Raw genomic sequence first — 56727 nt, 5'->3', positions numbered from 1 at the left:
GACTCGGGACGATGTGGCACGGCTGGCGGGAACCTCCACCGCCGTCGTCAGCTACGTCATCAACAACGGACCCCGGCCGGTCGCCCCGGCCACGCGCGAGCGTGTCCTCGCCGCGATCAAGGAGCTGGGGTACCGGCCCGACCGGGTCGCCCAGGCGATGGCGTCCCGGCGCACGGACCTCATAGGTCTGATCATCCCGGACGCCCGCCAGCCCTTCTTCGGCGAGATGGCACACGCGGTCGAGCAGGCCGCGTCCGAGCGCGGCAAGATGGTCCTCGTCGGCAACACCGACTACGTCGCCGAGCGCGAGGTCCACTATCTGCGCGCGTTCCTCGGCATGCGGGTCTCCGGCCTCATCCTCGTCAGCCACGCGCTGAACGACCTGGCCGCCGCCGAGATCGAGGCCTGGGACGCCCGGGTGGTGCTGCTGCACGAGCGGCCCGAGGCCATCGACGACGTCGCCGTCGTCACCGACGACCTGGGCGGCGCCCGGCTCGCCGTACAGCATCTCCTGGAGCACGGCTGTGCCTACGTCGCCTGTATGGGCGGCACCGCCGAGACACCCTCCGTCGGCGACCCCGTCTCCGACCACGTCGAGGGCTGGCGGCAGGCCATGGACGAGGCCGGCATCAGCACCGAGGGCCGGCTCTTCGAGGCGCCGTACAACCGCTACGACGCCTACCGCGTCGCGCTGGAACTGCTGTCGGGCCCGGACCGCCCGCCCGCGATCTTCTGCTCCACCGACGACCAGGCGATCGGCCTGCTGCGCGCGGCCCGCGAGCTGCGCATCGACGTACCGGGCGAGCTGGCCGTCATCGGCTTCGACGACATCAAGGAAGCGGCCCTCGCTGATCCGCCCATGACAACGATCGCATCGGACCGGTCGGCGATGGCACGGGCGGCGGTGGACCTGGTCCTGGACGACGGGGTGCGGGTCGCGGGGGCCCGGCGGGAGCGGCTGAAGCAGTTCCCCTCGCGGCTGGTGGTGCGTCGCTCCTGCGGCTGCCCCTGACCGTATGAAGGCTTTCTGAGAGGCACCGCCCTGCCGCCGGATGCGTCTTTATTTCGGGCGAACGAGGTTCTGGCGGCCTTCTCAGGGAGCACTCAGGAACCTCTCATGGTCGCGGGACAAGCTTCTTTCCATGACCGAGAGCATCCGCCGCAGCGGCGAGTACGAGAACTTCGACACCCCTTACCAGGGCGCCCCGCAGCACGCTTCCTCCCCCGTCAGCCCGGAGTGGCCGCCCCCGCCGGCGTACGAGCCGGTGCAGCAGCCCCTGCAGCAGCAGCCGGTCCACCCGCAGCCGGTCCACCAGCCGGTGGTCGAGCCCACCGCGGTGTGGCAGACCCAGGCGCAGGCCTCCGCGGCCGGGGACGGCAACGGCGGCGGAACCGCTCTCCTCACCCCGGTGGCGGCCGAGCCCGCCCCCGACGCTCCGGCGGGCGCCGGGAAGAAGCGCGCCCGGGGCCCCCTGGCCCTGCTCGCCGCCGTGGCGATCGTCGCCGCCGCCATCGGAGGCGGCACGGCGTACGGCATCCAGGAGCTGACCGGCAAGGACACGGTGGTCTCCTCCTCCAGCACGACCAGCGTGGTGCCCTCCAGCAAGACCGGGGACGTCGCCTCGATAGCCGCGGCGGTCAGCCCGAGCGTCGTCGAGATCAACGCCACGCTCAGCAACGGGTCGTCCACCGGCTCCGGCGTGATCATCACCAGCGACGGCGAGATCGTCACCAACAACCACGTCATCTCCGGCGCCTCCTCGATCAAGGTGACGACCAGCGACGGCACGTCCTACACCGCGAAGGTCGTCGGCACCGACAGCAAGAAGGACCTCGCGCTGATCAAGCTGGAGAACGCCTCCGGCCTGAAGGCGGCGACCCTCGGCGACTCCGACGGCGTCCAGGTCGGTGACGAGGTCGTGGCGATCGGCTCCCCCGAGGGCCTGACCGGCACCGTGACCAGCGGCATCGTCTCCGCGCTCAACCGGGACGTGACCGTGTCCACCGACGAGAGCCAGCAGCAACAGCAGCAGGGCGGCGGCAGCGGGCAGTGGCCGTTCGAGTTCGGCGGCCGGCAGTTCAACGGCGACACCGGCTCGTCGACCACGACCTACAAGGCGCTCCAGACGGACGCGTCCCTCAACCCCGGCAACTCCGGCGGCGCGCTCATCGACGCGAGCGGCAACATCATCGGCATCAACTCCGCGATGTACTCCGCCGCCTCCTCGTCCTCCACGGACGCAGGCAGCGTCGGCCTCGGCTTCGCCATCCCGATCAACACTGTCAAGTCCGACCTGGCCGGCCTGCGGGCCGGCGGTTCCGACAGCTGACCGTCCACTCGATTCCGTAGGGAGTACGTCATGATCAAGCAGGTTTCGCACACGGTGACCGGCGTCGGCGCGGCCGACCTCGCCCTGGCCCTCGACGTGGCGTACGAGCTGCACACCCCGGTGCGGCAGCCGGCGGTGCGGGCCCCCGAGGTGGCCGCGGCCCCCGAGATGATGGGCCTGCGCACCACCGCCGCCCGCCCGCACCGCCGCAAGGTGCCGCTGAACCGCCTCACGGCGATGCGCGGCTGATCTCACGCCGCTCTCCCTCTTTACGCGCCGGCCGGGAGGCATGCGAGGCTGAATCCGTTCAGCACCTCCCCGTCTCCCGCCCTTCCCACCGCACCCGAGGATCCACGCCCATGAGCCCCGCCGAAGGCGACCGTGACACCCAGCGCATCCTGATCGTCGACGACGAGCCGGCGGTGCGCGAAGCACTCCAGCGCAGCCTCGCCTTCGAGGGCTACGACACGCAGGTCGCCGTCGACGGCGCCGACGCCCTGGAGAAGGCGACGGCCTACCGCCCCGACCTGGTCGTCCTCGACATCCAGATGCCGCGCATGGACGGCCTCACCGCCGCCCGCCGGATCCGCGGGGCCGGCGACACCACCCCGATCCTGATGCTCACGGCGCGCGACACGGTCGGCGACCGCGTCACCGGCCTCGACGCGGGCGCCGACGACTACCTGGTCAAGCCGTTCGAACTGGACGAGCTCTTCGCCCGCGTACGCGCCCTGCTGCGCCGCAGCTCCTACGCGGCGGCGGCCGACGCGGCGGCGGCCGAGGAGGACGAGGCCCTCACCTTCGCCGACCTGCGCATGGACCTCGCGACGCGCGAGGTCACGCGGGGCGGGCGCCCGGTCGAACTGACCCGCACGGAGTTCACCCTCCTGGAGATGTTCATGGCCCACCCGCGCCAGGTCCTCACCCGCGAGCAGATCCTCAAGGCGGTCTGGGGCTTCGACTTCGAGCCGTCCTCCAACTCCCTCGACGTCTATGTGATGTACCTCCGCCGCAAGACCGAGGCGGGCGGCGAACCGCGTCTCGTGCACACGGTGCGGGGCGTGGGATACGTGTTGCGACAGGGTGGGGCGGAGTGAAGAAGCTGGTACGCCGCTTCCGGACGCTTCCGATTCGGGCGCGGCTGTCGATGCTGGTCGCTGCCGCTGTGGCGTTCGCGGTGGCGGCGGTTTCGGTGACCTGTTGGTTCATCGTGCAGGGGAAGTTGTACGAGCAGGTGAACGACGACCTTGAGCAGGCCGCCCGGATGAAGCCCGGGAACTGGGTGCAGATGCAGAACGCGCTCACCAACTGTACGAAGGACCCGGAGAGTCCGAGGCCGTTCCGCAACCTGTACACCCAGGTGGTCACGTCGGACGGCACCGCCTGTGTCACCGACGACTCCCTCGGCGCGATCAAGGTCACCCAAGCCGACAAGGAAGTCATCAAGAACGGCGCTTCCAGCCGAGGCGTCATCCGCAACGGCACGGCCGACGACGGTACGCCGGTCCGGGTGATGACCGTGCCGCAGCCCGCCCAGGACCCCGGCACGGGAGAGCAGTCCTACGTCGCCATCAGCATCGCCGTATCGCTGGAAGGCACCAAGTCCACCCTCAACGACCTTGCCCTGATCCTCCTCCTCGTCTCCGGGATAGGCGTCGTCGGCGCCGGCGCAGCCGGCCTCGCAGTCGCCCGCGCAGGTCTCCGCCCCGTCGACAAACTCACCGAAGCCGTGGAGCACGTCGCCCGTACCGAGGACCTGAGTGTGCGCATCCCCGTGGAGGACGACAGTGAGGACGAGATCGCCCGCCTCTCCCGCTCCTTCAACTCGATGACCGCCTCCCTCGCCAACTCCCGCGAGCTCCAGCAGCAGCTGATCGCGGACGCCGGGCACGAACTCCGCACCCCCCTCACCTCCCTCCGTACGAACATCGAACTCCTCACCCGCAGCGAGGAGACGGGCCGCCCGATCCCCGCCGCCGACCGCAAGGCGCTCCTCGCCTCGGTCAAGGCGCAGATGACGGAGCTGGCCTCGCTCATCGGCGACCTCCAGGAGCTGTCCCGTTCGGAGGGCCAGCGCGGGGAACGCGTCCAGGTGGTGTCCCTGGAGGACACCGTCGAGGCGGCCCTGCGCCGGGCCCGGCTGCGCGGCCCCGAGCTGACGATCAACGCGCATCTGGAGCCCTGGTTCACGAGGGCGGAGCCCGCCGCGCTGGAGCGCGCGGTGGTCAACATCCTGGACAACGCGGTGAAGTTCAGCCCCGACGGCGGCACGATCGACGTCCAGCTGACCGGCGGCACCCTGACCGTCCGCGACCACGGCCCCGGCATCCCCGAGGACGAACTCCCGCACGTCTTCGACCGCTTCTGGCGCTCCCCCAGCGCCCGCGCCCTCCCCGGCTCGGGCCTCGGCCTCTCCATCGTCGCCCGCACGGTCGAACAGGCCGGCGGCGACGTCACCCTGGCCCGCGCCCAGGGCGGCGGCACGGTGGCGACCGTACGCCTGCCGGGCGCGCCGACGGCTCCGCCGGAGGCGCCGTAGCCAGAGCAGTGCGTTTCGCGCTGACCAAGGCAGTCGAGTCCACGACATACTCCGTGTCGCGGTCAGCAGGGGTGGACGCCTCCGCGTCCACGACGGGCGACAGGCGACGGGCGACGGGCGACGGCGCAGCGGGACGGCCACGGCATGTGGTCGTCCCCGCCGTGTCTCAGTGGAAGCCGAGCATGCCTGGGGAGTCGATGCCGACCGTGACCACGCCCGGCGGGTAGTTCTGCTCCCGGTCCGTGAGCAGGATCGGCATCCCCGTGAACTCGGCGCGCGGCAGCGCGCAATACAGGGCATGGCAGGTGTCAGCGCCACCGTAACCATCCCGGATCATGGTCCCGACAGTCACCGAGGAGACGGCGTCAAGGGGGTCGACGACGACCGAGGAGTACGAGAGCACTCGGTGCGAAGCGCCCGCGTCCTCCGATTCCGCCCGCATGAGACAGAGGGCGGGAATCCGGAGGAGGTCACCCGGGGTGCGGGCCATGTTGCCGGCGAGCAGGTTCAGCGTCTTGTGCCCCTCGGCGAGGGCGCGGGTGGCACCGGTGTCCAGAATGATCACGCGACTGCGCCTCGCGCCGCACGTACCTTCCCGGCGGCGATCCGGTAGATGTTGCCGAGCACATCGGGTGCCCGCTCGAACTCCTCGTCGCTGATATCGACGCCGATCACCTCCCGGGCGACCTGCCGGTCGGCCGCCAGCCTCTCGGCCGTCTGCTCCGCCGCTTCACCCGGTCGTGTCCCACCAGGCCCGGATCGCCGAAAATCCCACGGACGCGGCAACTTTTCCGCGCCTTGCGGCGACCACCCCCCGACCCACACCCCCCACGGGTGGTCCCCTCCACGGAACGGAACCCCAAGCATGAGCGACGCCCGCCGCACGCCCCCTCCCCGGCACCGCAAGCGCCGCACCGCCCTGGCCGCCGGTGTCCCGCTCGTCCTGACGGCCGCCGCCACCCTCGCCTACGGCACGGACCTGGGCCTCTTCGGTGCCGACGCACAGCGCAGGGCGTCGGCCGCGACCGCCGCCCCCGCCTGGGCCACCGCCACCGCCGACGGCTTCGCCTCCGTCAACGCCCTGGGCCAGAACGGGACGTACGGCGGCCGGGACGGCAAGACCGTCACCGTGAAGACCCTCGCCGACCTCGAGAAGTACGCCACCGCCTCCGAGCCGTACGTCATCGTCGTCGCCGCGACGATCACCATGGACCCGGTCGGAAAAGAGATCAAGGTCCAGTCGGACAAGACGATCATCGGCTCCGGTACGTCCGGGCAGATCGTGGGCGGCGGCTTCTTCCTCGGCCAGGGCGTCCACAACGTGATCATCCGGAACCTCACCATCCGGGACGCGTACCAGGGTGTCTGGAACGACAAGGAACACGACTACGACGGCATCCAGATGGACGGCGCCCACCACGTCTGGATCGACCACAACGACATCCGGCACATGGCCGACGGGCTGATCGACAGCCGGAAGGACACCACTTACCTGACCGTCTCCTGGAACAAGCTCAGCCAGGAGAACAAGGCCTTCGGCATCGGCTGGACCGACAACGTCACCGCGGACCTCACCCTCCACCACAACTGGATCCGCGAGACCGAGCAGCGCAACCCCTCCACGGACAACGTCGCCCACGCGCACCTCTACAACAACTTCCTGGAGGACGAGGCCGGCACCACCATCAAGTCCTCCTACGGCAACTACTCGCGCGGCAGGACGAACATGCTGCTGGAGAACTCCTACTTCCAGGGCACGGCCAACCCCGTGATCCGGGACAGCACGGCCACGCTCGTCCAGCGCGGCAACGTCTTCTCCGGCACGAGCGGGCGGAACGAGAGCGGCGGCACGGGCGCCGCCTGGAACCCGAAGACGTACTACTCCTACACCCTCGACAAGGCCGCCGACGTCCCCTCGCTCCTCAAGTCCGGCGCCGGGCCGCGCGCTTCCCTCGGCACGACGGCCGCCACCGCGAAGGCGGCCGCCGCCACCACGCTCACCGTCACCAAGGACGGCAGCGGCCAGTACTCGACCGTGCAGGCCGCGGTGAACGCCGTACCGGTGAACAACCCCTCCCGCGTGGTGATCGCGGTGAAGCCGGGCACCTACCGGGAACTGGTCAAGGTGCCGTCCAACAAGCCGCACGTCACCATCCAGGGCACCGGCGGCAGCCGCAAGGACACGGTGATCGTCTACAACAACGCGTCGGGCACCCAGAAGCCCGACGGTTCGGGCACGTACGGCACCGGGGGCAGCGCCACCGTCGCCGTCGAGGCCGACGACTTCCAGGCCCGTAACCTGACGATCTCCAACGACTTCGACGAGGCCGCGCACCAGGACATCAGCCAGCAGGCCGTCGCCCTGCGCACCGCCGCCGACAAGGTCTTCCTCGACGGTGTGATCGTCAGCGGCGACCAGGACACCCTGCTGGTGGACACCGCCGCCAAGGACAAGCTCGGCCGGGTCTACATGAGCAACTCCTATGTGATCGGCAACGTCGACTTCGTCTTCGGCCGCGCGACCGCCGTCATCGACAAGTCCGTCATCACGCTGAAGAAGCGCTGGAACGGCACCTCGGCCGGCTACGTCACGGCCCCCAGCACGGCCGCCGGCCGGAAGGGCATCCTGATCGCCAACTCGACGGTGAACGGGGACGTGTCCGACCGCAGCTTCTACCTGGGCCGCCCCTGGCACGCCGGCGGTGACGCGAGCCTCGACCCGCAGACCACCGTCCGCAACACCAGCCTGAGCGCCGCGGTCAGGACCACGCCGTGGACCGACATGAGCGGCTTCTCCTGGAAGGACGACCGCTTCGCCGAGTACCAGAACACCGGCGCGGGCGCGGGCAGCGCGAGCGGCGACCGCCCCCAGCTGACCGCCGCCCAGGCCGCCGACCAGGAGGTGGCGGACTGGCTGGGCGGCTGGACCCCGTCCGCGTCCTGATCCCAGCCCAGCCACACCCCATTGCCAGCTCGGCCACAGCCCTCCGCCCCACCGTGAAGGAATGGTCAATCCATCGGCGGGGGGCACGACGACGAACACGGCGGGCAGGATCCTGCTCGCCGACGACGACGCGGACGTCCGGGAAGGCATCGGCAGACTGCTCAGGTTCGAGGGATACGAGACCGTCCTCGCCGGCGACGGACGGCTCGCCCTCGACCTGGTCACCGCCCCCGGCGGCGCACCCGACCTCGTCCTGATGGACGTCACCATGCCCGGCCTCGACGGCCTGGCCGCGACCCGCCGCATCCGGGCCTCCGGCAGCACCGTCCCGATCCTGATGATCACCGGCCGGGACGCCGTGGGCGACCGCATCGTCGCCCTGGACAACGGCGCGGACGACTACCTGATGAAGCCCTTCGCCGGCGAGGAACTCCTGGCCCGGGTCCGCGCCCTCCTGCGCCGCGCCGCCCGCCGCACACCCCCGCCCCCTCGGCCCGCCGCGCCCGGCCTCCTCACCTTCCACGACCTCACCATGGACCTCGCCACCCGCACGGTCACCCGGGCGGGCCTCCCCCTCGACCTCACCCGCACCGAGCACTCCCTCCTGGAGTACCTCCTGCGCCACCCCGCCAAGGTCCTCAGCCGCGCCCAGATCCTGCACGACGTCTGGGGCTTCGACTTCGAACCCGCCTCCAACACCCTCGACGTCTACGTCATGTACCTCCGCCGGAAGACGGAGACCGGCGGCCGGCCACGGCTGATCCAGACGGTGCGGGGCCTCGGGTACATGCTGCGGGCGGGGTAGGCGGCGCGGACGGCTACAGCCTCAGCACGAGGGTGTCCTCCGCCGGGTGGGGGGCGGTGGGGGCGCCCGGCCAGGGTTCGGCCAGCCGGGCGTAGGCCGGGCAGCGGGTGATCAGCTCGTCGTGTGTGCCGGCGTCGATCAGGCGGCCCCCGTCCACGACGAGGACACGGTCGGCATCGGGGGCGAGGCTGAGGTCGTGGGTGATCATGATCGTCGTACGGCCTGCCATCAGGCGGCGCAGGGGCTGCACGATCTGACGGGCCGCCACGGAGTCGAGGCCGGCGGTGGGTTCGTCCAGGACGAGGACCGGGGCCGCGCGGAGCATGGCGCGGGCGATGGCGATGCGCTGGAGCTGGCCGCCGGAGAGGGCGGCGGTGCCGGGGGCGACGGGGGTGGCGTAGCCGTCGGGAAGGGCGGCGACGAAGTCGTGGGCGGCGGCGGCCCGGGCCGCCTGCTCGATCTCCCGGTCCGTGGCGCCGGGGCGGCCGCACGCGATGTTCTCGCGGATCGTGCCGTTGAGGACGAGCGTCTGCTGCGGCAGGAGCGCGATGTTCTCCCGGGCGAACTCCAGGGGTACGTCCGTCAGGGGGACGCCGTCCAGGCAGATCGCGCCCCCCTCGGGGTCGTAGAAACGGGTGAGGAGCTTGGCGAGAGTCGACTTGCCGGCTCCGCTCGGGCCCGTGACCAGGACCAGTTCGCCGGGTCCTGCGGCGAAGGTGACGTTCCGGAGGGCGGGGCGGGGGGTGTCCGGGTAGGTGAAGGTGACGTCGTGGAAGCCGATCCAGCCGTGGACCGGCCAGGCCGGGACCGGCTCCGCGGGATCCCGCACGGCCGGCTGCGCGTCGAGGATCTCGGCGATGCGGTCGGCGCCCGCCGTCGCCGCGGTGACCGTCAGGCCGAGCTGGCCGAGGCTGCGGACCGGGGGGTAGAGGTAGCCGATGAAGGCGGCGAAGGCGAGGAGGGTGCCGAGGGTCATGCGGCCGGCCGAGATCTCCCAGACGCCGAGGCCGATCACCGACAGGACGCAGAGGGTTTCCACGACCTCCACGAACTGCTCGTACATCTCGCCGAGCCGCGCCCCGCGCACGCTCGCCCGCATCCAGGCCCGCGCCTCGCGGTCGAGGCGCCGCTCCTCGTCGGCGCGCCGGTTGTACGCCTGGGTCAGGACCACGTTGCCCAGGGACTCCTCCACCACCGAGGTGATCGCGCCGTCCGCGACCCGTTCGTCCTGCGAGGCCTGCTTGATGCGTCCGGAGAAGCGGCGGGCGGCCAGGAGGAACAGGGGGGCGAGGAGGAAGGTGGCCAGGGCCAGGTCCCAGCGCAGGTACAGGGCGGCGGCCGCGTAGAAGACGGCGGAGAAGGCCGCGGAGACCGTGCCCACCACCCCGGACACGACCAGCTGCTCGATCGCCTCGACGTCTCCCGTCAGCCGCTCCACCAGGTCGCCCCGGCGGTGCCTCTGGAAGAAGTGCGGTGGCAGGTCCTGGACATGGGCGAACGTCCTCGCGCGCAGCCGCAGGACGAATCGTTCCGCCGTCCAGGTCGCCAGTGAGTTGCCCAGGTAGCCGACGAGGGCGCCGGACGCGGCCACGGCCAGCCAGGCGCCGGCCGGGCCCCAGAAGGCGGAGAGCGAGCCGGCCTTCAGGGCGTTGTCGGTGAGTTCGGCGAACAGCAGGATGGCGGCGGTCTCGGCGAGCGCGGAGACGACCACGCAGGCCACGATCACCAGCATCCACCTGCGGTCGCCGCGGGTCAGCGGCCAGAAGCGGCGGAAGGCCTCACGGGCTTCCCTCATCGTCGACGGCTCCCTTCCAGTAGGGGTGCGGGGCGGGGGTTCGGTACGGGCGGGGGCGCGTACGGGCGGGGGGCGGGGTCGGGACAAGGCCGAGGCGGGGCCGCCGGCACGAGAACGCTCATGCCGGTGACCCCGCCTCGTGGCGTCCCGTCAGCCCTGGTGCGCGACCGGGCGGCGCTTCGGGGTGACCTTCGGGGCGGCCTTCTTCTTGGCGGCGGGCTTCGGCGCCGGGGCGGCAGCGGTCTTGCGGGCCTTCTTCACCGGGGCGATCTTGTGGAAGCTCATGGGAATTACCTCTCCGTTCGACAGGTGCGGGTTATGTGCTTTTTATTTGTCGCGGCTTTGCAACAGTTCCTACTGCGACTCAGTCCTTATGGGAGACCGGGCGGCGCTTCGGAGTCACCTTCTTCACGGCCTTCTTCTTGGCGGCGGGCTTGGGAGCCGGGGCCACAGCGGTCTTGCGGGCCTTCTTGACGGGGGTGATCTTGTGGAAGCTCATGGCTCTCTCCTTGCGTAGTTGTCCCTGCGTCGTTCGCTCTCTTCGCTTTCGCGTCGTTCGCTTTCGACATGGAAAACACTACGGGACACGAGAAGCGGAAAAGGCCAATTCCGCTGAGACCTCGATGAATTACGGCTGAGACGAGTTTTCAGGCGGAGACGGGAACCAAACGGGGTCTCACACAGGCTTTAAATGCGACGAGGCCGCCGCGTCGGTGACGCGGCGGCCTCGCTGCGGAGGGAGTCGTGAACTACTTGACGATCGTGATCCGGTTCGCCACCGGCGGGGCGATCGGGCTGCCGGCCGAGGAGTTGGCCGTCAGGTACTGCTCCAGGGCGGTGAGGTCGTCGGTGCCGACGAGGTCGCCCGTGCCCTGGCCCAGGGTGGTGAAGCCGTCGCCGCCGCCCGCGAGGAAGCTGTTCGTCGCGATGCGGTAGGTGGCGGCCGGGTCGACGGCCGTGCCGTTCACCTTGATGGAGTCCGTGACGACCCGGTCGGCGCCGGTCTTCGTCAGGTCCAGGGTGTACGTGAGGTTGGCGGACGGCTGGAGGATCTTCGGGGAGCTCGCGTTCGTCCCGCTGACCTGCTCCTTGAGCACCTGGATCAGCTGGGCGCCGGTGAAGTCCTGAAGGTTCACGGTGTTGGAGAACGGCTGCACGGTGAAGCCCTCGGCGTACGTCACCACACCGTCGCCCTCGGTGCCCTTGGCCGCGTAGGTGAGGCCGGCCCGGACACCGCCGGGGTTCATCAGCGCGAGGTCGGTCTCGGGGTCGAGCCCCTTGCCGTACGCGAGCTGCGCGTCCGCGATGAGGTCACCCATCGGGGACTCGGTGCCCGTGTTGGGGATGTCGGCGGAGATGTAGCCGATGGCGCGGTTGCCGATGGGAGCCGCCAGGGTGTTCCACTTGCCGATCAGCTCGGTCATGTCGGGCGCCTTGGCGACGGTCCGGGTGACCACGTGGTTCGCCGACTTCACCGCCGTACGCGCGATGTCGCCGGTGAAGCGGTCGTACGTCAGCGTGGTGTCCGTGTAGAGACGGCCGAAGGACGCGGCCGAGGTGACCATGCGCGGCTTGCCCGCCGGGTCGGGGATCGTGCAGACGTACGCGGCGTGCGTGTGGCCGGTGACCAGCGCGTCCACCGACGGAGTGATGTTCTTCGCGATGTCGACGATCGGGCCTGAGATGCCGTCACCGGCGCCCGGGGAGTCGCAGTTGTAGTTGTACGCGCCCGAGGCGGGCTGGCCGCCCTCGTGGATCAGCGCCACGATCGACTTCACGCCCTGGCGCTGCAGCACCTTGGCGTACTTGTTGATCGTCTCGACCTCGTCCTTGAACTTCAGGCCCTTGACGCCCTCGGCGGAGACGACGCCCGGGGTGTCCTCCAGCGTCACGCCGATGAAGCCGATCTTGACGTCCTTCTTCTTCCAGACCCAGTACGGCTTCAGGATCGGCCTGCCGGTCTTGTCGTCGAGGACGTTGGCCGCCAGGTACGGGAAGTCGGCGCCCTCGAACTCCTCGTCCGTGTAGCAGCCGGCCGTCGGATGGCAGCCGCCGTACTGAAGACGGGACAGTTCCTTGGCGCCCTCGTCGAACTCGTGGTTGCCGACGGACGTGACGTCCAGGTCCAGCTTGTTCAGCGCCTCGACGGTGGGCTCGTCGTGGAACAGGCCCGAGATCAGCGGGGAGGCGCCGACCATGTCGCCGCCGGCCGCGGTGATGGAGTACGCGTTGCCCTTGCGCGCCTCGCGCAGATGGGTCGCGAGGTACTCGACACCACCGGCGTCGATCGTCTTCGTCGTACCGTCCGCCTGCAGTTCGGTGACCCGCCCGGAGGAACCGGACGGGGGCTCCAGGTTTCCGTGCAGGTCGTTGAAGGACAGCAGCTGCACGTCCTGGTAGCGGCTCGGCAGCGGCTTGCCGTGCTGGGAGTCGTGGGCGTCCGCCGGGAGCGCGGCCGCCATCGCGCCCGCGGTGGCGAGCGTCGCGGCGGCCGCGAGCAGACGGTACGTACGGCGTCTGCGACTCGGGTCCGGCTGGGATGTGGCTGGCATGCGCCCCCCTGTGGATGGCTGAAGTAGGTGGCCCCGTCCGGCGCAGCCTAAGGTCAACGCGCGTAGCGCGACAGGGGGTTCGTGGTTACATCCTGGTTTCCCTTTGCCCTTCGCTTTGCCCCCACTTTGCGGCGCCCGACCCTTACCCTCATACGCATGACCAGCGACGACATCGCACGGCCCCACGGCTCCCGCTCCATCGAGACCCTCTCCGAACTCTCCCCCGAACAGACCGACGCCGTGCTCGACCTGCTCGCCGAGGCCGCCCGCGCGGACGGCCAGCAGGCGGTGTCCGAACAGGGCCGGTTGCAGCTGCGCGGGGGCGCCCGCGACGGCGTCTCCCATCTGGTCCTCACCGTCGGCGGCGAACTCGTCGGCTACGCCCAGCTGGAGGACACCGACCCCGTCGAGGCGCCGGCCGCAGAGCTGGTCGTCCACCCCTCGCACCGCGGCCACGGGCACGGCCGCGCCCTCGGCGCCGCCCTGCTCGCCGCCTCCGGCAAGCGGCTGCGGGTGTGGGCCCACGGCGGCCACTCGGCCGCCCGCCATCTCGCCCAGGTCCTCGGGCTGACCCTGTTCCGCGAACTGCGCCAGATGCGGCGGTCGTTGGCCGACCTCGATCTGTCCGACCCGGTACTGCCCGAGGGTGTCACCGTCCGCGCCTTCGTCCCCGGTCAGGACGACGACGCCTGGCTCGCCGTCAACGCCGCCGCCTTCGCCCACCACCCCGAGCAGGGCTCCCTGGTGCAGCGGGACCTCGACGACCGCAAGGCCGAGCCCTGGTTCGACCCCGCCGGCTTCTTCCTCGCCTTCCGCGGCGAGGAACTCGTCGGCTTCCACTGGACCAAGGTCCACGCCGAGGAGCAGCTGGGCGAGGTGTACGTCCTCGGGGTCGCTCCCGGCGCCCAGGGCGGCGGCCTCGGCAAGTCCCTCACCACGATCGGCCTCCGGCATCTCGCGGCGCAGGGTCTGCCCACGGCGATGCTGTACGTCGACGCCGACAACAAGGCGGCGGTGTCGGTCTACGAGAGGCTCGGGTTCGTCACGCACGAGACGGACCTGATGTACCGCACCGAGACCTGAGCCCCGCCCGGTCCGGGCTCGCTCGTCGGGCCGTGCGTGCCGCATGTCCAGGCTTCCGGCCATGACTGATGAGCAGGAACGGGCCGTACAGGCGGCCGTCGAGGGCGAGTTGCGGCTTCTCGATCCCGAGGTACGGGCCTCCCCGGAGCGGGTGCTGGAGCTTCTGGACCCGGAGTTCACCGAGATCGGGGCTTCCGGCCGCCGCTGGGACGTGACGTCGATCCTCACGGTGACCAGTGGGGGCGGCATCTCCCCGCAGTCTCCGGTCGAGGTGAGTGAGATGTCCGGGACCCTCCTCGCTCCCGGCCTCGTCCATCTGACGTACCACGCCGACAACCAGGGCAGCCGGGCGCTGCGGAGCTCCTTGTGGCGGCTGACGGAGACGGGCTGGCGGATGTACTTCCACCAGGGCACCCCGGCCGCCTGAGCCCGCCCGGGCGGCTCACCCGGTCCGTCGCCGCCCGCGTACCGGCCGGCGTCCCAGCGGCTCCGGGGTCCACAGCGCGCACACCGCCACCGTCAGCAGCAGGACCGCCGCCCATCTCACCTGCGCGGCCTGCCACCAGGGGTCGGCCGGGGTGGCCAGCAGCCCCCAGCGGTCGGGTACGAGGACGGTCACCGCGGCTGCCGTGCCCAGACAGACGGCCGCGCTCCTGCCCACGTCCGCCCTGTCCGTGAAACGGACGGCGGTCGTGGCGAGGGCGAGGGCGGCGGCGCTGATCGCCGCTGCCTGCAACGTGACCGGGAGCAGGGGCGGCCGGGTGGGGGACGGCACGAGCAGCACGGCCGCCGTCCACCAGAGGGCGGTGAGGGGCACGGCCATGGCCAGGCGGAGGGCGGTCCGGACCGGGCGGCCTATCGGGGTCGTGGCGCAGGTGTCGCGGGCCGGGTCGTCCAGGACGAAGGCCAGGCCGACGGCTCCGCCGAGGGCGGTCAGGCGCAGGACGAACAGGCCGAGGCCGGCGTCCGGGGCGTGGTCCGAAAGGCGGGTGGCCGCCGCCGGCAGCAGGCCCAGGGCCGCGGCGGCCGCCGGCGCCCGGCGCGGAAGGGCGCGCCACACCGGCGGCACCAGGGACCGGAGCACGGCGGCCGGGATGTCCCGTCGGCTCATGTGTCCTCCTCTTACGACGCGTCGCACGACTCCGCCCCCTTCGGCACCGGGACCCCCAGCAGCTTCGCGGCCTGGGCCGTCGTGGTGGCCGCGGACGTCAGTTCCGTCCAGTGGGCCTTGACCCGGGCCGCCGCCTCGGCGCGGGGACGCCGCAGGAGCTCCCGGACGACGTCCGTCTGGTGGGCCGTCAGGTGCAGCGAATCCGTCGGGGCCAGGACTATTCCCGAGCCGGTGGTGCTGTCGTCCAGGCGGACGTGCTGGAAGGTGTCCATCGGGGTGGGTCCGCCGCCCAGGGCCAGCCACATGATGGTCACCGGCCGGGCGTCGCACATGTCCTCCACCGTGGCTTCCTCCGTGCCGGCCACGAGCACCGTGGCGACGCCGACCGCGAATTCGGGGATCCGGTTGCCGCCCCAGCGGGTGCCGACCGTGACCCGGCCGGGGATGGAGTAGGGCTCGAGGTAGGCGTCGGCCTCCACACCGCTGCTGGTGTCGATGCGCTGGCTGACCGTCAGGGCGGTGTCCGCGGCCGCGCCGCCCGCCAGGGACCGGACGCGCCCGACGACCGCGGCCCAGTCGGCCCGTACGCCGGTCCACTCGGGGAAGGAGCAGTACGTCGAGCCGTCGTACTCCTTGCAGGACTGGACCTTCTCCGGGGTCTCGGACGCCGTCCTGCGTGCCTCCGCCAGGCCCGCCGAGTCATGGGGCACCTGGCCGATCACGCCGGCCGCGGTGACGGCGAGCGCGAGTGCGGTCGCCGCCTTGACGGCCCGGGTGCGGCCGCCGGAGAGCAGCAGGGCCCCGCAGGTCCCGACGGCGCACAGACCCAGCATGTACAGGGCGTGCCAGTCGGCGGGGCGGCCGAGCAGATCGGAGGGGACCGGGTCGCCGCCGGTCTCGGCGGTGAGGACGATCGGCGAGAGCCAGCCCCACCACGTGCCCTCGTCCGCGAGGGTGGAGAGCACGACCGTGGCCAGGTAGAAGGCGATGACGAACAGTATGGGGACGAAGCCGGAGGGCAGGGCGCGGGCCAGCAGCACTCCGAGGACGCCGGCCAGCAAGACCGTCAGGGGGGCGACGGCCAGTTCGCCGAACGAGCCGTGGCCGATCGCGCCGGGCTTGAGCGCCTCCCGGGTGTACTCCACCGCGACGACGACCGCGGTGAGCGCCGCGAACGGGATCACGGAGAGCACCTGGGCGACGGTGCGCCGCCAGGGTTCCATGGCCAGGACGTCGAACTGGTCGGCCGTGCGGTTCTTGCGCGAGCGCAGCGCGGCCGCGTTGGTGCAGACGAGGACGGCGATGGCGAACAGCAGCGGGGACGACTGGACGGCACGGTCGACCGTGTTGAGGACCGGGTAGGCGTCCATGCCCTCCTGGAACGTCATGCGCAGGGCGACGAGGAGGACGTAGAGGGCGAAGAAGAGCAGGATCTGGATCTGCAGCAGGAGTTCACGGGCCTCGAAGCGGGCCAGGGCGAGGACGGCCGCGGTGCGGCGGCCCTCGCGCGGGGGCTCGCCGACCGTGACGGCCGGGTCCGCGACCGGGGCGGTCGTGGTGCGGCTCATGCCGTCACCTCCGCGCTCTCGCCGTCCAGGGCGAGCAGATAGCCGTCCTCCAGGGTGGGTTCGAGCAGATCGGCGCCGGCCGGCGGGTCACCGATGTTGCGGAAGGTGCCCAGGCCGGTGCGCCAGCCCGCCAGCGCGTCCGGGTCGCGTTCCGCGCTGCTCCAGACGCGGCCGGCCGCACAGGCGGTCAGGTCGGCGGGGGTGCCCTCGAAGTGGACGCGTCCACGGGCCAGGACGACGACGCGGTGGCAGAGCATCGCCACGTCCTCCGTCTGGTGCGTGGACAGCAGGACCGTGCGTCCCTCGCCCGCCTGGGCGATCAGTTCCCGGAAGCGCATGCGCTGTTCGGGGTCCAGGCCGACGGTCGGCTCGTCCAGGACGAGGAAGCCGGGGTCGCCGACGAGAGCCGCGGCCAGGGCGACGCGCTGGCGCATGCCGCCGGAGAGCCGCTTGAGACGCTTGCCGCGCAGGTCGGAGAGGTCGACGGCGTCCAGGACACGGCGTACCTCACGGTGGCGGGCGCCCCGGTCGGTCAGCTCCTTGAGGATCGCCACGTAGTCGACGAACTCGAAGGCCGTGAACTCGGGGTGGAAGCCGGGGGTCTGGGGCAGGTAGCCGAGCGTGCGGCGCAGGGCGAGGCGGCCGGGGGCGGTGCCGGGGTCGTGACCGAGGGCGGTGAACTCGCCGTCGTCGGCGGGTACGGCCGTGGCCAGCACCCGCAGCAGGGTGGTCTTTCCGGCGCCGTTGGGACCGAGCAGCCCGGTGACACCGCGCGTCAGCCGCAGCGAGACGCCGTCGAGGGCACGGGTGCCGCCGTAGCGCAGCGCCAGGCCGTCGGCCCGCACGGTGGTGGGCTCGGTGGTGGGGTCGATGGTCACGCGTGACTCCTGAACATGCGGTGGGCGGTCGGGCCGGCGGGGTCGGGAGCGGGCGGTGTCACGCCGCGCCTGCCGGCCGCGGGGACCGGGAGCGGTGTGGGGCCGCGGCCGTCACCCCGCGGCGCGAAGGGCCGTGTCATGCCGTCCCTCCGTCCCCGAAGCCGCCCAGGGGACGGGCGTCGAAGCGGTCCCGGGCCTGGTAGAGCAGCAGGGCGGCCAGCACCGCCACCCCTGCCGCGGCGGACTGGCCGACCGCGGTGAAGGGGGCGAGGGCGCCATGGGTCTGCACCTGGGCCAGGGTCACCAGCAGGGTCAGCCAGGCCCCGCCGACCAGGGCGGGCGCGAGGACCGGGCCCAGCCGGGCGGAGAGCGCGAGCGCCGTCGTCGTGAGGGCGAGGGCGGGCAGCAGCCAGGCCAGGGCCATCAGTCCGTAGCCCGGGAGGGCGAGGGTCGCCAGGCCGTTGAGGGCGAGGCCCGCGGTGAGCACCGCGACCGTACGGATCATCAGCAGCCGGAAGCCGTGCAGCGGGGCGACGACGGCCATCTCGTACGTCGGGTCCAGGCCGGGGCCGTAGGACAGGGCGACCCCGGCCAGCGGGAGCAGCGGGGCCAGCGCGAGGAACAGCGCGGGCACGTCCGCGACGCGTACCGCCAGCACTGTCATGACCAGCAGGAACAGCACCGACAGCAGCCAGGAGCGGCGCAGTACCGGTGTCGCGGTGAGCAGCCGCGCGGTGTGCTCGGCGACGCCGATCCGCAGCAGCAGCCGCTCGGTGAGGCTCGGCCGCGGCGCGTCCAGCTCGGCGTCGAGCCGCTCCCAGCCGGCGTCCAGCGCCACGGGGTCGGCGGTCAGCGCGAGCCGGGCCCGGCACTGCGCGCACCCGGTGAGGTGTGTGTCGGCGGACCACAGCAGGGGCGGCGCCAACTCGCCGTGGGCGTAGGCGCGCAGATCGTCTTCCGCCACATGCCACGTCATGCCTGTGCCTCCCTCGGCTGGTCGATGCCGGCGCCCGGACGGGCGCCGGCCGCTGTCCCGTACGGCGTGGGGCGGTCGGCCCGGTGCCCCGCCGGGCGCTCCCCCGCGCGGGCGGCGGCCCCGGCCCGCGCGTACCGGCGCCGGCCGGCCTCACCGGCGCGGCCGGTACGCCGGACGGCCCCGTGGGCGCCGTGCCCCTCGTCCACGAACCGCTTCATGCCAGCGCCTCCCGCAGTTGCTTGCGGGCGCGTTGGGCCCGCGTCTTGACCGTGCCGGGCGGGATGCCGAGCAGGACGGCCGCCTCCCGGGTGGTGAGCCCGTCGATGACGGTGGCCTGCAGGACGGCCCGCAGCTCCGGGGAGAGGCGGGTGAGGGCCCCGGCGAGGTCCCCGTGCTCCACCCCCGCGAGCACGCGTTCCTCCGCCGAGGCCTCGTCGCGGTGGCGCAGACGCGCGAGGGCCTGGCGCAGCCGGCCGCGCGCGCCGTCGCCGCGCAGGGCGTCGACCAGCCGCCGCGCGCCGATGCGCCACAGCCAGCCGGCGACGTCGCCCTCCTCGCGGTAGCGGGCGCTGCCCCGCCACACCGCGAGGAACGTCTCCTGGACGACGTCGTCGACTATCCCGGCGTCGGCGCAGCGGCCGCGCATGCGTGCGGTCAGCCACGGCGCGTACCGCCGGTACAGCTCCTCGAAGGCGTGACGGTCCGCGTCTGCCGCGATGGCCCGCAGCAGCTCCCCGTCGCTTCTCGTTTCGCTCACATCCCCTCATCGGTCCGGCCCCGCCGATCGGTTCACGATCCGGCCCACGAATTTTCCAGGCCCCTCCGCCCCGGATCTCACCCCGCATTTCCAGGCCCCCCGCCCGGACCTCACCCCGCATCTGCGCCCCCCGGCCCCGGACCTCATCACCCCGCCCGGCCCGTCCTCTCCCTCCCGATCTTGACTTCTCTCCCCCCTTGCACCACCCTTTCACTACTCAATTAGTGAAAGGGTGGTGATCCGAGTGGTCGAGTACCGCATCGACCGGCACAGCGGCGTGGCCACCTACGTCCAGATCGTCCAGCAGACCAAGCAGGCCCTGCGGCTGGGCGTCCTGCGGCCCGGCGACAAGCTGCCCACCGCCCGCGAGGTCGTCGAGGCGACCGCCATCAACCCGAACACCGTGCTGAAGGCGTACCGCGAGCTGGAGCGCGACGGGCTGGTCGAGGCACGGCGCGGGCTCGGCACGTTCGTGCGGCGCGGGCTGAGCACCGCCCCGGCCGACTCGCCCCTGCGCACCGAGCTGGACGCCTGGGCGGTCCGGGCCCGCGACTCCGGCCTGGACCGCGACGACGTGGCCGCGCTCTTCACCGCCGTGCTCGACGAACGCTTCGCGCCGCCGGGCAGTGGAGAACCCGCCCCAGCCCCCGCCGACCCCACCGCCCGCCCAGAGCCCGCGCACCCCCAGGGAGAACCCTCATGACCGACACCGCCATGGCGGCGACCGCGCTCGGAAAGCGTTTCGGCCGGCGCGGGGGCTGGGCGCTGCGGGACTGCACGTTCCGGCTGCCCGCCGGCCGCGTCTGCGCCGTCGTCGGGCCCAACGGGGCCGGCAAGTCCACGCTCCTCGCCCTCGCCGCGGGGCTGCTGGCCCCCACCGAGGGCACGGTCACCGTCCTCGGCACGGACCCCGCCTCCGCACGCGCGCGTGTCGGCTACGTCGCCCAGGACAAGCCCCTGTACCCGCAGCTCACCGTCGCCGACACGCTGCGCGTGGGCGCCGACCTCAACCCGGGCCGCTGGGACGCCGCGGCCGCCGGGCGGATCGTCTCCGCCGGGGACCTCGACCCCGGGCGGAAGATCCGCGCGCTCTCCGGCGGCCAGCGCACCCGCGTCGCCCTCGCGCTCGCCCTCGGCAAACGGCCCGAACTGCTCCTCCTGGACGAGCCGATGGCCGACCTGGACCCGCTCGCCCGGCACGAGCTGATGGGCACCCTCATGTCCCAGGCGGCGCAGTACGGGACCACGATCGTGATGTCCTCGCACGTGGTCGCCGAGCTGGAGGACTCCTGCGACCATCTGCTGCTGGTCGGCGGCGGCCGGGTCAGGCTCGCCGGGGAGACGGACGACCTGCTCGCCGCGCACACGCGCGTGAGCGCGACGTCGGAGTCGGCGGACGGGCACACCGGCCTCGCCCCGCACACGGTGGTCGAGTCCCGGGTCACCGGCCGTCAGTTCACCGCGCTGATCCGCCCCGCCGGCGGCCTCCCCGGCGACTGGCGCACGGCGACGCCGTCCCTCGAGGAACTCGTCCTCGCCTACCTGCGCAACCCCGAGGCCGCCCCCCTCACGCCCGCGACGCCCGAGGAGGCCCTGGCATGACCACCCGGCATCCCGCCGAGCCCCGCCGAGCCCAGGAGCCCGCCGCGTGACCACCCTCGCCTCGCCCGCCGTCCCCGCCCTGTCCCCCTCGCCCCCTTCGCCCCGCTGGCTGCTGCGCCTGCACCGCCCCGCCCTGTACACCTGGCTGGGCCTCGTCGCCGTCCTCGCCGCCGTCCTGGTGTGGCTGGGGGGCCCGCTCACCGACGCCGCGGCCGCGGCGTGGCGGCAGTACGACGCCGACTGCGCCGACGCCGCACCCTGCCGGTACGACCAGGACGCGATCCTGCGCTACAAGAACGTGTACACGTACACGACGTTCGCGCTGACCGCGCTCCCCTTCGCGGTCGCCGCCTGGGCGGGCGCCGCCCTGTTCGGCCGCGAGCTGGAGCACGGCACCGCCCAGCTCGCCTGGACACAGGGCCTGTCCCCGGCCCGCTGGCTGGCCACCAAGCTCGCCGTGCCCGCCGCGCTCGTCGCCGCCGGCACCGGGCTGCTGGTCGCGCTGCACCGCCTGACGTGGTCGGCCGGCGACGGCCGGATCGACACCGCCAAGAGCTGGTACGACAACCTGACCCTGCACACCAACGGCCCCACCACCGTCGCCTTCGCGCTGACCGGCCTGGCCGGCGGCGCCCTCGCCGGTCTGCTGCTGCGCCGCACCCTGCCCGCGCTGACGCTCACGCTCGGTGCCGTCGCCGCCCTGCGGGTGCTGGCCGACCAGGCCATGCCGCACCTGTGGCCGGCCGTCACCAAGGTCACCGGCCTCGGCACCGGCCCGGACGGTGCGGGCCTCACGGTCGACTCGGGCCTGGTGACCGCCGACGGCGCCCACCTCGCCGACCCCGGCTGCCGGTTCCCGTCCGCCGACGCCTGCGAGGCGGTGTACGCCAGGCTCGACGCCACCGGCTTCTACGCCACCTACCACCCCGAGTCCCACTACTGGCCGCTGCAGCTGACCACCACCGCGCTGCTCCTGGCCGTCGCCGCCGCCCTCACCGTGGCCGCGTGCATCCTGCTCAGGCGCACCACCGCCACCCCGCGCACCGCCCCGACCGCCGCCCAGGAGGCCACCGTATGACCGCCGTCGCCGACGCGAGAGCCGGCGTCTCCCCGACCCCCGCGGCCCCGCACACCTCCTGGGGCACCGCCCGTACCGTCCTGCGCCTGCACCGCTCCGCCCTCCTGGTCTGGGCCCTGTTCGTGGTGGGTCTGAGCGGCTGGCTGGTGTGGCTCGCCGAGGTCACCGCCCATGAGGAACGCAAGGCACTGGCGGCCTGCGACAGGGCGGGACAGGACTGGTGCGACATCACGATCACCGGCCTGCCCGGGTACTCCGCGGGCGTCGATCTGGTCGGTCTGCTGATCTCGTACCTCTTCCTCGGTGTGGCCGCCTTCGCGGGCGGCGCGCTGATCGGCCGCGAACTCGGCGACGGGACCGCGCACCTCGCCTGGACCCAGGGCATCTCCCCCACCCGCTGGCTCACCGCCAAGCTCGGCGTCCCCGCGCTCGTCGTGACCGCCGGCGCCACCGTGCTGGTCCTGGTGTACCGCTGGGCCTACGACGAGGACCTGCTGTTCAGCGAGTGGATGGGAGACAGCACGTACCTCTCCCGCGGTCCGACCACCCTCGCGTACGCGCTCTGCGCGCTCGCCGTCGGCGCGCTCACCGCGCTGCTGCTGCGCCGGCCGCTGCCGGCCCTCGGCGTGTGTGTCGTCGCCGTGCAGACGCTCTCCTTCGTGGTGGCGCAGTACCGCGGCTCGTTCTGGCCCGCCGTGACCCTCACCTCGGCGAGGGAGGACTTCGACTACCCCGTCACCGCGTGGACCGTGGAGAGCGGCGCACTCGTCCACGGCCGTCGGGTCCCGAACTTCGACGTCACCGACTGCTACGGCGGACCGGCCGCCAGAACGCAGGGCTGCCTCGACGACCTGGGCGTCACCGGCTTCTACACGACCTACCACCCCGAGTCCCACTTCTGGCCGATCAGCCTCGTGGAGACCGGCGTCGTCCTCACGGTCGCCGCCGTCGCCACCACCGCCGCCTTCCTGCTGCTGCGCCGCCGCGCGGCGTGAGCCGGGGGTGCGTACGCCCTTCCGCGGGGGGATGGACGTACGCACCCCTTCACCACGGCCCTGCCGGCCCCCTCCCCGACGGGCGCCCCCCCCCCGGCGCCCCACCCGACCCCCGCGATCCGCCCCCCGATATCCCACACGCCATGTCTCCGTAACCGTCGGTTCAGACGGCCTTGCGACGCTCGGCGAATGAAGCCCGCCGTGCCCGAGGCCTCGCCGCCCGAGGGGGATCACCCCGAAAAGACGGCCGCCACGCTCCCGCCTGCACGTTCCGACGCGCCCGTAACCTTCCTGGCGCGGAAGAATGGGTACATGAGCCAGTCACACGCCGCCCAGGCCGATGTCCAGCACGCGCAGCCCTCCGTGGGCTCCATAGCCGCGCACCGCCCGCACACCGTCGCGGCCGCGGTCTCCGATCTGGAACCCGACATCGATGCCGACCTCGACGCGTACGAGGAGTCGAGGATCGACGGGCCCCAGCTTCCGCAGGGCCGCTTCCTCGACCGGGAGCGCAGCTGGCTCGCGTTCAACGAGCGGGTGCTCGAGCTCGCCGAGGACCCGAACACGCCCCTGCTGGAACGAGCGAACTTCCTCGCCATCTTCGCCAGCAACCTGGACGAGTTCTTCATGGTCCGGGTGGCCGGACTGAAGCGCCGCATCGCGACGGGCGTGGCCACCCGTTCCGCCTCCGGGCTGCAGCCCCGCGAGGTGCTGGAGATGATCTGGGCCCGCTCGCGCGAGCTCATGGCCCGGCACGCCGCCGCCTACCACGAGGACGTCGCCCCCGCGCTCGCGGAGGAGGGCATCCACCTGGTCCGCTGGGGCGAGCTGACGGAGAAGGAGCAGGCCCGCCTCTTCACGCTGTTCCGGCACCAGATCTTCCCGGTCCTGACCCCGCTGGCCGTCGACCCCGCGCACCCGTTCCCGTACATCTCGGGTCTCTCGCTCAACCTCGCGGTCGTCGTACGCAACCCCGTGAGCGGTCACAAGCACTTCGCGCGCGTCAAGGTGCCGCCGCTGCTGTCCCGCTTCCTGGAGAGCTCGCCCGGCCGCTACGTCCCCATCGAGGACGTCATCGCCGCGCACCTGGAGGAGCTGTTCCCGGGCATGGAGGTGCTCGAGCACCACGCCTTCCGGCTCACCCGGAACGAGGACCTGGAGGTCGAGGAGGACGACGCCGAGAACCTGCTGCAGGCCCTGGAGAAGGAGCTCATGCGGCGCCGCTTCGGACCACCGGTGCGGCTGGAGGTCGAGGAGTCCATCGACCGCGAGGTCCTGGACCTGCTGGTGCGCGAGCTGAAGATCTCCGAGGCCGAGGTCTACCCGCTGCCGGGCCCCCTGGACCTCACGGGTCTCTTCCGCATCCACAGCCTCGACCGGCCCGAGCTGAAGTACAAGAAGTTCATCGCCGGCACGCACCGCGACCTCGCCGAGGTGGAGTCCGCCTCCGCCCCCGACATCTTCGGCGCGCTGCGCAGCCGCGACGTCCTCCTGCACCACCCGTACGACAGCTTCTCCACCTCCGTCCAGGCCTTCCTGGAGCAGGCGGCCGCCGACCCGGACGTCCTCGCGATCAAGCAGACCCTGTACCGGACCTCCGGCGACTCCCCCATAGTCGACGCGCTCATCGACGCGGCCGAGTCCGGCAAGCAGGTCCTCGTCCTGGTCGAGATCAAGGCCCGCTTCGACGAGCACGCCAACATCAAGTGGGCGCGCAAGCTGGAGGAGGCCGGCTGCCATGTCGTCTACGGCCTCGTCGGCCTGAAGACCCACTGCAAGCTGTCCCTGGTGGTCCGTCAGGAGGGCGAGACGCTGCGGCGTTACAGCCACGTCGGCACCGGCAACTACCACCCGAAGACGGCCCGGCTCTACGAGGACCTCGGGGTGCTCACCGCCGACCCGCAGGTCGGCGCCGACCTCTCCGACCTGTTCAACCGGCTCTCCGGCTACTCCCGCCGCGAGACCTACCGCCGGCTCCTCGTCGCCCCCAAGTCACTGCGCGACGGCCTGATCTCCCGGGTCGAGAAGGAGATCCAGCACCACCGCGCGGGACGTCCCGCGTACGTCCGCATCAAGGTCAACTCGATCGTCGACGAGGCGCTGATCGACTCCCTCTACCGGGCCTCCCAGGCGGGCGTGCCCGTCGAGGTGTGGGTGCGCGGCATCTGCGCGGTGCGCCCGGGCGTGCCGGGTCTGTCGGAGAACATCAAGGTCCGCTCGATCCTGGGCCGCTTCCTTGAGCACTCCCGGGTCTTCGGCTTCGGCAACGGCGGCGAGCCCGAGGTGTGGATCGGCAGCGCCGACATGATGCACCGCAACCTCGACCGCCGGATCGAGGCCCTGGTCAGGGTCACCGACCCGGCCCACCGGGCGGCCCTGAACCGGCTGCTCGAAACCGGCATGTCCGACGCCACCTCCTCCTGGCACCTCGGCCCGGACGGCGAGTGGACCCGGCACGCGGCCGACGCGGACGGCCAACCCCTGCGCAACGTCCAGGAGATGCTCATAGACGCCCGGAGGCGCCGGCGTGGCACAGCGACACCATGACCTGACGGGTCCCGCGGCCGGGCCCGCCCCCGCTCTCGGCTCCGCCCGAGGCGAAGGGCCCCCCACCGGGGAAGCCCTGGCGGGCTACCTCCGGGCCCAGGCCACGGACTTCCTCCGCGCACTGCGGCTGCACCGGGAGACCGGGGGCGGTACGTCGCTCAACGGCTCGTGGGCGGGCGGCGCGGCGGCCCCCGGTGCGGCGGGCGGCGCGGAGGAGGCCGTCGACGCGGCGCGCGCCCTGCGCCGCACGGCCCGCCGCATCAGCGGCAGCCTGCACACCTTCCGCCCCCTCCTCGACCCGGAGTGGTCGGAGCAGATCCGCCCGGAACTGGCCTGGCTCTCGGGCACGCTGGCCCTGGAGCACGCCTACGGCGCCCGCCTGGAACGCCTGCTGCTGGCACTGCACCGTCTGTCGGGCACCACACCGGTACCGGCCCCGACACTGGGCGCGCCCACGGCCGGGCCCGCGCAAGGCGCCCCCGCGGGCACCGCCGCGTCCACCGCGGCCGCGGGCAGGACTGGTCACGGCACGGCAGCGAAGACCTCCGCGGCAGGCCCGGCGGCCGGCACCTCCGCGCCGGGCGCAGCCGCGGGCACCTCCGCAGCAGGCACCTCCCCGGCAGGCGCGGCCGCGGGCAGTCGTGCCGCCGGGGCGGCGCCCGTCCCGGCCAAGGCGGCGCCCGTCCCGGCGAAGGCGGCGTCCGCCCCCGGCGGGGGCCCCACCACGGTGCCCGCCCCCGACCGCGGCAACCTCACCGTGGGCGCGGCCAAGGCAGGCGCCCTCCTCGACCGCCAGCTCACCCTCGCCCGCACCCGGGCGCACAGCACCGCCCTCCAGGCGCTCGGCTCCTCCCGCTTCCACGCGGTCGCGGACAAGGTCGCCGTCCTGGCCAGCGAGGTCCCGCTCACCCCCGGCGCCGCCACCACCGACCTCCGCCCGCTCGCCGCGGCCGCCGAGGAGCGTCTCGTGGACGCCGTCGCCGCCCTGCCCCTCGTGACCGCGGGCAGCCCGTACAACGCGGAGGCGCTGGTCCACGGCCTCTCCCCGGACCCGGCCCCGCACCCGCAGGACGCGCCCTGGCACCAGGTCCGCCTGCTCCTGCGGCTGCACCGCTACGCCTGCGAGGTCCTGCACGGCCGCGGGACGCCCCTGGAGATGCGTCTGATCACCGCGGGCCAGGCCCTCGACCGGCACCGGGACGCCTCGGAGGCGGCGGCCGCCGCGGCCCAGGCGGCCCGTACGCCCCGCATCGCGCCGGCCACCGCGTACGCGCTCGGCGTACTGCACGCGGACCAGCGGCATGAGGTGGAGGCAGCGCGGTACGCGTTCCAGCACTGCTGGCAGAAGCAGACCGTCAGCACGCCGTAGACCGTGCCGCGGCGACCGGACGGCACGCTGTACACCATGCCGTAAGCGCCCGGACAGCACGCCGTCACCGGGAGGACGGCCGGCCCGGGCAGACAGCAAGCCAGAGAGCCAGTCAGGCAGGCGGTGAGAAGCAGTGAGCTCCCCGAACCAGACCCTCGTCCAGGCAGCCGGCTGTGTCCTGTGGCGCCGCTCCCCCGTCGGCGGTGAACTGGAGGTGTGTCTGGTCCACCGGCCCAAATACGACGACTGGTCACACCCCAAGGGCAAGCTCAAGCGGGGCGAGGACCCACTGGCCGGTGCCCTGCGCGAGGTCGCGGAGGAGACGGGCTACCGGGCCGCGCCCGGGGCCCCGCTGCCCACCGTGCGGTACGAGGCGAACGGCCGGCCCAAGCAGGTGCGCTACTGGGCGGCCGAGGCGGTGTCCGGCGGCTTCACCCCGAACGACGAGGTCGACCGCCTCCTGTGGCTCCGGCCGTCGGCGGCCCGCGTCCGTCTCACCCAGGCCAGGGACCGTGAGCTCGTCGACGCCCTCCTGAACACCATGCGCCTCACCTGACCCGGAACCCCGCCGTGTCCTCGACGTAAGCGTTCCGTGACCTAACCAGGACGTCCCCAGGGGTTCACCCGTCGTTCATTCGCGCCCGTAGGCGCCTTCACCTGATCTGCCTAATTTCGGCCTTACCCGGTGCGGAACGCGACCAGACGGACGCGCCCACACCGCCCATGACTTTCGCACGCCGCCGAATTCAGGACGGCGGCTCCTGGAAGGAACTCCCTCAAGTGAAGCTTCAGCGCATGAACCGGCGGGCCCTCACCCTCGGTGCTCTCGCCGTCTCCGGCGCCCTGGCCCTCACGGCGTGCGGCTCCGACGACACCGGCTCCAGCAGCGGCAGCAGCTCCTCCGCCACCGCCGCGGCCGGCTCGATCAAGTGCGACGACGCCAAGGGCCAGCTGCTCGCCGACGGCTCCTCCGCGCAGAAGAACGCGATCGACGCCTGGGTCAAGAACTTCACCCAGGCCTGCTCCGGGGTCCAGGTGAACTACAAGGGCTCCGGCTCGGGCGCCGGTGTCACCGCGTTCACGCAGGGCCAGGTCGCCTTCGCCGGTTCGGACTCCGCGCTGAAGCCCGAAGAGGTCACCGCGTCCAAGTCGGTCTGCTCGGGCGGCCAGGGCATCGACCTCCCGATGGTCGCCGGCCCGATCGCCGTCGCGTACAACGTCTCCGGCGTGGACGACCTGGTGCTCGACGCCTCGACGATCGCCAAGATCTTCGACGGCAAGATCACCAACTGGAACGACAAGGCGATCGCCGCGCTCAACCCCGACGCCAAGCTCCCCGACCTGAAGATCCAGCCGTACCACCGCTCCGACGAGTCGGGTACGACGGACAACTTCACGAAGTACCTGATCGCCGCCGCCCCGAGCGACTGGAAGTACTCCGGCGGCAAGGCCTGGCAGGCCAAGGGCGGCCAGTCCGCCTCCGGCTCCTCCGGTGTCGCCCAGGGCGTGAAGCAGACCAGCGGCGCGATCGGCTACATGGAGCTGTCGTACGCCAAGGACGGTCTCGGCGTCGTCTCCATCGACACCGGCGCCTCCGCCCCGGTCAAGGCGTCCTCCGACGGTGCCACCAAGGCCGTCGCCGCCGCCCAGGTCGTCGGCACCGGCAGCGACCTGTCGCTGAAGCTCGACTACACCACCAAGGCCGACGGCGCCTACCCGATCACCCTGGTCACCTACGAGATCGCCTGCGACAAGGGCAACAAGTCCGCCACCCTGCCCGCCACCAAGGCGTTCCTGCGCTACATCGCCAGCACGGAGGGCCAGGGCATCCTCTCGGGCATCGACTACGCGCCGATCCCCGACGCCATCATCTCCAAGGTCCGCACCACCATCGAGGGCCTGAGCTGATCTGAAGGTGCGGTCCGGCACCGGGGAGACCCGGACCGGACCGCACCCGTCCGGTGCACCGCCGCCAGGGGCCGCCCGAGGGCCGGCCCCGCCCGAGCCGCCCACACCCGACGCGGCTCCGCAGACCGGAGACCCCATGGACATATCAACGCAGAAGACAGGCACCGGCGCCGACGACGCGCACCCGCCCCACGACTCCCTTCCCCCCGCCCCGCAGCCCGTGACCGCCGAGGAGAAGCGCGCGGCCCGCGGCGCCACCCGGCCCGGTGACCGGATCTTCCTCGGTCTCTCCCGCGGGTCGGGCATCCTGCTGCTGGTGATCATGGCCGCGATCGCGGCCTTCCTGGCCTACCGCGCCTACCTGGCCATCAGCGAGGACGAGGCCAACTTCCTCACCGCCTTCGAGTGGAACACCAACCTCATCCCGCCGAAGTTCGGCATCGCGGTCCTCGCCTTCGGCACGGTCGTGTCGTCGGTGATCGCGATGGTGATCGCGGTCCCGATCGCCGTGGCGATCGCCCTCTTCATCACGCACTACGCCCCGCGCCGCATGAGCGGCCCCCTCGCGTACGTGATCGACCTGCTCGCCGCCGTCCCGTCCATCGTGTACGGCCTCTGGGGCGCCCTGGTCCTCGTACCGCACCTGGACGGCCTGTTCGGCTGGCTGAACGACTACCTCGGCTGGACCGGGATCTTCTCCTGGGACGAGGGCGCGCCGCGCTCGATGCTCACCGTCGGCATCCTCCTGGCGATCATGATCCTGCCGATCATCACCAACGTCAGCCGCGAGGTCTTCCGGCAGGTCCCGCAGATGCACGAGGAGGCGGCCCTGGCGCTGGGCGCCACCCGCTGGGAGGTCGTCCGCATCGCGGTGATCCCCTTCGGCCGCTCCGGAGTGATCTCGGCCTCCATGCTCGGCCTGGGCCGCGCGCTCGGCGAGACGATGGCGGTGGCCACCGTCCTGTCCCCCGACTTCGACATCCACGCCAGCCTGCTGAATCCCGGCGGCGGCACCTTCGCCCAGAACATCGCCAGCAAGTTCAACGAGGCGACGGAGTTCGGCCGTGACGCGCTCATCGCCTCCGGTCTCGTCCTCTTCGTCATCACCCTGCTGGTCAACGGCGCGGCCCGCATGATCATCGCCCGCCGCAAGGAGTACTCGGGGGCCAACGCATGAGCCACGCAACCGCAGTCGCCGACAAGCGCCCCAGCACCCTGCGCGGCGCGAGCCTCCCGAAGTGGTCCCCGTGGGCGATCGCCGTCGGTTCGGTCGCCGTCGCCGTCGGGATCGGCCTGGCGGCCGGCCTCGACAGCAGGATCCAGTGGGGTCTGATCGCGGGCGTCCTCTTCGTCCTCGGCACCTACGGCATCGCGGCCAAGGTCGAGGGCCGCCGCCAGGCCAAGGACCGGATCGCCACCTCCCTGGTGTGGGTGGCGTTCGTCCTCGCCGTGGTCCCGCTGGTCTCCCTGATCTGGACGACGATCGTCCGGGGCGTGAAGGTCCTGGACGTCTACTTCCTCACCCACTCCATGGGCGTGGTCGCCGACTCCGAGCCGGGCGGCGGTATCTACCACGCCATCATCGGCAGCCTGGAGCAGGTCGGCCTGGCGACGCTGATCGGCGCCCCGGTCGGCATCCTCACGGCCATCTACCTGGTGGAGTACGGCCGCGGCAACCTGGCGAAGGCGGTCACCTTCTTCGTCGACGTCATGACCGGCATCCCGTCCATCGTCGCGGGTCTGTTCATCCTCAGCCTCATGCTGATGTTCGACATGCAGCCCTTCGGCTTCGCGGGCTCCCTCGCCCTGGCGATCCTGATGATGCCGGTGGTCGTCCGCTCGACCGAGGAAATGCTGAAGCTGGTCCCGAACGAACTGCGGGAGGCGAGCCTGGCGCTCGGCGTCCCGAAGTGGCGCACCATTGTCAAGGTGGTGGTCCCGACCTCGATCGGCGGCATCATCACCGGTGTGATGCTGGCGGTGGCCCGTATCGCCGGCGAAACGGCTCCGGTCCTCCTCCTCGTCTTCGGAAACCCCTTCATCAACAACAACCCCTTCGAGGGCGCGCAGGCCTCGCTGCCGCTGTACATCTACCAGCAGTACGCGCAGAGCGCCGGCTCCACGGCGGCGTACGACCGGGCCTGGGCGGCGTCGCTCACGCTGATCGCCTTCGTGATGATCCTCAACCTGGTGGCCCGCGGCATCGCCCGCTGGAAGGCCCCCAAGACCGGTCGCTAAGGCGACATTTTCCCGCTCCGCGGGGCGTGGCCCCTCAGCTCAGCGACCGAGACGGAAGTGAAGTAGTAACCATGTCCAAGCGAATCGATGTCAGCGGACTGACCGCCTATTACGGCACCCACAAGGCGATCGAGGACATCTCGATGACGGTCGAGCCGCGCTCGGTGACGGCCTTCATCGGCCCCTCCGGCTGCGGCAAGTCGACGTTCCTGCGCACCCTGAACCGTATGCACGAGGTGACGTCGGGCGGCCGGGTCGAGGGCAAGGTGCTCCTGGACGACGAGGACCTGTACGGCGCCGGCGTGGACCCGGTGTCCGTCCGCCGCGAGATCGGCATGGTCTTCCAGCGTCCGAACCCCTTTCCCACCATGTCGATCTTCGACAACGTGGCGGCGGGGCTGCGCCTCAACGGCAACTACCGCAAGAGCGAACTGGCGGAGATCGTCGAGAAGTCGCTCCGGGGCGCGAACCTCTGGAACGAGGTGAAGGACCGCCTCAACAAGCCCGGCTCGGGCCTGTCCGGCGGCCAGCAGCAGCGTCTGTGCATCGCGCGGGCGATCGCGGTGGAGCCGAAGGTGCTGCTGATGGACGAGCCCTGCTCGGCCCTGGACCCCATCTCGACGCTCGCCATCGAGGACCTGATCGGTGAGCTGAAGGAACGCTTCACGATCGTCATCGTGACGCACAACATGCAGCAGGCCGCCCGCGTCTCCGACCGCACGGCGTTCTTCAACCTCGCGGCCGTGGGCCAGCCCGGCAAGCTGATCGAGATCGACGACACCGAGCGCATCTTCTCCAACCCCTCGGTGCAGGCGACGGAGGACTACATCTCGGGCCGCTTCGGCTGATCCCCCCTACCCCTCGCGGTGCTGCATGGCGGTGCCACCGCGAGGACGCAGAGGGCCCGCCCCCCGGCTTCGGGGGGCGGGCCCGTTGTTGCCCGACGTCACCCGATACCGTCGGCGTAAGCCTTCTTCCAGCCGCTGCAGGTGCCTTCCTTCAGGTCACCGTTGTCCCGGAGGCAGACCTTGAGGTAGATCGTGGCCGACTCGGCGAAGTTCTCGTCCACCGGCACGCACTGGGCGAAGCCCTTGCCGTTGTACACGTCGTGGACCGTGCCGCCGCTGCCGACCTTCCAGGAGCCGACGACACCGGCGCCGTCGGACCAGTTGTCGCAGATGTTGAAGTCGTCGCCGTCGGTGTAGAAGTCGTTCGAGCCCGCCGCGCTCGCGTAGCCGCCCCAGTTGACGGTGCTCACGCCGTAGCGCTCGATCGCCGCCGACGCAGGCGAGGCCACGTAGAGCATGGTGGCCGCCGCGGCACCCACCACTCCCGCGCCGGACAGCAGCCGCCTGCCGAGAATCGCCATGGAAATCCCCCCTCAATGGTCGATCACGCGTCCATAGAACGCGTGATCGGCATGATCCCACGGGCGGGACCGGCGGGTCGGGATTTCCTACAGGAACGCGAGGTTCACCAGCCAGAACGACACGGCCGCGACCACCGCGGCCGCCGGCATCGTGATGAACCACCCCAGCACGATGTTCTTGGCCACACCCCACCGCACCGCGTTGATCCGCTTCGTCGCCCCCACGCCCATGATCGCCGAGGTGATCACATGGGTCGTGGAGATCGGCGCCTTGAACAGGAACGCCGTCGTGAACATGATCGACGCGCCGGTCGTCTCCGCCGCGAACCCCTGCGGCGGATCCAGCTCGATGATCTTCCGCCCGAGCGTCCGCATGATCCGCCACCCGCCGGCGTACGTCCCCGCCGACAGCATCACCGCACACACGATCTTGACCCACACCGGGATCGGATCCCCGTAGTCCTCGACATCGGCGATGACCAGCGCCATCACCACGATGCCCATCGTCTTCTGCGCGTCCTGCAGACCGTGCCCCAGCGCCATCCCGGCCGCCGAGACGGTCTGCGCTATCCGGAAACCCCGCTTCGCCTTGTGCGGGTTGGCCTTCCGGAAGAGCCACAGAATCGCCGTCATCACCAGGTAACCGACGATCAGTCCCACGAACGGCGACACGAACATGGGGATGACGACCTTCTCCAGGACGCCGCTCCAGTAGACCGTCGTCCCCCCCGCCAGCGCGGCCCCGACCATGCCGCCGAACAGCGCGTGCGAGGACGACGAGGGCAGTCCGAAGTACCAGGTGACCAGGTTCCAGGTGATCGCCCCCACCAGCGCGGCGAAGAGGATCCCCATCCCCTGCGACCCCTGGGGCGTCTCGATCAGCCCCTCACTGACGGTCTTGGCGACCCCGGACCCGAGAAAGGCGCCCGCCAGGTTCATGACCGCGGCCATCGCCAGCGCCGCCCGCGGCGTGAGCGCCCGGGTCGACACGGACGTGGCGATCGCGTTCGCCGAGTCGTGGAAGCCGTTCGTATACGTGAAACCGAGCGCGACGCACACGGTCACGACCAGAGCAAAGGTGTCCATGAAGAGCTCAGGACTCCTTGACGGCGATGGTCTCCACCGTGTTCGCCACGTGTTCGAACGCGTCGGCGGCTTCCTCCAGCACGTCCACGATCTGCTTGAGCTTCAGCACCTCGATCGCGTCGTACTTGCCGTTGAAGAGGTGGGCCAGCAGCTTGCGGTGGATCTGGTCCGCCTGGTTCTCCAGCCGGTTGACCTCGATCCAGTACTCGGTCAGGTTCTCCATCGTGCGCAGGTTCGGCATCGCCTCGGCCGTCAGCTCCGCCGCCCGCGCCAGCACCTCGATCTGCTGCTCGACGCCCTTGGGCAGGTCCTCGACGTTGTAGAGGACGACCAGGTCGACGGCCTCCTCCATGAAGTCCATGATGTCGTCGAGGGACGAGGCGAGGGAGTAGATGTCCTCCCGGTCGAACGGCGTGATGAACGAGGAGTTCAGCTGGTGGAAGATCGCGTGCGTGGCGTCGTCACCGGCGTGTTCCGCGGCCCGCATACGCTCTGCGATCTCGGCCCGGCCGGCGGTGTCCGCCCCGAGCAGTTCCATCAGGAGTTTCGAGCCCGTGACGATGTTGTCCGCGGATGCGGCGAACATGTCGTAGAAGCTCGTCTCCCTGGGGGTCAGACGAAAGCGCACGTGGGGTCCTCGGGATGCATCGGTTTCGGTCAAGCGGGTGGCCAGGCTGATGCTAGGCGCACCATCCGGCCATGGCTATCGGGCCGTCCCCCAGTGTCACCCATCAGACAGAGTGATCAGCACAAGGGGCACTTCAGGGGTCGTGTACCCGGCAAAGTTCGTTACGATATACCCGGCAGGGGTATATGTCCGATACGGGAGGACGCGATGACGACGACGGAGGCCACCGAGCCCACCAACCCGACGCCCCCCGAGCCCCCCTCCCCCACCCCGCACGCCACCCACGGCTATCACCAGCAGAAGGACGAGCACCTCAAGCGCCTGCGCCGCATCGAGGGCCAGATCCGGGGCCTGCAGCGCATGGTCGACGAGGACACCTACTGCATCGACATACTCACCCAGGTGTCCGCCTCCACCAAGGCCCTGCAGTCCTTCGCCCTGCAGCTGCTGGAGGAACACCTGCGCCACTGCGTCGCCGACGCGGCCCTGAAGGGCGGCGACGAGATCGACGCGAAGGTGGAGGAAGCGACCAAGGCGATCGGCCGTCTACTGCGCACCTGACCCGGCCGGGCCGGTCCGCTCCTCCCCCACCCGCAGCACCTGGTCGATGCTCTCCAGGCTGAGTCGTTCCTCACCGGCCGCCGAGGCCGCGATGATCAGCTCCCCGCACAGCTCGATCTCGGCGAGGGCCACGTGGTCCTGAACTGCCGTACCGCCGACCGGAGCCACGCGCATCACCTCGTCTCTGCCGTCACCGGCTTCCTAGAGTAGGGAGCGCTCTACACCGCGCGCATGGCACGGACGGGCTAGTCCTTGTGCCGGTCCTGTGACCGATCCCTCCCTCCGCCGGCCCCTCAGCCCTCCGCGATCCGCCCCGCGAAGATGTCGCCCGCCGCCGGCAGCCGTACGTCGGCGGGCGCCCCGAAGTCGTACAGCAGGGTCGTCGACGCCACCGCCACGGCATGCTCCTGCCGCGCGTTCACAAAGCTGAACCGGTGCCTGACCTTGCGGATCCGCCCGTCGTCGTCCAGATAGACGTCGAACGGCACCCGAGCCGTGGCGAACCCCTTGGCCGCCGCCGCCAGCGCCCCCCGGCTCCCGGCCGACGCGTCCTCGGCCGCCACCGCCAGATCCGCGGTCCCCCGGTAGTGCCGCACCGGCGTCCCCGCGATCTCCGTCCTGCCCACGTACGTCGCCGTACGCGCCCCGCGCAGCACCTCCGCCGCGGCGAACGGATCCGTGGCCCCGCCGGTGACCAGGTTCCCGTCGGACAGCGTCGCCGTCTCCACCCGCACCCACTTGTCGTCCGGGACCCCGGCACCCCGGTTCTTCATGAACAGCGCACCCGGCGCGAGCAGTTCGGTGATCGGCCGGTGCTCACTCGTCCCCGCCGGGTCCTGCGGCAGCAGCACCTTCAACCGCCCCAGCTGCCTGCGGTAGTCATAGACCCCCTCGCCCCGGATGGTCACCCGGGTCCCACCGGTGGCCATCTCCATGGACGTACGGGCCCTCGAACTGCCCGCCTCCCGCAGGGCGTCGGCGGCCCGGTGCAGCATCTCCACCGCCTCCCCGCCCCGCGCGTCCTCGTCGGCGACCGCACCGCCGCCGGAACACCCCACCACCCCCGCGCACCCACCGGCCACGAGCCCCGCGACGACCACCCCACCGCGCCACGCGCGCCGCCTGTGCCACCGCTCAGCCATCGCCTGCCTACCCCCAGCCGGTACGTCCGTCACGGGTCCCCCTGTCGTTCCGCCTAACGACGGCCACGGGCCCCCGTCACGCGGCCCCACCCCCGGCGCGACCGCCGAACGGGTCGTCCCGCCCCGCGCCCCGCGCCCCCGCCCCTCCCCTCCCCGCAGCCCCCGCAGCACCGCACCCCGCAGCCCCCGCAGCACCGCACCCGCCGCCGCGGACCGCCCCGGTCCTGTCCGTGCGCGTCGATTCACCGTCACTGGGTAACGTTGTCTGCGTGACGCAGCAGGACGGCCCGGCCCCACCGCTCCCCGACGGGGAGCACACCACCACGACCGTCGAACAGGGCAGGTTCTGTCTGGCCCGCTGCACCTGCGGCTGGCGCGGTCCGGCCCGCAGGGCGAGAAGCCTGGCCCGAACCGACGCCGAGGGGCATGCCCGCGGCTGACGTCACCGTTGCGTCACCGCCGGCGCCCGCTGGAACCCGTAGCCTCGAGGCCCCGTCTCGCACCATGAAGCCGACAGGCCGTGGGAAGCCGACAGGCCGACGGAAGGCGCAGGACATGGAACGGCGTACGTTCATCGCAGGCGGCACCGCCGCGGTCGCGGCGGTCACGACGGCGGCATGCAGCTCGTCGGGCGGCAGCAAGGCGGCCGCCGCCGGCAGCGACAGCACCACCGGCCTCACCGCCCTCAGCGCCAACGCCGCCTCCGCCCCGGCCGACTGGGCCGCCCTCGCCCGCGACCTGGACGGCACCCTGGTCCGCCCCGGCGACGCCTCCTGGACGACGGCCCGTCAGCTCTACAACACCCGCTTCGACAACCTGAAGCCCGCGGCCGTGGCGTACGTCGCCCACGCCGACGACGTCCGCACCGTCCTCGCCTACGCCCGCGCCCACCGCACCAAGGTCGCGATCCGCAACGGCGGCCACTCCTACGGCGGATGGTCCTCCGGCGACGGCCGGCTGATCGTCGACGTCTCGAAGCTCAACAGGGCCCGCGCGAGCGGCGGCACGGCCGTCGTGGGCGCCGGCGCCAAGCTGATCGACGTCTATCGCGCCCTCGCCGCCAAGGGCGTGACCATCCCGGCGGGCTCCTGCCCGACGGTGGGCGTCTCGGGCCTGGTCCTGGGCGGCGGCCACGGAGTCGTGTCCCGTGCGTACGGCCTGACCTGCGACAGCCTCACCCGGGCCACCATCATCACCGCGGACGGCAAGCAGCTGGTCGCCGACGCCACCCAGAACAAGGACCTGTTCTGGGCCCTGCGCGGCGCGGGCAACGGCAACTTCGGCGTCGTCACGGAACTCCACTTCAAGACCCATCCCGCCCCGCAGGCCGTGACCGGCTACCTCACCTGGCCCTGGGCGAAGGCCGCGGCCGTGGTGAAGGCCTGGCAGGAGTGGGGCCCGTCCCAGCCGGACGAGATCTGGTCCTCCCTCCACCTGTCCGCCCCCGCCGGCGGCAACCCCACCGTCTCGGTGGCCGCCTTCTGCATCGGCACCTACGGCCAGCTCCAGAACGCGGTGGACCGCCTGGCCGACAAGGTGGGCGCCCCAGCCTCCTCCGTGTCGCTCCGCCGCCGCTCCTACGAACAGGCGATGGAGATCTACGCCGGCTGCTCCTCCTTCTCCGCCGACGCCCAGTGCCACCTGCCGGGCTCGACACCGGGCCGCTCCCCGCAGGGCAAGCTGGGCCGGGAGACGTACGCGGCGCGCTCCGACTTCTTCGACCGCTCCCTGTCGACGGCGGGCATCCAGACGCTGCTGAAGCAGATGAGGTCGGTCCAGGGCGGCGCGGGCAGCATCGCCCTCACGGCGCTGGGCGGAGCCGTCAACCGGGTCTCCCCCACGGCCACGGCGTTCGTCCACCGCCGCTCCCGCATGCTCGCCCAGTACCTCGTGTCCTGGCGGGCGGGCACGACCGGCTCGACGGCGCAGTCCTGGCTGAACGCGGCCCACAAGGCGATGACCCCGTACGCCTCGGGCGCGGCGTACCAGAACTACGCCGATCCCACCCTCACCAACTGGCGCAAGGCGTACTACGGCGACGCCCTCCCGCGTCTGACGCAGCTGAAGAAGCAGTACGACCCGAACGGCTTCTTCACCTACCCGCAGGCCCTGTAGGCCTCAGGCGGCGAGATCCCGCTCCTCGGCGGCGGCCTCGGACCGGGCCCCCGGGACGAACGCGTCCCGGGCCCGCTCCCGCGCGGCCCGGCTCCGCACGACCCAGCCCACCCGGGGCGAACGCTCGACGGCCTTCATCAGCGGAGTGAGCGCCAGGGCGGCAAGGGGCGACAGCAGCAGGGCGACGGCGGTCCCGAGCGCGAACCCGCCGACCACGTCGGTCGGGTAGTGCACGCCCATGTAGACCCGGCAGAACCCTTCGAGCAGCGCGATCCCGATCCCCACCAGCCCGAACCTGCGGTGGGCGACGAACAGCCCGACGGCCATCGCCATGGTGAGGGTGGCGTGGTCGCTCACGAACGAGTAGTCGGTCTTGCCGGAGACGAGTACCTCGAGGCCCTGGTGATCGAGGAAGGGCCGGGGCCGCTCCACGAACCCCCGGATGGGGACGTTGACGAGCACGGCGACAGCGGCGGCGAGCGGCGCCCACACGAGCGCGGCGACGGAGGAGGCGGCCTCCTCGGCCCCGCCGGGGCGCCGCCGCACACTCGCCCAGCACCACAGGATGAGCACCGTCATGGCGAGCAGCAGCCCGTACTCCCCGACGAACTCGACCACCCGGTCGAGCCAGTGCGGAGCGTCCTTGGCGAGCCCGTTGATGTCATAGAGCAGGTCGACGTCGGGGTTCGACCCGGATTCGGCGAGTCCAGCCATGGTGCTGCGGCCCCTTCGTCATGTTCTGCCCAGCGCATCTCTCGTGCGCCCGCCTCAACAGGAACGCACGGCCCCGGTTGATACGTTCCACTCTCCACTGAACGATCACGCAGACGTTATCGAAGAGAGATACATAGCCGCAGCTCAGGGGGCGGGTCCGAGGACCCTTCAGACGTTCGTGGGGAGCGCTTTCGCGCCATCTTCGGTGACGCGGGTGGCACCAAAGTAGTCAGCCGTGTCGATGGGATCAAACCGGATGACGGCCCCCGTGTAAGGCGCGTCGATCATGTAGCCGCCGCCCACGTAGATCCCCACGTGGTGAATGGCCCGCGAGTTGCCCAAGTCGTTGGAGAAGAACACCAGATCCCCGGGCAGCAACTCGCTCCGCTTCGGATGCGGCCCGGCGTTGTACTGATCGTTGGCGACCCGGGGCAGGGTGATCCCCACACTCGCGTAAGCGGCCTTGGTCAACCCGGAACAGTCGAACCGTCCCCCCTGCTCAGGCGTACCGTTCCCGCCCCACAGATAGGGCGTCCCCAACTTCTTCTGCGCGTAGTAGATCGCCCCGGCGGCCTGCTTGGAGGGATCGACCCGGGTGACGGGGGCGGCGAAGCTCTTCTCGAGGGTGCGGATGGTCTTGACGTAGTTCTGCGTCTCCCGGATCGCGGGAACGCCGCCTGACCTGATGACGCGGTCGGGGCCCGCGTTGTAGGCCGCGAGCATGTTGTCGGTGACGTCTCCCGGCACGGTCTTGACGTACTTCGCGAGATCGCAGTCGTACGAAGCGGCCGACGGAATCGCGTCATTCGGGTCCCAGATGTCGCGGTCGCCGTCTCCGTCGCCGTCGATGCCATGGGTGGCCCAGGTGCTGGGGATGAACTGGGCGATGCCGCGCGCGTCGGCGGGGCTCACGACGTCCGGGTCGAAACCGCTCTCCTGGTACAACTGTGCGGCCAGCAGCGCGGGGTTGATGGCGGAGCAGAGGTTGCCCCACTTCTGCACGAGCGCGCTGTACGCCGACGGCACGGCACCCTTGGCCAGCCCGACACTTCCCGCGCCGACGCCGTTGACCAGGTTTCCGGCCACGACGTACACACCGACGACGAGCAGCATCACGAAGCTGAGCCCGAGCCCGACCGCGGCTCCGCCGACCACCCAAACTTTTCGCACGCTTCAACCCTCCCCCACCGCAGGCCTGTTTACGGGTCTTTCCCGAACCTGTCCGTGTCGTGTGCGCTACTTCGCGACGAACCCGTCGCAGACAATGCTCGCGTATTTCCTGGTTCCTTGGACATGGAGGAAGAGCACCGTCCAGTCACCGGGGTCGTTCTCCACGGGTATGGCGTCGCCCGCCTCCTTGCCCCGCACGATCTGCCGGAAGTCGTCCGGATAGGTCAGTTCCACCCAGTCGGTGCCGACCGCGACGGGCTTGCTCGTGTATCCCAGGTCGACGTTCGCCTGGGCCGCGCCCTCGAAGGGTCTGCCCGTGTCCTGGTCGATCGCGTGCGGGGCCTTCACGGCCACGGAGACGTAGTACGGCTCGGCGGCGGCGAACTTGAGCCGGATCCCGATTCGGCCCTTGCCGGAGGTGTAGGGGCCATTGCCGTCCGCCGCCGAAACCGACCACTGGAACTGCGGATTCTGCTCCTCCGACGGCAGGTTGCACGCCCCGAGTCCGCTGCCGGCCGACGTCGCGTCGGCCTCCCAGAAGTCACGGGACGGGTTGGTCTGCTCGACGTAGGCAGGTGGCCGCAGTTGGGACTCGTCGCTGCCGGAGGCCGTGGCCGGCGCCGAGGTGGTCCGCGGTCCTGCCGTGCCGTCGGCACCCTTGCCGGTGTCGTGGTCCCCGTCAGGAAGGAGGGTGAGCGCGGCGACGGCCCCCACCGCGACGGCCACGCCCGCGGCCCCGGCGATCAGCCACGACTTCCCGCGCGGCCGGGGCGTCCGGCTCGGCTGGGCCGTCTGGGTGGGCGTGTAACCGAGGGCATGGGGGGCTTGAGGAGCGATCGTCGGCGCGTCGTGCACGCCGACCGGGGCGTCGTCGGGCGGGGTGGCCGGCATCGCGGGCAGTGCCGTCGGCGTCGGGGGAACCGCCTCCCCCAACGCGAGGAGCCCTCCGTAGAACGTGTCCTCGACGAGCGCGGTCCGCACGCCGCAGCGGGCGACCACCTCGCCGAGACCGGGTCGTGCCGCCGGGTCCTTGGCCACGCATGCCCCGAGGAGCGCGGCCAGCCCGGGCTCCACGCCGGTGAGGTCGATGGGTTCGTGGACGGCGCGATAGCTGATCGCGGCGGGTTCCCCGTGCCCGAAGGGCGGCCGTCCGGTGGCCGCGTGGGCCAGGGTCGCGCCGAGGGCGAAGACATCGGCGGCGGGCCCGACCTCGTTGCGCAACAGCACCTCGGGAGCGGTGAAGCCGGGTGTACCGGGCGCGAACCCGGCTTCGGTGAGCGCCGTGTGCGCCGCGGAGCGCGCTATCCCGAAGTCGATGAGCTGCGGCCCCTGGGCTGCCAGGATCACGTTCTGCGGCTTGAGGTCCCGGTGCGTCACGCCGTACGCGTGCACCGCCGCGAGCCCTTCGGCCAGGGCCGCGAGCAGCGCCCGGCACGTCTCCGGGGGCAGCGGCCCCCTCCGCGCCACGGCGTGGCTCAGCGTGGGCCCGGGCACGTACTCGGTCGCCAGCCAGTACGGCGCCGTGTCCAACGAGGCGTCAATGAGGTTCGCGGTGTACGCGCTCCGTACCGCGCGGACCGTCTCCACCTCCCGCCGGAACCGCGCCAGGGCCTCCGGATGGTCGGTGATCTCGTCCCGGATCACCTTGAGGGCGACGAGCCGCCCGCCGGGCGACCGCCCGAGATAGACCTGTCCCATGCCTCCCGCGCCCAGCCGGGCCAGCAGGGTGTACGCGCCCATCCGCGCGGGGTCCCGATCCTTCAGTGCGTCCACTGAACCGACCATGCCACATAGATCACTTGGCAGGTACGGGGCCGCACCCTCCTCATTGGCCACGACGCCTTCGGCTGCCTGTTCGGCGTCCGCGATCGCCTGCCGGCCGACGCGTCGGCCGAGACCCGCCGCACGCTCGTGGAACGCGTCTCCGGCACCCACGCCACGACCTGGGTCGACGGGGCGGAGCTGTCCCGGGCGGACCGGGACGAGCCCGCTGCGGACGCTCGCCGAGCTGCACGATGGGGAGAACGTCAGACTGGTGGTGCGGTCCGACCGCTGAACCTTCCTCAGACGCGGCCAGGTCAACGGCCGCCCCACACCGCGTCAAGCACAGGCCAACAGTCGTTCCCGTAATCCCCATGCCCGCCCATGATTCGGCAACGTCGTCACCCCGTTCCGGGCTCGGACATACGTTCCACGGCGTGATCTCTGACGACACCCCCCACAGAACCGCCCGCCGTTCCCTTCTGCGCGGCCTCGCCGGTGCCGTGACGCTGGGCGGCGGGCTCGCGGTCGCGGCCGCCCCCGCCTCCGCCTCCGCTCCTCGCGGCCGCTCCCCGCGGCCCACCGCCGCCCACCGCCCCGGCACCGCCGACGAGGCCCTGCGGGAACTGGCCGCGGGCAACCGGCGCTGGCGCACCTACTGCGAGCGGCACCCCGACGAGACCCCGGCCGTCCGGCAGAGTCTGACGGCGGGCCAGCACCCCTTCGCCGTCGTCCTCGGCTGCATCGACTCCCGGGTGCCCCCGGAGCTGGTCTTCGACCAGGGCCTCGGCGACCTGATGACCGTGCGGACCGCCGGCGAGGTCCTGGACGAGGCCGTGCTCGGCAGCGTCGCCTACGGAGTGCTCGAACTGGGGATACCGCTGGTCATGGTGCTCGGGCACCAGTCGTGCGGCGCCGTGAAGGCGGCCGTCCAGGCGGACCTGAGCGGTGAGGAGCTGCCCGCCCACATCCAGTACCTCGCCGAGCAGATCAGTCCGGCCATCGACCGCACCAAGGAGGGCGACGCCCGCGTCGACTCGACCATCGACGCCAACATACGAGCCGTCCGTGCCCGTCTCGCCGCCGAGCCGGACCTCGCCGCGAAGATCGCCGCCGGCGAGCTGGCCGTCGTGGGCGCCCGCTACGAGCTGACCACGCAGCTCGTCCACCACATCGCGTGACCCGCCCCTAAGGGCCGGAGGCCGCGACCCGGTAGAGCTTCGCGGCCTCCGGCCCCAGCACCACGCTGTACGAGATGTCCGCCGTCGCCCCGCCCCGCTCGTGCCCGCCGAGGACGCCCACGACGTCCCCGTCCCCGTTCACCCACGGGCTCCCGCTGGTCCCGCCGGTGAAGCCGGGGCAGTCGATGCGCTGCTGGGTGGGGCTGTGCGGGGCCGGCCGGTTGACGCAGCGGACCGGGACCTCGCGGGAGTCCGGGTAGCCGGTGACGGTCACGGCGGTGGCGCCGGTGGCCGTCCGCGTCACGAACCGATTCCCGCCGACGACGTCCTCGACGTCCCTGCCGTCCCGCGCGTCCAAGGTCGCGAACGCGACGTCACTGTCCTCGTCCCGCCCCGTCGCCCACCCGTCGGGCAGGAACACCCGGGCCACCTTCCAGACGCCGTGGGGCGCCCTGCCGTGCCGGTATCCCGGTACGAAGACGAGGTCGCCGCCCGCGCCGAGACAGTGGGCGGCCGAGACGACGAGGTCGCGGTGCCGCGCGTGCACGACGGAGGCGGTGCAGAAGTGACCGCCGGCGAGACGACCGGCGGTCTCGCCGTCCCCGGCGTCGAACAGCGCGCCGACCCGCGCGGAGTCCTTCGTCGGCGCGGCCACCGCGGTCACCCCGAGCGGCCCGGGCCCCCCGTCGGCGGACGCCTCCGAGGCGGAGGTGACGGCCAGCAGCACGACCGCACCGAGCAGCGCGTTTCGCTTCACCGGACCCACTGTGTCCCACCAAGGTGAGAGAACCGTCGGACACGCCCTTCCGGGACTACGGTGGACCCGCGGCACCAAGGACCCGAGGCACGAAGGACACCCCATGCCTGACATCCCGCCCGACCTCACCTGGATCCGTGCCGCCCCGCCGGAGGCGACCGGCCCGGGCCCCTGGATCGAGATCGCCTTCGGCGAGGGCGACGGCGGCGAGGACGACGGCGAAGCCCCCGTCTACCTGCGCGAGACCAGTGCCCCGGGCAACGTGGTCACCACCAACCGCCGCAAGTGGGACGCCTTCGTACTCGGCGTGCGGGCCGGGGAGTTCGACCACTTCGTGGCGGGCGTCGAACTCGGCGGCTGACCAGCCGGCGATGCCGGAGCCGGAGGGGACGGTCCCCGGACGGGCGATGCCGGAGCCGGACGGGACGGTCCCCGGACGGGCCATGCCGGCGCTCTGCCGTACGGTTCGGCACATGCCCCGAAACGCCCGCCTGGTCGCCGCCCTCACCGCCCCGCTCCCCGACCCGAACGCCGGCACCGTGGCGCTGGTCCGGCTGGGCGGGCGGCGCACGGCCCTCGTACAGCGGGACGACGGCCAGGTGCTCGTCGAACTGCTGGACGACGCCTTCCGCCCCGTGCGGCGGATCCGTTTCCCGGCCCCGTGGACCCGCCGCTTCGGCACGTACGCCGTCTCCCCCGACGCCGGCGTCGTCGTCTTCGCGGGCACCCACGCCCTGCGCGCGGTGGACGCGAGCGGCGCCACGCGGTGGGAGACACGGCACGGCTGCTGGGGCTGTGCCGAGTCGCACGAGTCGTTCGACGCGTACGCGTCCGACCGCGACCACAAGTACCCCGGGGGCGGCTCCGCCGGCTTCTCCCCGGACGGCTCGCTGCTGTGGGCCCACATACGCGGCCCGCTCGCGGAGGGCGAGCCGGATACACAGCCTGTGGACGAGTGGCTGGTGCTCACCCCCGAGGACGGATGCGTGCTGGCCCGGGTCGACGCGCGGTCCGCCGCCGCGGGCAGTGAGCACGTCCCGCACCCGGACTCCCGCCGGATGGGCCTCAGCATCGGCGAGGGCCAGGACGGCGCACCGATGCGCTGGGGCCGCTGGGACGGCGAGCGCCTGTCCGTGGAGTACTTCGAGGGGCTGGACCTGGCCCTGCTGGACGTGAGCCCGTCCGGCGGGCACTTCATGACGGTCTCCCACGACCAGGACAGGCTCGCCCTGCACGAGGCCGCGACGGGCGCGCCGGTCGCGGAGTGGGACGCGGAGGAGTCCGTCCCCCGCCATCCGGACGCGGCGCCCGACAACGACGAGGTCTGGCCCGCCTGGGACTGGGCGGGCGGCTTCGTCGACGACGCGACGGTGGTCGCGGGGACCGTGTGGCAGGACGAGGAGTGGGGCGAGGGCAGGCACTGGCTGCTCGCGCGGGACGCGCCCGGTGCCGAGCGGCTCGTCTACCCGGCCCCCGTCACCAGCGCCCCGGCCGTCCTGGGCGACGGGCACTGGTACACGTACAGCGAGGACCACTCGACGCTCTCGGTGTGGACGCTCACCGCACCCTGAACACCGCTCACCCCACGCCGACCCCGGACCTCACTCCCGTCAGCTCCTCCGACAGCGTCCACAGCCGCCGGGCCGCGTCCGCGTCGCTGGCCGCCGTCGACCGCCCCACCAGCGTGGGCGCCCCGCGCATCTCGCCCAGCCCGTCCGGTCCGACGTAGCTCGCGCCGGGCAGGTCCTGGGTGGCGGCGTAGAGGGTGGGCAGGGCGCCCGCCCGGTCGTCCTGGGCGAACAGGGCGTTCCCCGCGCGCATGAAGACCCGGGCCAGCGGGCTGGCCGCATGGCTCTGCAGGTTGGTCGCGGAGTATCCGGGGTGGGCGGCCAGGGCCCGCACGGACGAGCCGGACTCGGCGAGACGGCGCTGGAGTTCCAGGGTGAACAACAGGTTCGCCAGCTTGGACTGGGCGTACGCCCGCTGCGGGGTGTATCCCGCCGCCAGGTTCACATCGTCGAACTCGATCACCGCGCCGCCCCACCGGTGGGCGCCCGAGGAGACGGTGACGACCCGGTCGGTGATGTACGGCAGCAGCAGGTTGGTCAGGGCGAAGTGGCCCAGGTGGTTGGTCCCGAACTGCCGCTCGAAGCCGTCCGCCGTCGACTGCCGCGGCAGCATCATCACACCGGCGTTGTTGATCAGCGTGTGCAGCGGCGCCCCCGCCCACTCCGCGGCGAACTCCCGCACGGACGACAGATCCGCCAGGTCCAGCCGCCGCACCTCGGTGCCGCCGGCGATGCGGGCGGCGGCGGCCTGCCCGCGCCGTGGATCCCGTACGGCGAGGACGACATGCGCCCCCGCCCTCGCCAGCGCGTCGGCGGCGGTGAACCCGATGCCGCTGTTGGCCCCGGTGATGATCACCGTGCGCCCGGCGAGGTCGGGTATGTCCGCAGCACTCCATGCCTTCTTCTTCTCAGCCATGACGCCAATGTAGACGCCGACAACAAAGATGGCAATGACAACAATGATGGCGCCGCCTACATGGGGATAGGATGTCCCCATGCCGTCGTCGCCGTCTCTCGAGAACCGCCCCTACCACCACGGCGACCTCCGCTCCGCCCTCCTCGCCACCGCCGAACGCACCCTGCGCGACAAGGGCGCCGCAGCCCTCTCCCTCAGGGAGCTGGCCCGCGAGATCGGGGTGAGCCATGCCGCGCCCGGCCGGCACTTCAAGGACAAGCAGTCCCTGCTCGACGCCCTCGCGCTCTCCGGGTTCGACCGCATGGCCGAGACCCTGGAAGCCGCCGACGACCCGGCCCTGCCCCTGGAACCCAGGCTCACCGCACTCGCCCGCGCCTATCTGCGCTTCGCCCTCGACAACGCCGCGCTGCTCGAGCTGATGTACGCCCGCAAGCACACCCCCGAGACCTCGGACACCGCGGACAGGATGGCCGCCGCCATGGACCGCACGGTCGGGGCCCTGGAGCGGCTGATCGCGGACGGACAGCGGCGCGGCGAGATCGTCGAGGGCGACCCGGCCCGGTTGACGCTGTTCCTGGGGGCCACCCTGCACGGCTACGCCTCGTTCACGGCGAACGAGATGCTCGCCCCCGAGGCGGTTCTCGCAGGCGTCGCCGAGCTGGTCCACCACACCCTGCACGGCCTGATCCGCCACTGACGGCCGGCGCCGCCCGCGCCACCCGCGCCACCCGGGCCGACCGCGCCACCGGGGCCGACCGCACCCCTCCACGCCACCCGGGCCGCCCTCGCCGCTCCACGCCACCCAGGCCGACCGCGCCGTCCACACCGCCTGGGCCGCCCGCGCCGCTCCACGGCCCGGCGCCCACCCCGCCGCCTGTGTCCACCCTGTGAGCAGGGTCAAGATCCGGCCATACCCCGTCCATCCGCCCGCCATCGGCGGGCAATCCCCCCACCGCCCCGGGTAAGGCGGAAGTCAGGATTCCACAACCCTTCTTGTTGTCGCGTACTCAACAAGCGCACAGTCGTCGGCGGGCCGCCGCCCGCCACCGGGGACCACGTACCGGTGGCACGCACCACCCCCACCCGCACCGCCCCTGTCACCCACCATCAGGAGCTGTCCGTTGCGTACGACGACTTCCCCCAACCCCCCTGCCGCCTCCGGCAGATGGCGCCGCATCGGCGCCGCGGCCCTCGGCACCGCCGCCCTCGTGCTCGCCGGTCTCGGCACCGCGGCCCCCGCGAGCGCGGCCCCCACGGCCACCGCGAGCTCCAAGGTCACCTGGGCGGCCACCCCCTGCGCCACCCCCCGGCACAAGGGCGAACTCGCCTGCGACTCCTTCCGCGTCACCGGCGGCACCACCGCCTTCCAGAAGGCGCAGGCCAAGGAGACCGGCGACACCGCGAAGGTCACCCCCAAGGCCGCCGCCGCCAGCCCCACCGGCTACGGCCCGTCCGACCTCCAGGACGCCTACGGCCTGACCGACGCCGCCGCCGACAACGGTGACGGCGAGACCATCGCGATCGTCGACGCCTACGACGACCCCAACGCCGAGGCCGACCTCGCGAAGTACCGCTCGTACTACGGCCTCCCCTCCTGCACCACCTCCAACGGCTGCTTCAAGAAGGTCGGCCAGACCGGCTCCACCTCCTCCCTCCCCTCCGCCGACAGCGGCTGGGCCGAGGAGATCTCCCTCGACCTCGACATGGCCAGCGCGGTCTGCCCGAACTGCGGCATCCTGCTCGTCGAGGCCAAGTCGGCCACCATGGCCAACCTCGGCACCGCGGTGAACCGCGCCGTCGCCCTCGGCGCGACGTACGTCTCCAACAGCTACGGCGGCTCGGAGTCCTCCTCCGACACCGCCTACGACTCCTCCTACTTCAACCACCCGGGCGTCGCCATCACCGTCAGCGCGGGCGACGAGGGCTACGGCGCCGAATACCCGGCCGCGTCCAAGTACGTGACCTCGGTGGGCGGCACCGCCCTGTCCACCAGCTCCACCACCCGTGGCTGGACCGAGAAGGTCTGGAACACCAGCAGCACCGAGGGCACCGGCTCCGGCTGCTCCTCCTACGACGCCAAGCCGACCTGGCAGACCGACACCGGCTGCTCCAGGCGCACCGTCTCCGACGTCTCGGCCGTGGCCGACCCCGCCACCGGCGTCTCGGTCTACGACTCCTACGGCGTCACCGCCGGCTGGTACACCTTCGGCGGCACCAGCGCCTCCGCGCCCATCGTCGCCGCGGTCTACGCCCTCGCCGGCACCCCGGGCAGCAGCGACTACCCGGCCTCCTACCCCTACGCCCACCTCGGCACCTCCGCCCTCAACGACGTCACCAGCGGCAGCAACGGCAGCTGCTCCTCCGGCGCGAGCTACCTGTGCACCGCCAAGTCGGGCTACGACGGCCCCACCGGCGTGGGCACCCCCGAGGGCATCGCCGCCTTCACCGGCTGACACCCCCTCACCCCACCCCGGGGCAGCCACGGGTGGACCGTGGGGGCCACCTGTGGCGAGGACGAACGGGCCGCGGCATCCAGCCGCGGCCCGTTCGCCGTGCGTCATGAGAACATCGAAACGTACACTCACCCGACCAGCCGTCAGAAACGGCACACCGCCGTGAAGTGGGTCAACGACGGAACCACACCCCGGGTTCCGCTCCGGCCTCATTGCCCGGCGTGACCTGCCGTGATACACAGAGTGACCGTACGCACCATTCATACGAATCCCACCCGGCAATGACGCCCAGTCGACATACGAGGGCGACATCGTCGGCGACAATGAGGCCTGACCTCTGCACACCGCAGGGGACTCGCGGAACTACCCACCAGGGGCGGTGACTTACATGCTGTTTGCGGCCGACAAGGGCGACATCAACACCATCATCGGCGGGATCGCTCCGGACTGGGGCCCCTTCGGCAGCCTGGGCAACGAGGCGAAGGTGATGATCGAGGTGGTGATGGCGGTCGCCATCCTGCTCTGCCTCGGCATCGCCGTCTGGGGCGCCGCCAAGCAGCGCATCGGCGCCACGGCCCTCCGGGACACCTTCAGTGCGGAACAGGGCAAGGGCCTCATCATCGCCGGCCTGACGGGCGTCTTCATCATCGGCTCCCTCGGCACGCTGTTCACCATCGTGTACGGCATGGCCGTGTAACCGGGCCTCCCGGTCCCCGGGCACGCCCAGCGGCGCCCCTCCTCCCCCACCCACCCGTCGTGCCCACCGGCTGAGGTTGCGTTTCCCTGATGTCGAGTCACCACACCGCGCCCGCGCGGGAACCAGCACGGCTACCGTCGTACTTCTACGCTTTTCGGTACGGCAGCGAGGGGACGTACGCGGCATGACTCCCGGCGACGAACACGACTACGGCGAGCCCGCGGGCACGCGCGTCCGCCTGCCCGAAGCCGACCCCTACGGCGGCGCCCGCCGCCCCGCCCGCTCCTCCTCCCGCAGCATGGTCACGGTGGTCGGCGTCGTCGTCCTCCTCATCGCGGCCATCGCCTTCGCGAACCGCGGAGGAGGCGATTCCGGGTCCTCCACGACCACGGCCGACGCCGACAAGCCGAAGACGTCGACGACGGCGGCGACGGGGACGAAGCCGGTGAAGTCGAAAACGGGCGGGATCCCCTCGGGCTTCGCCCACACCCAGCAGGGCGCCCAGTCGGCCGCCGCCAACTTCGCCGTGGCGCTGGGCTCGACCGGCATGTTCCAGAAGAACAGCAGACACACCCTGGTCGACACCGTCTACACCCCCGACGCGGCGGCCAAGCTGCAGGGCGCCATGGACCAGGCCTACTCGGCGGACTTCCTCGCCAAGATGGGCCTCGACGCGGACGGCAACGCCCCCAAGGGCAGCACCTTCGTCTCCCGCGTGGTCCCCGTGGGCACGACCGTCCAGGCGTACTCGGACACCACCGCCAAGGTCGCCGTCTGGTACCTGGGCCTCATCGGCATGTCCGGCACGGACTCGACCGACCCCGTCACCTCGTCGTGGAAGACCTGGACCTTCGACCTGCGCTGGGCCGGGAACGACTGGAAGATCGACACCGACACCCAGAAGGACGGCCCCGCCCCGGTCCCCGGTGACGAGCAGGCCGCCACCTCCGACGAGATCAGCAAGGCCATCGAGGAGTACGGAGGGTTCACGTATGCCCGGTAACCCGCACCGCCTGCTCAGGCTCGCCGGAGTCGTGACGGCCGTTCAGACGGCCGCCGTCCTGTCGGCCACCCGCGCCTTCGCGGCCCCCTCACCCGACCCCACACCGTCCTCGTCGGGTTCGGCGTCCCCCACGCCCACCGGCACCCTCGACTGCAGGCTCATCTCCGGCGAGGCCAAGAAGTACTGCGAGAGGGGCAACAACTCCTCCGGCACCACCACCAACCCCGGGGTCTCCGACACCCTCGACCCCCTCTCCTCCCTCGCCAAGGGCTGTGCCGACGCCGCCGCCTGGACCGTCGACAAGCTCAGCGAGGCCGTGAAGGACACCGCGAACGTCGACTTCACCAACACCAAGTTCCTCCAGCAGTACGCCGTCGTCTTCGCCGCCTCCACGGTCCTGACGATCCTGCTGTGGCTGCTGGCCGTCGCCAAGCGCGCCGTGCGCGGCGTCCCCCTCACCACCGCCATCGGCGAAGCCGTCGGCTTCCTCTGGCTCACCGTCCTCGCCTCCGCCTTCACCCCCCTGATCCTCTACACCGTCGTCTCCGCCACGGACGGCATCACCGAGGTCCTGGCGAAGGCCACCGGCGACAAGACGGACACGTTCTTCGGCACCTTCTCCGCCGCCCTGGAGAAGGGCGAGGACATCGGCGGCGGCCCGATCATGCTGATCGTCGTCTCCCTGGTCTCCATCCTCGCCGCCGGCGTCCTCTGGCTGGAGCTGGTCATCAGGGCCGCCCTGCTCTACGTCGGCGCCCTCCTCGGCACCGTCGTCTACGCTGGCCTCGTCGACAAGAACCTGTGGAGCCACGTCCGCCGCTGGGCCGGCATCATGATCGCCGTCATCCTGGTCAAACCGGTCATCGTGATCGTCCTCGGCCTGGCCGGCGCCCTCTCCGCCGACGACGGCCCCGACGCCTTCTCCGCCGTCGTCTCCGGCCTCGCCATCATCCTGCTCGCCATCTTCGCCAGCGCGATGATCTACCGCTTCGTCCCCGGCTTCGGCGACGAGATCGCGGGCTCCCGCAGCAACCGCATCATGCAGGGCGCCGAGGGCAAGGCCGCCGCCGTCATCAGCTCCCCCGCGACCCTCGTCGCCCAGGGCATCAAGACGCACAGCACCCGCGCGGACAACAACGGCGGCGGGGGCCAGGCATCCAGCACCCCCCGCCCCACCAACCCCGCCTCGGGCGGCGTTGCCGCGCACAGCTCGCGCACCTCGAACGGAGGCGGCGGATCTGTCCCCTCCGCCGCACCCGCACCCCGCTCGAGCAGCGCGGTGAACACCCCGCACGCCAGCAACACCCGCAACAACCGCACGGGAGGTGAAGGGCGTTGACGGCTGATTCCCACGTGGCCCATGTGTCCCACGCGGTCTCGCCCCGCCGCACATATCTGATCGGCCGCGCCCGGCCGAACGCGATCGTCGGCCGCAACCGCGAGACCGGCGAGATCGCGCTCATCGTCATCGGCGCGTTCCTCGGCATGATGTGCGGACTCCTCGTGCCGCTCCTCCCCCTGCGCATCGTGCTGCTCGCCGGCTTCCCGATGATCGCGCTCGCCGCGGTCTACGTGCCGTACAAGCACCGCACGTTCTACAAGTGGTTCGAGATCAACCGCAGCTACAAGCGCACCCTCCGCCAGGGCACGACCTACCGCTCCGGCGCGATGGAGGCCGGCACCCGGATCGACGGCCAGGAGGTCGAGGTCGGCCCGCCCCCGGGCATCGGCCGCATCAGCTGGCTCGCCGCGCCCTTCGGCCCCGACGAGATCGCCGTGCTCCTGCACGCCGACCGCAGGACCGTCACCGCCGCCATCGAGATCGAGGGACCGGGCGTCGGCCTGCGCGACAGCGAGGACCAGGAAGCCCTCGTCGACCGCTTCGGCACCCTCCTCAAGCACGTGGCCAACGGCGACGGTTTCGTGACCCGCCTGCAGATGCTCGCCCGCACCCTCCCCGCCGACCCCGACGCCCACGCCAAGGACGTCGCCCAGCGCGGAGACGACAGGGCCCCCGACTGGCTGGCCCGCTCCTACGACCAGCTCCAGTCCATGGTGTCGACGAGCAGCGAGCAGCACCGCGCCTACCTCGTCGCCTGCATGCACTACACCCGCGAGCTGGCCGCCGAGGCGCACGCCATGGCCCGCGCCGCCCGCCCCCAGGCGGGCCGCAAGCTGGACCGCGACGCCGGCCTCGCCGTCGTCATGGCCCGCGAGCTCACGGACATCTGCTCCCGCCTCCAGGAGGCGGACATCCGGGTGCGCCAGCCCCTGGGCCAGGGCCGGCTCGCCTCCCTGATCCACTCCATGTACGACCCGGACCACCCCATCGACCACATCCAGGCGATGACCCGGCGCAACGCCTGGCCGGCCGAGCTGGACGCCATGGAACCGACGTTCCTGCAGGCCAAGACCCGCGAGTCGTCGACCCGGGCCCCCTGGTGCCACGCCACGGCCTGGGTGAAGGAGTGGCCGATGACGCCCGTCGGCGTCAACTTCCTGGCCCCGCTCCTGGTCCACACCCCGGACGTCATCCGCACGGTCGCCGTCACGATGGACCTCGAACCCACCGAGGTCGCCATCGAGCGCATGCTGACGGAGAAGACGAACGACGAGGCGGAGGCGAGCCGGGCCGCCAAGATGAACAGGACCGTGGACCCCCGCGACGTCGCCGCCCACTCCCGACTGGACCAGCGGGGCGAGGACCTGGCGTCCGGAGCCGCCGGCGTCAACCTGGTCGGCTACATCACCGTCTCCTCCCGAACCCCCGAGGCCCTGGCCCGCGACAAGCGCACGATAAGGGCGTCGGCGGGCAAGTCGTACCTGAAGCTGGAGTGGTGCGACCGCGAGCACCACCGCGCGTTCGTGAACACGCTCCCGTTCGCCACCGGCATCCGAAGGTAGGGGCTTCACATGCGGGACCCGCTGTCCGTCCTCACCGACGCCTTCACGTCCTTCCTGTTCGGCAAGGTAGAGACGACCCGCCTCCCGGTCCGCACCTCCACCGGCCAGGCCCAGGCGGTCTACCTCCCCACGGCCGCCCCCGGCCTGGGCGACTCCGGCGTCATCATCGGCCGCGAGGTCTACTCCGGGAAGGGTTACATCTACGACCCCTTCCAGCTGTACGGCCAGCAGCTCCCGGCGCCGCACTGGCTCGTCCTCGGCGAGTCCGGCAACGGCAAGTCGGCGCTCGAGAAGACCTACGTCCTGCGCCAGCTCCGCTTCCGCGACCGCCAGGTCGTCGTCCTGGACGCCCAGGGTGAGGACGGCGTGGGCGAATGGAACCTCATCGCGCAGGCGCTGGGGATAACTCCCATCCGCCTGGACCCGATGGCCGCCCTCGACCACGGCATCCGCCTCAACCCCCTGGACCCGTCGATCACCACGACGGGCCAGCTCGCGCTGCTGCGCACGATCATCGAGGTGGCGATGGGCCACGGCCTCGACGAACGCTCCGGCTTCGCCCTCAAGGTCGCCCACGCCTACGTCAACGAGACGATCGTCGAACGCCAGCCGGTCCTGACCGACATCGTCGAGCAGCTGCGCCACCCCGAGCCGGAGTCGGCGGAGGCGATGAACGTCGCCATAGACGACGTACGGGCCTGGGGCCTGGACGTGGCCCTGGTGCTGGACCGCCTGGTCGACGGCGATCTGCGCGGCATGTTCGACGGCCCGACGACCGTCGGCATCGACCTCGACGCCCCGCTGATCGTCTTCGACCTCTCCCACATCGACCGCAACTCCATCGCCATGCCGATCCTCATGGCGATCGTCGGCGTCTGGCTGGAGCACACCTGGATCCGCCCCGACCGGAAGAAGCGCATCTTCCTGGTCGAGGAGGCCTGGCACATCATCAACAGCCCGTTCGTGGCCCAGCTGTTCCAGCGCCTGCTGAAGTTCGGCCGCCGCCTCGGCCTGTCCTTCGTGGCGGTGGTCCACCATCTCTCGGACGTCGTCGACGGCGCCGCGGCCAAGGAGGCCGCCGCCATCCTGAAAATGGCGTCGACACGGACGATCTACGCGCAGAAGGCCGACGAGGCGAGGGCGACGGGCCGCGTCCTGGGCCTCCCCCGCTGGGCGGTGGAGATCATCCCCACCCTCACCCCCGGCATCGCCGTCTGGGACGTCAACGGCAACGTCCAGGTGGTCAAACACCTGGTCACGGAGACGGAACGCCCACTGGTCTTCACGGACCGGGCGATGACGGAGTCCTCGGCGGACCACCTGGCCTCCGACGACGTCCTGCGCGCCGCCGAACAGGAACAGGAACGGCGCGCGGCGGCCTTCATGGAACAGCATCTGGCCGACTTGGACGACTCGTCCGAGTCGACGGTCGCCTAGACGGCGGGGGGTTGCCATGAGACCCGGTGACGAGCGCACCGCGGGCCGGGAAAGCCGGAGCGGTGGCATCCCCGACGGCCTCCTGGTCGGCCTGCTCGCCTTCCTCCTCGGCATGACCCTCCTGGTGTGGACGGCGACGGGCCTGGCCGCCCTGCTCAGCCACGGCGGCTGGCCCACCGGCGTCACGTTCACCCGCACCCCGCTGGCCATGCGCCACCTCATCGCCCGGCCGCACGACATCCCGGGCGCCTGGCCCGAGGCCGATCCCACCGCCCTCTCGGGCTACGGACTCTTCTGGGGCCTCTTCATCGGCCAGCTGATGATCCTGTTCGTCCTCACGATGTTCGTCATAGGGACAGTGGCGCGGTGGCGGGTCGTCCGGGCGCGAAAGAGAACGGCAGCGCAGCACGAACCTCCGACGTACGAACCTCCGACGTACGAGGTGCCCACTCCGAGGGCCGAGGCGGCACCGGAACCTGACGGGGAAGCAAGAACCGAACCGCTGCCCGGCTCACCGGCTGGGGAGGCCGCACTGACGCCGGCCGCGGCGCCCCCGTCGGCTCCGCTCCCGCAGAGCGGATGGGAGACCCACCGCGTCGAGGGCGCGGTGCTGTACGCCCCGCGGGAAAGCCGCTGTGCCACCGCGGCCCGGACCGTCCGGGACGCCGAGGGCCCCGCCCTCGTCCTCACCTCCAACCCCGCCCTCTGGCAGGACACCAAGGACGCCAGAGCCAAACTGGGCCCGGTCCACCTCTACGACCCCACCCACCGCTGCGACACCCCCGCCCGCCTCCACTGGTCCCCCACGGCAGGGTGCGAGGACAAGGCGACGGCCGCCGCCCGGGCGACCGACCTGCTCACCCCCGTACGGCCCACAGCCCGCCTGGACCAGGCCGTCGCGGAAACCGCGGAGACCCTCCTCCGCTGCTACCTGCACGCCGCCGCCATCGACGGCCGCACCGTCCGGCACGTCCACCGCTGGTCTCAGGGCACCGGCATCCAGGAAGCGGTCCGCACCCTCCGTACGAGCCCCAAGGCCGCCCCCGGCTCCGCCGGCGAACTGGAAGCCGCGCTCACCGCCCACCCCGACCGCAGGGACATCGCCCAGGAACTGACCTCCCGAGCGCTCTCCGCCCTCTCCACCGTCAACATCCGCGAGGCATGCACTCCCAACCGAACTGATGCCCTCGCCTTGGATTCCTTTGTGGAAGAAGGGGGAACGCTTTATGTGGTCGGTGAATCCATCGAGGACCCCAGGACCAGCCCCGGCGCCATGCCTCTCCTCACGGCCCTCGTCTCCAGCGTGGTCGAGCGCGGCCGGCGCATGGCCGAACGGTCATCCTCCGGTCGCCTCGACCCACCACTGACCCTGGTCCTGGACGACATCGCGGCCGTGGCCCCGCTCCCCCAGCTCCCGGACCTGCTGTCGACGGGAGCGGACCGTGGCCTCCCCACCCTGGCCCTCCTCCGCTCCCGCGAACAGGCCCGCTCCCGCTGGCCCCACCATGAGCTACCGGTCTGACGGCGTCCCCCGCTCCCGTACGAACTCCCTCTCCTTCTCACCCGAGAAGGCACCGAACCCCTCCCCGACCGGCACGGTCACCCCGCTCGGCACGAACCCCACCTTCCGGTACGCCCCCTGCGCCCGGAGATTCTTCTCGTGCACCAGCAGCCGCACCCGCTCCAGCCCGGTCTTCCAGGCCCACTCCACCCCGGCCTCGAACAACTCCCGGGTCACCCGGCCCCCACGCCACTCGGGCCGCACATACACCCCGACCACATGCCCCTGCCGGCGCTCGACGGGATACCCCGCCCAGTCCACACTCCCGGCCTCCTCGACGAGCACGGTGACCGACCCGACCCACTCACCGCCGTCGGCCTCGGCTACGAACTGCCGTGCTCCCAGACCCTTTTCGCCGGCCCCGCAGGCGCGGTCCCGCCAGAAGGAATCCGGCCGTCCCGCGGCATCCTCGTATGTCTCCAGAAAGGCGAGGGGGGCCGCGGGATCCCTGAGCGCGACCAGGCGAAACGCCTTGACCGACTCCCATTCCTCGGCCCGTATGCCCCGTACGACAAAGTCATTCATGCAATAAATCCTAAACGCAGAAAACCCCCGCACCATACGGTGCGGGGGTCTCCCGGAATGATTGTTCGGCGGTGTCCTACTCTCCCACAGGGTCCCCCCTGCAG

General features: G+C 71.7%; 56 protein-coding genes (1 of these 56 only partly in view). 34 read left to right on the top strand and 22 right to left on the bottom strand.

The window, feature by feature from the left end; all coding sequences use genetic code 11:
- The 5 genes from ACFY30_RS07685 to ACFY30_RS07665 all read left to right on the top strand — a co-directional run.
- Nucleotides 1–1012 carry the 3' portion of a LacI family DNA-binding transcriptional regulator gene (locus ACFY30_RS07685; RefSeq protein ID WP_390660560.1) on the top strand. The gene continues 11 nt to the left of window position 1, outside the view, so the window shows 1012 of its 1023 coding nt (coding positions 12–1023); its start codon lies off the left edge, out of view; it ends in the stop codon at nt 1010–1012.
- Between the two features lie 130 nt (nt 1013–1142).
- Nucleotides 1143–2330, top strand: coding sequence for a S1C family serine protease (locus ACFY30_RS07680; RefSeq protein ID WP_390844258.1), 1188 nt, complete (start codon nt 1143–1145; stop codon nt 2328–2330).
- A gap of 30 nt (nt 2331–2360) precedes the next feature.
- Complete coding sequence (locus tag ACFY30_RS07675) at nt 2361–2579, top strand: hypothetical protein (RefSeq protein WP_390660562.1); 219 nt, start codon at nt 2361–2363, stop codon at nt 2577–2579.
- Between the two features lie 110 nt (nt 2580–2689).
- A complete protein-coding gene (locus ACFY30_RS07670) occupies nt 2690–3427 on the top strand; it encodes a response regulator transcription factor (protein WP_390844257.1) in 738 nt (245 codons plus the stop codon).
- The gene (locus ACFY30_RS07665) at nt 3424–4869 is read left to right on the top strand and encodes an ATP-binding protein (RefSeq protein ID WP_390844255.1); all 1446 of its coding nucleotides are present in this window, start codon (nt 3424–3426) and stop codon (nt 4867–4869) included. Before ACFY30_RS07670 ends, ACFY30_RS07665 begins: the two co-directional genes overlap by 4 nt.
- A gap of 166 nt (nt 4870–5035) precedes the next feature.
- Here ACFY30_RS07665 and ACFY30_RS07660 read toward each other — a convergent pair whose 3' ends face one another.
- The gene (locus ACFY30_RS07660) at nt 5036–5434 is read right to left on the bottom strand and encodes a hypothetical protein (protein WP_390844254.1); all 399 of its coding nucleotides are present in this window, start codon (nt 5432–5434) and stop codon (nt 5036–5038) included.
- A 300-nt stretch (nt 5435–5734) separates the two neighbouring features.
- On the opposite strand from ACFY30_RS07660, the gene ACFY30_RS07655 reads away from it, so the two are divergent.
- Together ACFY30_RS07655 and ACFY30_RS07650 are read left to right on the top strand one after the other, a co-directional pair.
- Nucleotides 5735–7813: a pectinesterase family protein gene (locus ACFY30_RS07655; RefSeq protein ID WP_390844253.1), complete on the top strand. Its 2079-nt coding sequence runs from the start codon at nt 5735–5737 to the stop codon at nt 7811–7813.
- 61 nt (nt 7814–7874) lie between these two features.
- On the top strand, nt 7875–8618 hold the full coding sequence (locus ACFY30_RS07650) for a response regulator transcription factor (protein ID WP_390844252.1): 744 nt from the start codon (nt 7875–7877) through the stop codon (nt 8616–8618).
- Between the two features lie 13 nt (nt 8619–8631).
- Here the strand turns inward: ACFY30_RS07650 and ACFY30_RS07645 are convergent, their stop codons facing one another.
- From ACFY30_RS07645 to ACFY30_RS07630, 4 genes are all read right to left on the bottom strand, one after another.
- A complete protein-coding gene (locus ACFY30_RS07645; protein ID WP_390844251.1) occupies nt 8632–10413 on the bottom strand; it encodes an ABC transporter ATP-binding protein in 1782 nt (593 codons plus the stop codon).
- A gap of 150 nt (nt 10414–10563) precedes the next feature.
- Nucleotides 10564–10698, bottom strand: a complete 135-nt coding sequence (locus tag ACFY30_RS07640; RefSeq protein WP_390844250.1) for a hypothetical protein — start codon at nt 10696–10698, stop codon at nt 10564–10566.
- Nucleotides 10699–10777: 79 nt separating this feature from the next.
- Nucleotides 10778–10912, bottom strand: coding sequence for a hypothetical protein (locus ACFY30_RS07635; RefSeq protein ID WP_390844249.1), 135 nt, complete (start codon nt 10910–10912; stop codon nt 10778–10780).
- A gap of 250 nt (nt 10913–11162) precedes the next feature.
- Complete coding sequence (locus ACFY30_RS07630; RefSeq protein ID WP_390844248.1) at nt 11163–12965, bottom strand: bifunctional metallophosphatase/5'-nucleotidase; 1803 nt, start codon at nt 12963–12965, stop codon at nt 11163–11165.
- A 156-nt stretch (nt 12966–13121) separates the two neighbouring features.
- Between ACFY30_RS07630 and mshD the strand changes: the two genes are divergently transcribed.
- Both mshD and ACFY30_RS07620 read left to right on the top strand, forming a co-directional pair.
- Complete coding sequence (gene mshD, locus ACFY30_RS07625; RefSeq protein ID WP_390844247.1) at nt 13122–14048, top strand: mycothiol synthase; 927 nt, start codon at nt 13122–13124, stop codon at nt 14046–14048.
- Between the two features lie 61 nt (nt 14049–14109).
- On the top strand, nt 14110–14475 hold the full coding sequence (locus tag ACFY30_RS07620) for a DUF4440 domain-containing protein (protein WP_390844246.1): 366 nt from the start codon (nt 14110–14112) through the stop codon (nt 14473–14475).
- A gap of 15 nt (nt 14476–14490) precedes the next feature.
- Here ACFY30_RS07620 and ACFY30_RS07615 read toward each other — a convergent pair whose 3' ends face one another.
- The 6 genes from ACFY30_RS07615 to ACFY30_RS07590 form a co-directional block, all read right to left on the bottom strand.
- Nucleotides 14491–15159, bottom strand: a complete 669-nt coding sequence (locus ACFY30_RS07615; protein ID WP_390844245.1) for an ABC transporter — start codon at nt 15157–15159, stop codon at nt 14491–14493.
- 11 nt (nt 15160–15170) lie between these two features.
- Nucleotides 15171–16727, bottom strand: a complete 1557-nt coding sequence (locus ACFY30_RS07610) for an ABC transporter permease (RefSeq protein ID WP_390844244.1) — start codon at nt 16725–16727, stop codon at nt 15171–15173.
- On the bottom strand, nt 16724–17605 hold the full coding sequence (locus ACFY30_RS07605; protein ID WP_390844243.1) for an ABC transporter ATP-binding protein: 882 nt from the start codon (nt 17603–17605) through the stop codon (nt 16724–16726). The genes ACFY30_RS07610 and ACFY30_RS07605 overlap by 4 nt, the downstream gene beginning before the upstream one ends.
- A gap of 136 nt (nt 17606–17741) precedes the next feature.
- Complete coding sequence (locus ACFY30_RS07600) at nt 17742–18581, bottom strand: anti-sigma factor family protein (RefSeq protein ID WP_390844242.1); 840 nt, start codon at nt 18579–18581, stop codon at nt 17742–17744.
- Nucleotides 18578–18799: a hypothetical protein gene (locus ACFY30_RS07595; protein WP_390844241.1), complete on the bottom strand. Its 222-nt coding sequence runs from the start codon at nt 18797–18799 to the stop codon at nt 18578–18580. The genes ACFY30_RS07600 and ACFY30_RS07595 overlap by 4 nt, the downstream gene beginning before the upstream one ends.
- Nucleotides 18796–19338 carry an RNA polymerase sigma factor gene (locus ACFY30_RS07590; protein ID WP_390660578.1) on the bottom strand — a complete coding sequence of 181 codons (543 nt, stop codon included), beginning with the start codon at nt 19336–19338 and terminating at the stop codon, nt 18796–18798. The genes ACFY30_RS07595 and ACFY30_RS07590 overlap by 4 nt, the downstream gene beginning before the upstream one ends.
- Before the next feature lie 235 nt (nt 19339–19573).
- Between ACFY30_RS07590 and ACFY30_RS07585 the strand changes: the two genes are divergently transcribed.
- The 11 genes from ACFY30_RS07585 to pstB all read left to right on the top strand — a co-directional run bounded on the left by ACFY30_RS07585 (nt 19574) and on the right by pstB (nt 31923).
- Nucleotides 19574–20041, top strand: a complete 468-nt coding sequence (locus ACFY30_RS07585) for a GntR family transcriptional regulator (protein ID WP_390844240.1) — start codon at nt 19574–19576, stop codon at nt 20039–20041.
- Entirely contained in the window at nt 20038–20940 is a 903-nt protein-coding gene (locus tag ACFY30_RS07580) for an ABC transporter ATP-binding protein (RefSeq protein WP_390844239.1), read from the top strand. The genes ACFY30_RS07585 and ACFY30_RS07580 overlap by 4 nt, the downstream gene beginning before the upstream one ends.
- 46 nt (nt 20941–20986) lie before the next feature.
- Nucleotides 20987–22018 (top strand): ABC transporter permease, encoded by a 1032-nt coding sequence (locus ACFY30_RS07575; protein WP_390844238.1) that lies wholly within the window; start codon nt 20987–20989, stop codon nt 22016–22018.
- Nucleotides 22015–23013 (top strand): hypothetical protein, encoded by a 999-nt coding sequence (locus ACFY30_RS07570; protein ID WP_390844237.1) that lies wholly within the window; start codon nt 22015–22017, stop codon nt 23011–23013. Before ACFY30_RS07575 ends, ACFY30_RS07570 begins: the two co-directional genes overlap by 4 nt.
- Nucleotides 23014–23202: 189 nt before the next feature.
- Nucleotides 23203–25560, top strand: a complete 2358-nt coding sequence (locus ACFY30_RS07565; protein ID WP_390844236.1) for an RNA degradosome polyphosphate kinase — start codon at nt 23203–23205, stop codon at nt 25558–25560.
- On the top strand, nt 25541–26929 hold the full coding sequence (locus ACFY30_RS07560) for a CHAD domain-containing protein (protein WP_390844235.1): 1389 nt from the start codon (nt 25541–25543) through the stop codon (nt 26927–26929). Before ACFY30_RS07565 ends, ACFY30_RS07560 begins: the two co-directional genes overlap by 20 nt.
- 133 nt (nt 26930–27062) lie before the next feature.
- The gene (locus ACFY30_RS07555) at nt 27063–27485 is read left to right on the top strand and encodes an NUDIX hydrolase (protein ID WP_390844234.1); all 423 of its coding nucleotides are present in this window, start codon (nt 27063–27065) and stop codon (nt 27483–27485) included.
- Nucleotides 27486–27709: 224 nt separating this feature from the next.
- Complete coding sequence (gene pstS / locus ACFY30_RS07550) at nt 27710–28837, top strand: phosphate ABC transporter substrate-binding protein PstS (protein ID WP_390844233.1); 1128 nt, start codon at nt 27710–27712, stop codon at nt 28835–28837.
- A gap of 136 nt (nt 28838–28973) precedes the next feature.
- The gene (pstC, locus tag ACFY30_RS07545) at nt 28974–30014 is read left to right on the top strand and encodes a phosphate ABC transporter permease subunit PstC (RefSeq protein ID WP_390844232.1); all 1041 of its coding nucleotides are present in this window, start codon (nt 28974–28976) and stop codon (nt 30012–30014) included.
- Nucleotides 30011–31075, top strand: coding sequence for a phosphate ABC transporter permease PstA (gene pstA, locus ACFY30_RS07540; RefSeq protein WP_390844231.1), 1065 nt, complete (start codon nt 30011–30013; stop codon nt 31073–31075). Before pstC ends, pstA begins: the two co-directional genes overlap by 4 nt.
- Nucleotides 31076–31146: 71 nt before the next feature.
- A complete protein-coding gene (pstB, locus tag ACFY30_RS07535; protein WP_390660589.1) occupies nt 31147–31923 on the top strand; it encodes a phosphate ABC transporter ATP-binding protein PstB in 777 nt (258 codons plus the stop codon).
- 98 nt (nt 31924–32021) lie between these two features.
- Here the strand turns inward: pstB and ACFY30_RS07530 are convergent, their stop codons facing one another.
- From ACFY30_RS07530 to ACFY30_RS07520, 3 genes are all read right to left on the bottom strand, one after another.
- Entirely contained in the window at nt 32022–32444 is a 423-nt protein-coding gene (locus ACFY30_RS07530) for a hypothetical protein (protein ID WP_390844230.1), read from the bottom strand.
- Nucleotides 32445–32531: 87 nt separating this feature from the next.
- Nucleotides 32532–33530 carry an anion permease gene (locus tag ACFY30_RS07525; RefSeq protein WP_390844229.1) on the bottom strand — a complete coding sequence of 333 codons (999 nt, stop codon included), beginning with the start codon at nt 33528–33530 and terminating at the stop codon, nt 32532–32534.
- A gap of 7 nt (nt 33531–33537) precedes the next feature.
- Nucleotides 33538–34158, bottom strand: coding sequence for a DUF47 domain-containing protein (locus ACFY30_RS07520; protein WP_055638981.1), 621 nt, complete (start codon nt 34156–34158; stop codon nt 33538–33540).
- A gap of 207 nt (nt 34159–34365) precedes the next feature.
- Between ACFY30_RS07520 and ACFY30_RS07515 the strand changes: the two genes are divergently transcribed.
- Nucleotides 34366–34719: a metal-sensitive transcriptional regulator gene (locus tag ACFY30_RS07515; RefSeq protein WP_390844228.1), complete on the top strand. Its 354-nt coding sequence runs from the start codon at nt 34366–34368 to the stop codon at nt 34717–34719.
- Here ACFY30_RS07515 and ACFY30_RS07510 read toward each other — a convergent pair.
- Both ACFY30_RS07510 and ACFY30_RS07505 read right to left on the bottom strand, forming a co-directional pair.
- A complete protein-coding gene (locus ACFY30_RS07510; protein ID WP_390660593.1) occupies nt 34705–34893 on the bottom strand; it encodes a hypothetical protein in 189 nt (62 codons plus the stop codon). The two genes, ACFY30_RS07515 and ACFY30_RS07510, sit on opposite strands and share 15 nt — an antisense overlap.
- 119 nt (nt 34894–35012) lie before the next feature.
- Nucleotides 35013–35861, bottom strand: coding sequence for a hypothetical protein (locus tag ACFY30_RS07505; protein ID WP_390844227.1), 849 nt, complete (start codon nt 35859–35861; stop codon nt 35013–35015).
- Nucleotides 35862–36130: 269 nt separating this feature from the next.
- On the opposite strand from ACFY30_RS07505, the gene ACFY30_RS07500 reads away from it, so the two are divergent.
- Both ACFY30_RS07500 and ACFY30_RS07495 read left to right on the top strand, forming a co-directional pair.
- A complete protein-coding gene (locus ACFY30_RS07500; RefSeq protein WP_390844226.1) occupies nt 36131–36301 on the top strand; it encodes a hypothetical protein in 171 nt (56 codons plus the stop codon).
- Between the two features lie 115 nt (nt 36302–36416).
- A complete protein-coding gene (locus ACFY30_RS07495) occupies nt 36417–37976 on the top strand; it encodes an FAD-binding oxidoreductase (protein WP_390844225.1) in 1560 nt (519 codons plus the stop codon).
- 3 nt (nt 37977–37979) lie between these two features.
- Here the strand turns inward: ACFY30_RS07495 and ACFY30_RS07490 are convergent, their stop codons facing one another.
- From ACFY30_RS07490 to ACFY30_RS07480, 3 genes are all read right to left on the bottom strand, one after another.
- Nucleotides 37980–38690, bottom strand: coding sequence for a phosphatase PAP2 family protein (locus tag ACFY30_RS07490; protein ID WP_390844224.1), 711 nt, complete (start codon nt 38688–38690; stop codon nt 37980–37982).
- A gap of 168 nt (nt 38691–38858) precedes the next feature.
- Nucleotides 38859–39803: an NlpC/P60 family protein gene (locus ACFY30_RS07485; protein WP_390844715.1), complete on the bottom strand. Its 945-nt coding sequence runs from the start codon at nt 39801–39803 to the stop codon at nt 38859–38861.
- 123 nt (nt 39804–39926) lie between these two features.
- Nucleotides 39927–41633 carry a protein kinase gene (locus tag ACFY30_RS07480; protein WP_390844223.1) on the bottom strand — a complete coding sequence of 569 codons (1707 nt, stop codon included), beginning with the start codon at nt 41631–41633 and terminating at the stop codon, nt 39927–39929.
- Nucleotides 41634–42058: 425 nt separating this feature from the next.
- Here ACFY30_RS07480 and ACFY30_RS07475 point away from each other — a divergent pair, with 425 nt between their 5' ends.
- Nucleotides 42059–42802: a carbonic anhydrase gene (locus ACFY30_RS07475; RefSeq protein ID WP_390844222.1), complete on the top strand. Its 744-nt coding sequence runs from the start codon at nt 42059–42061 to the stop codon at nt 42800–42802.
- A 7-nt stretch (nt 42803–42809) separates the two neighbouring features.
- Here ACFY30_RS07475 and ACFY30_RS07470 read toward each other — a convergent pair whose 3' ends face one another.
- Entirely contained in the window at nt 42810–43559 is a 750-nt protein-coding gene (locus tag ACFY30_RS07470) for a trypsin-like serine peptidase (protein ID WP_390844221.1), read from the bottom strand.
- Between the two features lie 103 nt (nt 43560–43662).
- On the opposite strand from ACFY30_RS07470, the gene ACFY30_RS07465 reads away from it, so the two are divergent.
- Together ACFY30_RS07465 and ACFY30_RS07460 are read left to right on the top strand one after the other, a co-directional pair.
- Nucleotides 43663–43920, top strand: a complete 258-nt coding sequence (locus ACFY30_RS07465; RefSeq protein WP_390844220.1) for a DUF397 domain-containing protein — start codon at nt 43663–43665, stop codon at nt 43918–43920.
- Nucleotides 43921–44032: 112 nt separating this feature from the next.
- Nucleotides 44033–45130 (top strand): hypothetical protein, encoded by a 1098-nt coding sequence (locus ACFY30_RS07460; RefSeq protein ID WP_390844219.1) that lies wholly within the window; start codon nt 44033–44035, stop codon nt 45128–45130.
- Between the two features lie 7 nt (nt 45131–45137).
- Here the strand turns inward: ACFY30_RS07460 and ACFY30_RS07455 are convergent, their stop codons facing one another.
- Nucleotides 45138–46043, bottom strand: coding sequence for an oxidoreductase (locus ACFY30_RS07455; protein WP_390844218.1), 906 nt, complete (start codon nt 46041–46043; stop codon nt 45138–45140).
- A 79-nt stretch (nt 46044–46122) separates the two neighbouring features.
- Between ACFY30_RS07455 and ACFY30_RS07450 the strand changes: the two genes are divergently transcribed.
- From ACFY30_RS07450 to ACFY30_RS07415, 8 genes are all read left to right on the top strand, one after another.
- Nucleotides 46123–46740, top strand: a complete 618-nt coding sequence (locus tag ACFY30_RS07450) for a TetR/AcrR family transcriptional regulator (protein WP_390844217.1) — start codon at nt 46123–46125, stop codon at nt 46738–46740.
- A 424-nt stretch (nt 46741–47164) separates the two neighbouring features.
- Entirely contained in the window at nt 47165–48496 is a 1332-nt protein-coding gene (locus tag ACFY30_RS07445; protein ID WP_390844216.1) for a peptidase S8, read from the top strand.
- Between the two features lie 388 nt (nt 48497–48884).
- On the top strand, nt 48885–49193 hold the full coding sequence (locus ACFY30_RS07440; RefSeq protein WP_014673544.1) for a hypothetical protein: 309 nt from the start codon (nt 48885–48887) through the stop codon (nt 49191–49193).
- A gap of 184 nt (nt 49194–49377) precedes the next feature.
- Entirely contained in the window at nt 49378–50196 is an 819-nt protein-coding gene (locus tag ACFY30_RS07435; RefSeq protein ID WP_390844215.1) for a hypothetical protein, read from the top strand.
- Entirely contained in the window at nt 50186–51535 is a 1350-nt protein-coding gene (locus ACFY30_RS07430) for a hypothetical protein (RefSeq protein WP_390844214.1), read from the top strand. Before ACFY30_RS07435 ends, ACFY30_RS07430 begins: the two co-directional genes overlap by 11 nt.
- 23 nt (nt 51536–51558) lie before the next feature.
- Nucleotides 51559–53100: an SCO6880 family protein gene (locus tag ACFY30_RS07425; RefSeq protein ID WP_390844714.1), complete on the top strand. Its 1542-nt coding sequence runs from the start codon at nt 51559–51561 to the stop codon at nt 53098–53100.
- A gap of 9 nt (nt 53101–53109) precedes the next feature.
- Nucleotides 53110–54537: an ATP-binding protein gene (locus ACFY30_RS07420; RefSeq protein ID WP_390844213.1), complete on the top strand. Its 1428-nt coding sequence runs from the start codon at nt 53110–53112 to the stop codon at nt 54535–54537.
- A gap of 16 nt (nt 54538–54553) precedes the next feature.
- Nucleotides 54554–56059, top strand: a complete 1506-nt coding sequence (locus tag ACFY30_RS07415; RefSeq protein ID WP_390844212.1) for a type IV secretory system conjugative DNA transfer family protein — start codon at nt 54554–54556, stop codon at nt 56057–56059.
- On the opposite strand, the gene ACFY30_RS07410 is transcribed toward ACFY30_RS07415, so the two are convergent.
- Nucleotides 56048–56623 (bottom strand): GNAT family N-acetyltransferase, encoded by a 576-nt coding sequence (locus ACFY30_RS07410; RefSeq protein ID WP_390844211.1) that lies wholly within the window; start codon nt 56621–56623, stop codon nt 56048–56050. The two genes, ACFY30_RS07415 and ACFY30_RS07410, sit on opposite strands and share 12 nt — an antisense overlap.
- Nucleotides 56624–56727: the final 104 nt, after the last annotated feature.

The organism is Streptomyces sp. NPDC000345 (assembly GCF_042898825.1).
Lineage (GTDB): Bacteria > Actinomycetota > Actinomycetes > Streptomycetales > Streptomycetaceae > Streptomyces.
The sequence above is the reverse complement of the archived record's forward strand: the minus strand, read 5'-3'. Positions and strand labels throughout refer to the sequence as shown.

Excerpts from the sequence above, each read along its gene's own strand:
- ACFY30_RS07680 (WP_390844258.1), top strand. The coding sequence starts at position 1,143 with ATGACCGAGAGCATCCGCCGCAGCGGCGAGTACGAGAACTTCGACACC.
- ACFY30_RS07675 (WP_390660562.1), top strand. The coding sequence starts at position 2,361 with ATGATCAAGCAGGTTTCGCACACGGTGACCGGCGTCGGCGCGGCCGAC.
- ACFY30_RS07670 (WP_390844257.1), top strand. The coding sequence starts at position 2,690 with ATGAGCCCCGCCGAAGGCGACCGTGACACCCAGCGCATCCTGATCGTC.
- ACFY30_RS07655 (WP_390844253.1), top strand. The coding sequence starts at position 5,735 with ATGAGCGACGCCCGCCGCACGCCCCCTCCCCGGCACCGCAAGCGCCGC.
- ACFY30_RS07650 (WP_390844252.1), top strand. The coding sequence starts at position 7,875 with ATGGTCAATCCATCGGCGGGGGGCACGACGACGAACACGGCGGGCAGG.
- ACFY30_RS07645 (WP_390844251.1), bottom strand. The coding sequence starts at position 10,413 with ATGAGGGAAGCCCGTGAGGCCTTCCGCCGCTTCTGGCCGCTGACCCGC.
- ACFY30_RS07640 (WP_390844250.1), bottom strand. The coding sequence starts at position 10,698 with ATGAGCTTCCACAAGATCGCCCCGGTGAAGAAGGCCCGCAAGACCGCT.
- ACFY30_RS07635 (WP_390844249.1), bottom strand. The coding sequence starts at position 10,912 with ATGAGCTTCCACAAGATCACCCCCGTCAAGAAGGCCCGCAAGACCGCT.
- ACFY30_RS07630 (WP_390844248.1), bottom strand. The coding sequence starts at position 12,965 with ATGCCAGCCACATCCCAGCCGGACCCGAGTCGCAGACGCCGTACGTAC.
- mshD (WP_390844247.1), top strand. The coding sequence starts at position 13,122 with ATGACCAGCGACGACATCGCACGGCCCCACGGCTCCCGCTCCATCGAG.
- ACFY30_RS07620 (WP_390844246.1), top strand. The coding sequence starts at position 14,110 with ATGACTGATGAGCAGGAACGGGCCGTACAGGCGGCCGTCGAGGGCGAG.
- ACFY30_RS07615 (WP_390844245.1), bottom strand. The coding sequence starts at position 15,159 with ATGAGCCGACGGGACATCCCGGCCGCCGTGCTCCGGTCCCTGGTGCCG.
- ACFY30_RS07610 (WP_390844244.1), bottom strand. The coding sequence starts at position 16,727 with ATGAGCCGCACCACGACCGCCCCGGTCGCGGACCCGGCCGTCACGGTC.
- ACFY30_RS07600 (WP_390844242.1), bottom strand. The coding sequence starts at position 18,581 with ATGACGTGGCATGTGGCGGAAGACGATCTGCGCGCCTACGCCCACGGC.
- ACFY30_RS07595 (WP_390844241.1), bottom strand. The coding sequence starts at position 18,799 with ATGAAGCGGTTCGTGGACGAGGGGCACGGCGCCCACGGGGCCGTCCGG.
- ACFY30_RS07580 (WP_390844239.1), top strand. The coding sequence starts at position 20,038 with ATGACCGACACCGCCATGGCGGCGACCGCGCTCGGAAAGCGTTTCGGC.
- ACFY30_RS07570 (WP_390844237.1), top strand. The coding sequence starts at position 22,015 with ATGACCGCCGTCGCCGACGCGAGAGCCGGCGTCTCCCCGACCCCCGCG.
- ACFY30_RS07565 (WP_390844236.1), top strand. The coding sequence starts at position 23,203 with ATGAAGCCCGCCGTGCCCGAGGCCTCGCCGCCCGAGGGGGATCACCCC.
- pstC (WP_390844232.1), top strand. The coding sequence starts at position 28,974 with ATGGACATATCAACGCAGAAGACAGGCACCGGCGCCGACGACGCGCAC.
- pstA (WP_390844231.1), top strand. The coding sequence starts at position 30,011 with ATGAGCCACGCAACCGCAGTCGCCGACAAGCGCCCCAGCACCCTGCGC.
- pstB (WP_390660589.1), top strand. The coding sequence starts at position 31,147 with ATGTCCAAGCGAATCGATGTCAGCGGACTGACCGCCTATTACGGCACC.
- ACFY30_RS07530 (WP_390844230.1), bottom strand. The coding sequence starts at position 32,444 with ATGGCGATTCTCGGCAGGCGGCTGCTGTCCGGCGCGGGAGTGGTGGGT.
- ACFY30_RS07525 (WP_390844229.1), bottom strand. The coding sequence starts at position 33,530 with ATGGACACCTTTGCTCTGGTCGTGACCGTGTGCGTCGCGCTCGGTTTC.
- ACFY30_RS07515 (WP_390844228.1), top strand. The coding sequence starts at position 34,366 with ATGACGACGACGGAGGCCACCGAGCCCACCAACCCGACGCCCCCCGAG.
- ACFY30_RS07510 (WP_390660593.1), bottom strand. The coding sequence starts at position 34,893 with ATGCGCGTGGCTCCGGTCGGCGGTACGGCAGTTCAGGACCACGTGGCC.
- ACFY30_RS07505 (WP_390844227.1), bottom strand. The coding sequence starts at position 35,861 with ATGGCTGAGCGGTGGCACAGGCGGCGCGCGTGGCGCGGTGGGGTGGTC.
- ACFY30_RS07495 (WP_390844225.1), top strand. The coding sequence starts at position 36,417 with ATGGAACGGCGTACGTTCATCGCAGGCGGCACCGCCGCGGTCGCGGCG.
- ACFY30_RS07490 (WP_390844224.1), bottom strand. The coding sequence starts at position 38,690 with ATGGCTGGACTCGCCGAATCCGGGTCGAACCCCGACGTCGACCTGCTC.
- ACFY30_RS07485 (WP_390844715.1), bottom strand. The coding sequence starts at position 39,803 with ATGCTGCTCGTCGTCGGTGTGTACGTCGTGGCCGGAAACCTGGTCAAC.
- ACFY30_RS07465 (WP_390844220.1), top strand. The coding sequence starts at position 43,663 with ATGCCTGACATCCCGCCCGACCTCACCTGGATCCGTGCCGCCCCGCCG.
- ACFY30_RS07460 (WP_390844219.1), top strand. The coding sequence starts at position 44,033 with ATGCCCCGAAACGCCCGCCTGGTCGCCGCCCTCACCGCCCCGCTCCCC.
- ACFY30_RS07455 (WP_390844218.1), bottom strand. The coding sequence starts at position 46,043 with ATGGCTGAGAAGAAGAAGGCATGGAGTGCTGCGGACATACCCGACCTC.
- ACFY30_RS07450 (WP_390844217.1), top strand. The coding sequence starts at position 46,123 with ATGCCGTCGTCGCCGTCTCTCGAGAACCGCCCCTACCACCACGGCGAC.
- ACFY30_RS07440 (WP_014673544.1), top strand. The coding sequence starts at position 48,885 with ATGCTGTTTGCGGCCGACAAGGGCGACATCAACACCATCATCGGCGGG.
- ACFY30_RS07435 (WP_390844215.1), top strand. The coding sequence starts at position 49,378 with ATGACTCCCGGCGACGAACACGACTACGGCGAGCCCGCGGGCACGCGC.
- ACFY30_RS07430 (WP_390844214.1), top strand. The coding sequence starts at position 50,186 with ATGCCCGGTAACCCGCACCGCCTGCTCAGGCTCGCCGGAGTCGTGACG.
- ACFY30_RS07420 (WP_390844213.1), top strand. The coding sequence starts at position 53,110 with ATGCGGGACCCGCTGTCCGTCCTCACCGACGCCTTCACGTCCTTCCTG.
- ACFY30_RS07415 (WP_390844212.1), top strand. The coding sequence starts at position 54,554 with ATGAGACCCGGTGACGAGCGCACCGCGGGCCGGGAAAGCCGGAGCGGT.
- ACFY30_RS07410 (WP_390844211.1), bottom strand. The coding sequence starts at position 56,623 with ATGAATGACTTTGTCGTACGGGGCATACGGGCCGAGGAATGGGAGTCG.